The following is a 56,553-nucleotide window of genomic DNA, read 5'->3' as shown; positions in this document are numbered from 1 at the left end:
GGGTTGGCCGGTGTGAAATTCACCGCGCAGCCCCTGACCCGCAAATCCTGAGTCAGACGCGGATCAAAATATGGGAGGGGACTTGCCCCTCCCACATTTAAATTGCACTCATAAAAAAACCGGCCTCGCAGCCGTTTTTTTTATTCCAACGATTTAGAACGAAGCGTCCTTCAAACCGTCGAGGTAACGCTCGGCATCCAGTGCTGCCATGCAACCGGCACCAGCCGAGGTAATGGCCTGGCGGTACACGTGGTCAGCCACATCACCGGCAGCAAAGATGCCTTCGATATTGGTGGCAGTCGCATTGCCTTCACGGCCGCCCTGCACCACCAGATAACCGTCTTTGGCTTCCAGCACGCCTTCGAACAACGAGGTGTTCGGAGTGTGGCCGATGGCGATGAACACGCCGTCGACTTTCAGCTCGTCGAAGCTGCCGTCGTTGTTTTTCAGGCGAGCACCGGTCACGCCCATGTTGTCGCCCAGGACTTCGTCCAGGGTGGCGTTGAGCTTGAGGATGATCTTGCCTTCAGCGACACGGGCGTGCAGCTTGTCGATCAGGATCTTCTCGGCGCGGAAAGTCTCGCGGCGGTGAACCAGGGTCACGGTGCTGGCGATATTGGCCAGGTACAGCGCCTCTTCAACGGCAGTGTTACCGCCGCCGACTACGGCGACCGGCTTGTTGCGGTAGAAGAAACCGTCGCAGGTCGCGCAGGCTGAAACGCCCTTGCCCATGAACGCTTCTTCCGATGGCAGGCCCAGGTAACGGGCGCTGGCGCCAGTGGCGATGATCAGCGCGTCACAGGTGTAAACGCCGCTGTCGCCGGTCAGGCTGTAAGGCTTTTTCGAGAAGTCGACTTGGTTGATGTGATCAAAAACGATCTCGGTTTCAAAGCGCTCGGCGTGTTCTTTCATACGCTCCATCAGCACCGGGCCAGTCAGGCCGTGGACGTCGCCAGGCCAGTTGTCGACTTCCGTGGTGGTGGTCAACTGACCGCCCGCCTGCATGCCGGTGATCAGCAGCGGCTTGAGGTTGGCCCGGGCAGCATAGACAGCAGCGCTGTAACCGGCAGGGCCGGAACCGAGAATAATCACTCGCGAATGACGGGTATCAGACATGACTCACTCCTATCGACCGCCCGGACTACAAGGCGGCTGGAATAAAAAAGGACTGCGAAGCACTTGGGGAAGGCTTTAACTCGCAGATCCTGAAAATAATGGGTGCAGCGTATAGAGGGGGGCAAGATTAAGGAAATACGGTTTAACAATCCAGCTCATAGGCGGTCTCTATGCTGTCAGCCCAGCTAATCGAGGCGTTTGTTACTGTTGATGTCGCCGCTTTCGCCTCGGATACAAAGTCGGTAAGGTCGGCGCGTTCGTCATCCTGCTCGGAGTTCTCCATGCCTGCCCCTGTTCTTTCCGGCCCGCAATACCTGCGTGAAGGCCTCAAACTGGTGTTGAGCCCCGGCCTACGCCTGTTTGTGCTGTTGCCGCTGATGATCAACCTGGTGCTGTTCGTCGGATTGATTTACTTCGCCGGCCACCAGTTCAGCTTGTGGGTCGAGCACTTAATGCCGACGCTGCCGAGTTGGCTGAGCTTTTTGAATTACCTGCTATGGCCCCTCTTTGTAGTGTTGGTGGTGCTGATGGTGTTTTTCACCTTCACCATGCTCGCCAATATCATCGCGGCGCCGTTCAATGGCTTTCTCTCAGAGAAGGTAGAAGTGGTGGTGCGCGGTACCGATGACTTCCCGGCCTTCAGTTGGGGCGAGTTGATCGCCATGGTCCCCCGCACCCTAGCCCGAGAAATGCGCAAGCTCGGCTACTTCCTGCCACGGGCGATCGGCCTGTTTATCCTTTCGTTTATTCCCGTGGTCAACCTGATCGCCGCGCCGCTGTGGCTGCTGTTTGGCGTGTGGATGATGGCAATCCAATACATCGACTACCCGGCAGACAACCACAAACTGGGCTGGAACGAAATGCTCGCCTGGTTACGCCAGAAACGCTGGCAGAGCATGAGCTTTGGCGGGATCGTCTATCTGGTGCTGCTGGTGCCGGTGGTCAACCTGCTGATGATGCCTGCGGCGGTGGCTGGCGCTACCTTGTTCTGGGTGCGCGAGCAAGGCGCCGAGGCGATGGCGAACCCCAAGGTCACCAAGTCATAAATCCATCATCTGGATGACACAATGGCGACATGGCCCACACGGACACTGTGGGTCATGACGACAGCCTCGCTTCATATCACCCTCATCACCGAAACCTTCCCGCCAGAGATCAACGGGGTGGCCAATACCCTTGGTCGCCTGTGCGAGGGTTTGCGCGCGCGCGGCCATCAAGTCGAACTGGTACGCCCACGCCAAGGCGTCGATCAGAGCCGGCTCAGCGACGACGAACTCCTGCTGTGCCGCGGCTGGCCACTGCCGGGTTATCCGGGCCTGCAGTGGGGTCAGTCGTCGATGCACAAGTTGCTGCGCCGCTGGACACGCCAACGCCCGGACGTGCTCTACATCGCCACTGAAGGCCCGCTGGGCTTGTCGGCACTGCGTGCAGCACGGCGCCTGGGCATCAGTGTGGTCAGCGGCTTTCACACCAATTTCCAACAGTATTCGAACCAGTACGGCTTGAGCCTGCTCAGCCGAATGGTCACGCATTACCTGCGCTGGTTTCACAACCGTTCGACGTTGACCCTGGTGCCCAGCGCCAGCCAACGCCTGGAGTTGGAGCGTCGGCATTTCGAGCGCCTGGGAATGTTGTCGCGGGGTGTCGACAGCCAGTTATTCCACCCGACCAAGCGTGACAATGCACTGCGTGAAAGCTGGGGTTTAGAGAACGACGATATCGCTGTGCTGCACGTTGGCCGCCTGGCCCAGGAGAAAAACCTCGGGCTGCTCAAGCGCTGCTTTGATGCGCTACAGAAAACCTACCCATCCCGCCCAATGAAGCTGATTGTCGTCGGGGACGGCCCGCAACGTGCACTGCTGGAGCACGACCTGCCCGAAGCAGTATTCTGCGGCACCCAACGCGGTGAAGAGTTGGCACGGCATTACGCGTCGGGAGACCTGTTTCTGTTTCCCAGCCTGACGGAGACCTTCGGTAATGTAGTGCTGGAAGCCATGGCCTCAGGCCTTGGTGTGGTGGCGTACGACCAGGCAGCCGCAAGCCAGCACCTGCGGCACGGCTATAGCGGCGCACTGGCGATGCCGGGGGATGAAGAGGCGTTTTGCGATGCAGCCATCTGGCTGCTGGAAGAACGCGAAACGTTGCGCAGGGCCCGCCTGAATGCTCGCCAACATGCCAGTCGCCAGGGTTGGCCAGCGATTATCGAGCAGTTCGAACGCCAGTTGCGCGGTGTGTGCGAGGACGGGCACCTGGAGCCCGCCCTGACGCCACTTACACCAGAGTCGTCAACGCCTCACGACTGAATGGCAGGATGTCACCCTCACGTCCTTCACGCACCTTCACGGCCCAATCCGGGTCAACCAACAACGCACGACCTACGGCAACCAGATCAAACTCGTCGTTGTTCAGGCGCTCCAGCAGTTTCTCAAGGCTGGCCGGCTGCGCGACTTTGTCGGTGTTGACCATAAACTGCAGGAACTCGCCATCCAGGCCGACACTGCCCACGGTAATAGTTGGTTTGCCGGTGAGTTGGCGCGCCCAACCGGCCAGATTGAGGTCGGAACCTTCGAATTCCGGCTCCCAGAAACGTCGGGTTGAGCAGTGGAAAATATCCACGCCGGCGTCGGACAGCGGCTTGAGGAATTCACCCAACGCCTCAGGGGTTTGTACCAGACGCGCGGTGTAGTCCTGCTGCTTCCACTGGGAGAAACGGAAGATGATCGGGAAGTTCGGGCCGACAGCGGCGCGCGTAGCCTGGATCAGCTCGATGGCAAAACGCGAGCGGTTGGCCAGGCTACCGCCGTACTCGTCGGTACGCTGGTTGCTGCCTTCCCAGAAGAACTGATCGACCAGATAACCGTGGGCGCCATGGATTTCCACGCCGTCCATGCCGATGCTTTGGGCGTCTTTGGCAGCTTGGGCGAAAGCGTTGATCACGTCCTTGATATCCTGGGCGGTCATGCCGTGGACCACCACGTTGCCGTCCTTGAGTTTCTCCATCGGACCATAGGCCGGCACGCTGGCATCAGGCTCAGTGCCGATACGGCGCACGCTGCCGACATGCCACAACTGAGGGACAATCTTGCCGCCTTCGGCGTGCACGGCATCGACCACTTTCTTCCACCCGGCCAGGGCCGCTTCACCGTAGAAATGCGGGACATTCGGGTAGCCGTTAGAGGCCTGGTGACCGACCACGGTGCCTTCAGTGATGATCAAGCCCACGCCAGCGGCCGCACGGCGACGGTAGTATTCGATGACGTTGGAATTAGGTACACCACCCGGAGAAAACGAGCGGGTCATCGGCGCCATGACCACGCGGGTCGACAGTTGCAGTGCACCGAGCTGGAAGGGTTTGAACAAGGCTTGGACGGGCATGGAGCACTCCACGGGTGACTGGGTTTATGATGCGGATAATATGAGGAGTGGAACGCGCCCGGTAGCACTATTGATTTTGGTGATTAAGGGGTAAAAGCGGTGGGGTATTTGGGCTGCTACGCAGCCCATAGCGGGAAAGGTCCGCTCACCACAAGAGAAGTGATTTAGCTCAAGGCTTTTTCGATGGCCTGGACGATCGAAGGGTCTTCCGGCGGGGTACGCGGTGAGAATCGAGCAAGGACCCTACCATCTTTACCCAGCAGGAACTTCTCAAAATTCCAGGTGATATCGCCGGGAAATTCGGCCCCCTCACCCGCCAGCAACCGGTAGAGCTGGTGACGCTCAGGGCCATTGACATCGAGCTTGCTGCCCAAGGGAAAGGTCACGCCGTAGTTCAGGCTGCAGAACTCGCGGATTTCTTCCTCAGTGCCCGGTTCCTGGCCGGCAAACTGGTTGCACGGCAGGCCCAGCACAGTAAACCCTTGGTCCTTGTACTGCTGATAGAGGTTCTCCAACGCCGCATATTGCGGGGTCAGGCCACATTTGGAGGCTACATTGACCACCAGCACTACTTGCCCCTTGAAGGGCGCCAGTGGCAACTCTTGTCCGTCCAAAGCTTTGAGTTTCAGGTCGTGGAAAGCACTCATGACGAACTCCAGATATCCCATGTTCTTAGCAAAGCGGCGCCTTGAGGTTACAACCCGCAAGCCTGCAATCATAGACGCCGATTACAAAACCCGCCTGCGGATTACTGAGCGGTCGGCCACGGCAAAATCGGAATTGCGGTCACGGCGTTCTGCGGGCTGCCTTCGATCAGGCGGTCGCTGTAGACCAGGTACACCAGGGTGTTGCGCTTCTTGTCGAGGAAACGCACCACTTGCATGGTTTTGAACACCAGCGAGGTGCGCTCCTTGAACACTTCGTCGCCGTCCTTCAGTTCGCCCTTGAAGCGGATCGGGCCGACCTGACGGCAGGCAATCGATGCTTCAGCGCGATCTTCGGCCAGGCCCAGGCCGCCTTTGACGCCACCGGTCTTGGCGCGGGACAAGTAGCAGGTCACGCCGTCGACCTTGGGGTCGTCAAACGCTTCGACGACAATTCGGTCGTTGGGGCCGACGAATTTAAACACCGTCGACACCTGGCCAACCTCTTCGGCGCTGGCCAGCAACGGCGTCAGCAACAGCAGGCCCAACGCAAACTTCACTAAACGCATCGTATATTCCTTTGGTTAGACCAGGATCAGGTTGTCGCGGTGAACCAGTTCAGGTTCGGCCATGTAACCTAATAGTCCGACAATCGCGTCAGACGATTGTCCAATAATTTTCTGTGCTTCCAGGGCACTGTAATTGGCCAGGCCACGGGCGATCTCACGACCGTCGGGCGCTACGCACACCACCATTTCGCCGCGGCGGAAGCTGCCCTGTACCAGCTTGACGCCCACCGGCAGCAGGCTCTTGTTGCCCTGGGACAGTGCCGATACCGCGCCGTCGTCCAGCACCAGAGTGCCACGGGTTTGCAGATGCCCAGCCAGCCACTGCTTGCGCGCCGCCAGCATGCCGCGTTCCGGCGACAGCAACGTGCCGATGCGTTCGCCAGCCTTGAGGCGGTCCAACACGCGCTCCAGGCGCCCACCGACGATAATGGTGTGGGCACCGGAGCGTGCAGCCAGACGCGCAGCCCGCAGCTTGGTCTGCATGCCGCCACGGCCCAGGGCACCGCCGACACTGCCGGCCACGGCGTCCAGCGCCGGGTCATCGGCGCGGGCTTCATAAATAAGCTGCGCATCGGGGTTGTTGCGCGGATCGGCGTCGAACATGCCGTCGCGATCAGTGAGGATCACCAGCAAGTCGGCTTCCACCAGGTTGGCTACCAGTGCGGCCAGGGTGTCGTTGTCGCCGAAACGGATTTCGTCGGTGACCACGGTGTCGTTCTCGTTGATCACCGGGATCACCTTGAGCTCCACCAGGGCGCGCAACGTACTGCGGGCGTTGAGGTAGCGCTTGCGGTCGGACAGGTCGTCGTGAGTCAGCAGGATCTGCGCCGTGTGGCGGCCGTGCTCGGCGAAGCTGGACTCCCAGGCTTGCACCAGGCCCATCTGGCCGATGGCGGCAGCGGCTTGCAGTTCGTGCATCGCGCTGGGTCGCGCGGTCCAGCCGAGACGGCTCATCCCGGCGGCAACCGCCCCGGACGACACCAGCACCAACTCGACACCAGCCTCATGCAAGGCCACCATCTGCTCCACCCAGACGCTCATTGCTGCGCGATCCAGGCCTTTGCCATCCGCCGTCAGCAGCGCACTTCCGATCTTTACGACCCAACGCTGCGCACCTGTCACTTTGCTCCGCATCATCTTCAACCTTAGATAGAGGGCCGCGCGACCCAGCGCTGCCCATAACGTTATTCGTGGCTACGTAATACCCAGATACCAAAACGCCGCTCATGTGAGCGGCGCTTAAGTTTACTGCAACGAATCAGTCGCGCACGTAAATGATTTCTGGACCGTCTTCATCATCCACGTCTTCTTCGTCCCAATCGTCGTCGCCGATGTCGTGGACCGACTTCACGCCGCTGCGGCGCAGGGCACGCTGGTCGTCCAGAGCTTGCAGCTGGGCACGGGCTTCGTCTTCGATCTGCTGGTCGAGTTCGGCGAGTTCGGCCTTGAACACCGGGTCGGCCGCCAGGCGGTCAGCACGGTCTTCGAGGTAGCGCATGATGTCGCGGGTCAGGCGCTCGGTGCCTTCTTTGGCGATGGCCGAGATCACGTAGACCGGACCCGTCCATTCCAGGCGATCAACGATTTCCTTGACGCGCTCCTCGTGCTCTTCCTCGAGGATCTGGTCGCACTTGTTCAGCACCAACCAACGATCACGCTCGGCCAGGGCCGGGCTGAACTTGGTCAGCTCGCTGACGATCACTTCGGCGGCGTCTGGTGCACTGGTGTCATCCAATGGCGCCATGTCGACGAGGTGCAGCAGCAAACGGGTGCGGGACAAATGCTTGAGGAAGCGAATCCCCAGGCCTGCGCCGTCGGAAGCCCCTTCGATCAGGCCTGGAATGTCGGCGATCACGAAGCTTTTCCAGCGGTCAACGCTGACCACACCCAGGTTTGGCACCAGGGTAGTGAACGGGTAGTCAGCGACTTTCGGCTTGGCGGCCGATACCGAGCGGATGAAGGTACTTTTGCCTGCGTTCGGCAAGCCCAGCAGACCCACGTCTGCCAGTACTTTCATTTCCAGCTTGAGGTCACGCTGCTCGCCAGGCTTGCCCGGCGTGGTCTGGCGCGGTGCACGGTTGGTACTGGACTTGAATCGGGTGTTACCCAGACCGTGCCAGCCACCCTGCACAACCATCAGTTTCTGGCCGGCCTTGGTCAGGTCGCCGATCACTTCCTGGGTCGCGGAATCGATGATCGTGGTGCCAACCGGTACGCGCAGTACCAGGTCTTCGCCTTTTTTACCGGTGCAGTCGGTACTGCCGCCGTTGGAGCCACGCTCGGCATCAAAGTGCCGGGTGTAACGGTAGTCGACCAGGGTGTTGAGGTTTTCGTCGGCCATCATGTAGATGGAACCGCCGTCACCGCCGTCACCGCCGTTGGGGCCACCGTTTTCGATGAATTTTTCGCGACGGAAACTCATGCAACCGTTACCGCCGTCGCCTGCTTTTACTCGGATGGATACTTCATCAACGAACTTCATAACAAAACGCCTCTCGCCGCATGGACGAGCTTAAGAAACCAAGACATAAGACTCTTGCAAAAATGAGCGCAGCGACCTCAATCAGCGACCGCAAATCCAGCGCCGGAGCCCATCACAAACAGCTTTGCAAGAGACTCACCCCACAAACGAAAAAGCCCCGTCGCGAGACAGGGCTTTTCCAGCGATTTCGCAATTAAGCTGCGACAACGCTCACGTAACGGCGGTTGAACGCGCCTTTTACTTCAAACTTGATCACGCCTTCGATTTTCGCGAAGAGGGTGTGATCTTTGCCCATGCCTACACCGTAACCGGCGTGGAATTGGGTGCCGCGCTGACGCACGATGATGTTGCCCGGAATGATTTTCTGGCCGCCATACATCTTAACGCCAAGGCGTTTGGCTTCTGAGTCGCGACCGTTACGGGTACTACCACCAGCTTTTTTGTGTGCCATGAGTCAATTCTCCTAGTGAGGAATTAGGCTGAAATTAAGCCTGAATACCGGTGATTTTGATCTCGGTGTACCACTGGCGGTGGCCCATACGCTTCATGTGGTGCTTACGACGACGGAACTTGATGATGCGGACTTTATCGTGACGACCTTGGGAGATCACTTCAGCCACAACGGTAGCGCCAGCAACAACTGGAGCGCCGATGTTCACGTCATCGCCATTGGCGACCAACAGAACGCGATCAAAAGTAACGGATTCGCCGGTAGCGATTTCCAGTTTTTCGATCTTCAGGTATTCACCTGGGGCGACCTTGTATTGCTTGCCACCAGTAACAATTACTGCGTACGACATGGTATTTCTCCGATAATCCTGCTCACCCAGCGCTTTATAAGAAGAGGTATTGGCTGGCATGGCTGCATGGGATGGACGTCCCGAATGCAATTGCGTAAGGCAGGTGCTGCCCAGGAAGTTCAGGGTGCGCGATTGTACGCAAGGTAAATGGGTGTTGCAAGTGGCCGTCCATCGCGCCTTGACACTACGGGGTCAGGGTCCTAGCATGCCGCGCAACCCTTCTGGAGCGACTGTCGCTGATGCAACCCCAAGCTTTCTACCGCGCGGTCGCGGACGATTTTAGCGCCGTCGACGGCATCATCAAGCAGCAGCTGACGTCTAAAGTGCCGCTGGTCTCCAAAATTGGCGACTATATTACGTCGGCGGGCGGTAAGCGCCTGCGTCCTTTATTAGTGTTGCTGTGCGGCAAGGCCCTGGGCCGCGAAGGCGATGACCTGCGCCTGCTGGCCGCCACCATCGAGTTCCTGCACACCGCCACCCTATTGCATGACGACGTGGTCGACATGTCCGGCATGCGCCGTGGCCGCGAGACCGCCAATGCGATGTGGGGTAACGCACCAAGTGTGCTTGTCGGCGACTTCCTGTATTCGCGCTCGTTCGAAATGATGGTCGAACTGGGCTCGATGCCGGTGATGAAGATCCTGTCCCAGGCCACGCGCATCATCGCTGAAGGCGAAGTGTTGCAGCTGTCGAAGGTCCGCGACGCCAGCACCACCGAAGAAACCTACATGGAAGTGATTCGCGGCAAGACCGCGATGCTCTTTGAAGCCTCCACCCACAGCGCTGCGGCATTGTGTGGCGCGACCGCCGAACAGGCCGAAGCCCTGCGCACCTTTGGCGACCATCTGGGCGTGGCGTTCCAACTGGTAGACGACCTGCTCGACTACCGTGGCGATGCCGAGACACTGGGCAAGAACGTCGGCGACGATCTGGCCGAGGGCAAGCCGACCTTGCCGCTGATCTACACCATGCGCGAAGGCACGCCAGAACAGGCAGCTTTGGTGCGCAAGGCGATTCAGAAAGGCGGCATAGAAGACCTCGAAAGCATCCGCGCAGCCGTGGAAGCTTCGGGCTCCCTGGACTACACCGCACAACTGGCGCGTGACTACGTGGCCCGTGCGATCAAGTGCCTGGAAGCCCTGCCTGCCAGCGAATACCGGGACGCCCTGGTTGAGCTGAGTGAGTTTGCAGTCGCACGCACGCACTAAGCCATACCTGCAGACACAGACCAATGTGAGAGGGGGCTTGCCCCCGATGACGGTGTTCAGTCGATATATGACTGGCTGATCCACCGCTATCGGGAGCAAGCCCCCTCTCACATTTGGATTTCATAGAGCCTGCAACACCACAAAACCCTATATAATGTGCGACTTTTAGCCATCCTGACCTTTAAGGAGCTTTAGTGAGCACGTTGCCACCCTGCCCGAAATGCAATTCCGAATACACCTACGAAGACGGCGCCCAGCTGATCTGCCCGGAATGCGCCCATGAGTGGTCCGCCAATGGCGAGGCCGAAGTGGCCGGCGATGAAACCGTGAAGAAAGACTCTGTGGGCAACGTCCTGCAGGACGGCGACACCATCACAGTGATCAAAGACCTCAAGGTCAAAGGCACGTCTCTGGTCGTCAAGGTCGGCACCAAGGTCAAGAACATCCGCCTGTGCGATGGCGACCACGATATCGATTGCAAGATCGACGGCATCGGTCCGATGAAGCTTAAATCCGAGTTCGTTCGCAAAGTCTGAATCTGCTGTATCCATCCCGCGCCAGCCGCGGGATGGCGTTTTGCCCTCCCCCTGACCTGCCTCAATATCCACACAGAAAAACCAAGAAACCGCCAATAGACGCTTGCTATTCTACGAATAAGAATTATTCTCATTGAAACCAATCAAGGAGATGCACCATGACTTATTTGATAGATGCCTGGCTGGACCGCCCACACCCTTACCTGCGGATACTGCATCGGGAAACCGGCGAAGTCTGTGCGGTACTGGAAGAAGAAGCGCTGAATGAATTGCAGGACCAGGGCGACCTGGACGTCAATGGCCTGAGTTCAAGTGAACCCGGTGTGCTTAAAGAGGTGGTGCGTAATCTGTTTCTGTTTTGCTATGCCCGAGCGTTGCGCCCGGCGACGGAGCTCAATGGCAAGTTTCATCCATGAGCAACCCCCTAAAACACTGTGGGAGCGAGCAGGCTCGCTCCCACAGGTAATCAGCAGGTCTTACAGAACGTCGAGCAGCTCGACGTCGAATACCAGAACGCTGTGCGGCGGAATGCTGCCAACGCCTTGAGCGCCGTAAGCCAGTTCGCTCGGCACGTACAGGCGCCATTTGCTGCCAGCATTCATCAGTTGCAGGGCTTCGGTCCAACCGGCAATCACGCCACCAACCGGGAATTCTGCTGGCTGGCCACGCTCGTAGGAGCTGTCGAACACAGTGCCGTCGATCAAGGTGCCGTGGTAGTGGGTACGGACTTGGTCTTCACGGGTCGGCTTGGCGCCTTCACCGGCAGTCAGCACTTCAAATTGCAGGCCGGAAGCCAGGGTGGTGATGCCATCACGCTTGGCGTTTTCAGCCAGGAAGGCCAGACCAGCGCCAGCAGCGGCTTCAGCCTTGGCGGCGGCTTCGGCTTGCATGACTTCACGGATCACCTTGAAGCTGGCAGCCATTTGCTCTTGGTCAACGCGGCTTGGCGAACCTGCGAACGCGTCGGTCAGGCCAGCCAGGATTGCGTCCAGGCTCACACCCGGTGGCGGGTTGTCGCGCAGTTGGTCGCCCAACTGACGGCCGATACCGTAGCTGACGCGGGTTTCGTCGGTGGACAGATTAACTTCGGACATGAAGAGGCTCCGCTGCAGGACAACGCGATTTCCCGCGCTGCCCAAAACTAAAAGGGCCCGCAGACTAGCACACAAGACCGCCCCTTGATGAGCCCTCAGTGGTTCTGCACACCGCTGACGACCCTTCGTCGCCACTTGAAATAAAACGCCCTTCAGATTCACATCCCGCCGCCGATACAGCGCTACACCTTGGCTGGCTCAAATAACAACACCGTCCAGCAAACAGACATCACTCTTGCGGAGCATTCGATGAACAGCTGGTTCGGTAACATCAGCGTCAACCTCAAACTGGGCCTGGGCTTCGGCCTGGTGCTTGTCCTCACCTCGATCCTGGCACTCACTGGCTGGACCAGCCTGGGCGGCCTGATCGATCGCAGCAACTGGATGAGCGACATCACCCAGCTCAACGCGTCGCTGACCAAACTGCGCATCGTGCGCCTTCAATACATGCTGGCCAACGGTGACGAAGCCGTGGCGCAGAACGTGCAGACCAGCCTCGATGCCTTCGTTGCCCAGCAACAGAAACTGCTGGACAGCTTCAAGAGCCCGGAAAACCTCAAGCTGCTCAATGAGCAGAAATCGGTCATTACCGCCTACCAGCAATCCCTGAACAAAATGCGCGAGGCTTACCGTAACGGCAATGCCTCTCGCCAAGTGATGGGCGACAAGGCCGACAGCGCCAACGCCCAGATCGACGCGCTGGAAGCCAGCGTGAAGCAGATGCCTGACAGCGCGGAGCACTTTGCTCAGTTCCAGGCCGTGGCCGACGCCAAGATGCAATTCCAACTGGCCCGCTACGAAGTGCGCGGCTACACCGGCAACGTCAGCCCGGATACCGAAGCCCGCGCTGCCGCACAGATCGACAAAGCCATTGCCAGCTTGAAAGACCTCAGTGCCGCCTTTGGCGCCGGCCAGCAAAGCGCGCTGACCGCGCTGGAAACCGCTCTTGGCGCCTACCGCACGGCTGTCCAGAACTACAAGGTGGCCAACGCCAATATCGTTGCTGCTCGCGCAGAAATGACCACCCAAGGCACTGATATCGTCAACATCAGCGACAAGCTCTACGAGATCCAGTTGGATCGCCGCGACGCCGAAAGCGCCCAGGCCCGTAGCCTGCAATTGATCAGCACCTTGCTGGCCCTGCTGGTCGGCATCATTGCCGCGCTGGTCATCACCCGCCAGATCACTCGCCCGATCCAGGAAACCCTGGCCGTGGTTGAACGCATTGCCTCCGGCGATTTGAGCCACAACATCCAGGTCACCCGCCGCGATGAGCTGGGCGTGCTGCAACAAGGCATCCAGCGCATGGGCACCACCTTGCGTGAATTGATCAGCGGTATTCGTGACGGCGTGACCCAGATCGCCAGCGCCGCCGAAGAACTATCGGCCGTGACCGAGCAGACCAGTGCCGGCGTGAACAGCCAGAAGATCGAGACCGATCAAGTCGCCACCGCGATGCATGAAATGACCGCTACCGTGCAGGAAGTCGCGCGCAACGCCGAACAGGCTTCCCTGGCCGCTGCCGATGCCGACGGCCAAGCCCGTGCAGGCGACAAAGTGGTGGCCGAAGCCATTGCCCAGATCGAACGCCTGGCCGCCGAAGTGGCGCGTTCCACCGACGCCATGAGCCATCTGCAACAAGAGAGCAACAAGATCGGCAGCGTGATGGACGTGATCAAAGCCGTGGCCGAACAAACCAACCTGCTGGCCCTCAACGCCGCCATCGAAGCAGCACGCGCCGGTGAAGCCGGTCGCGGGTTTGCCGTGGTCGCCGACGAAGTACGCGGCCTGGCCCAACGCACGCAAAAATCCACCGAAGAAATCGAAGGTCTGGTCGCCGGTTTGCAGAACGGCACCCAGCAAGTGGCCAATGTGATGAACAACAGCCGCAGCCTCACCGACAGCAGCGTGGAGCTGACGCGCAAGGCCGGTGTATCCCTGGAAAACATCACCCGTACGGTGTCGAACATCCAGTCGATGAACCAGCAGATCGCCGCCGCCGCCGAGCAACAAAGCGCCGTGGCCGAAGAGATCAGCCGCAGCATCGTCAATGTACGTGACGTGTCGGAACAGACCGCCACCGCCAGTGACGAGACGGCCAAATCGAGTGTGGAACTGGCACGTTTGGGCAGCCAGTTGCAGCAGATGGTCAGCCATTTCCGGGTTTAAGAATCGCTGCGATACCTGACCCGCCACAGATGCAGCCCCAGCCAAAAGCTGGGGCTGCAATAAAAAACCGCCCTACTAAGGCGGTTTTTTTATTGTCTGCGATTGGCCTCTCAGCCCTCGCCTTCCTCAACAAACACCACACGATTCCCAAATGGATCCTTGATGCTCATCTCCCGCGATCCCCAAGGCGTTTCTTCAACGCTGGGCTTGGCATAACGGTAATCCTTAGCCTGCAATTGCTGCTGGTAGGCATCTACCCCTTGCGCCTGAATCCGCACCGCCGCGCCCGGCGAAGCGTCGCCATGATGCTCGGACAGATGCAGCACGCACTCGCCCAAGGATACTTGCAGGTACAGCGGGTAATTCGCCTCGAAACGATGCTGCCAATCAACCTTGAACCCAAGGAACTCCACATAGAATTCCAACGCCTTGGTCTCGTCGAAAATCCGCAGGATAGGGGTGACTTTTCCTAAGTGCATGGCAACCGCTCCGTTTTTGAGATCGCCCACTATAGAGCGCTGAACCCCCGACGCAAATCTCCCTGGCGAGCCAGGAATCGTCCTGGGCGCTGACCATTGGCCTGTCCATCGCTGTAGCTCAACACGCCATTGACCCACACACCATCAATGCCCTCTGCCGCCTGCTCTGGATTTTTGAAATCCGCCACATCCCGCACCCGCAACGGGTCGAACAACACCAGGTCCGCCCAGTGCCCTTCGCGAATTTCACCCCGCTCGACCAGGCCGAAACGCGCCGCCGACAAGCCGGTCATTTTGTGCACGGCGGTATGCAACGGGAACAACCCGATATCCCGGCTGAAATGCCCCAACACACGTGGGAACGCGCCCCACAAGCGTGGATGCGGAAACGGGTCTTCAGGCAAGCCATCCGACCCCACCATCGACAATGGATGCGCGAGGATGCGTCGTACATCCGCTTCATCCATCCCGTAGTACACCGCACCCGCAGGCTGCAGACGGCGGGCGGCGTCCATCAAGGGGACGTCCCATTCGCCAGCAATGTCCTGCAAATCTCGCCCGCCCATGTCCGGATAGGGCGTGGACCACGTAATGGTGATGCGAAACGCATCGGTCACTTGCTTCAAATCCAGGGTCGAAGAACTGGCTGCGTAGGGATAACAGTCACATCCCACCGGATGGGTTTTCGCCGCTTGCTCCAGAGCGGTCAGCAGCTGCGGACTGCGCCCCCAGTTACCCGCCCCGGCGCATTTGAGGTGGGAAATAATCACCGGCACCTTGGCGTGCCGGCCGATCAGAAAAGCTTCGTCCATCGCTTCCAGCACCGGCTCGAATTCGCTGCGCAGATGGGTGGTGTACACCGCACCGTACGCTGTGAGTTCTTCACTCAGTTGCAGCACTTCATCGGTCTCGGCATTGAACGCGCTGGCGTAGGCCAGGCCTGTGGATAAACCGAGGGCGCCGGCTTCAAGACTCTCTTGTAACTGCACGCGCATGGCGGTGATTTCATCCGGTGTGGCGGTGCGATGCAGATCGTCCATGTGGTTGCTGCGCAGCGCCGTGTGGCCGATCAATGCCGCGACGTTGAGCGCTGGATGGGCGCTTTCAACGGCGCTGCGATAGTCGCTGAAACGGGGATATACAAACGCCGCAGCGCTGCCCAGCAGGTTCATCGGGTCCGGCGGGTCGTTGCGCAAACTCACCGGCGAAGCGCTGATGCCACAGTTGCCGACAATCACCGTGGTCACGCCCTGACTGAGCTTGGGCAGCATCTGCGGATGACGGATCACAACGGTGTCGTCGTGGGTATGGACATCGATAAACCCCGGCGCCAACACGCGGTCGGTGGCGTCGATTTCATGCTCGGCCGTCGCAGCAGACAGATCACCGATTGTCTCGATACGCCCATCGCGCAGCCCCACATCCGCGACATAACCGGGTGTGTTGCTGCCATCGATGATCAGCGCGTGGCGAATCAGCGTGTCGTACTTCATATCAGTCTCCAAGCGGCAAGCTATCGGGGCCGCCGCGATAATCGTCCAGGGCCAGTTTGATCCGGCGCAGGCGTTCCTGGTTGTCGTCCGGCAAGGCCAGCGCCAACTCGGTAGCGAGTAGGTCGATGGCCAGCAGCAGGCCGTAGCGCGCTGCGGTGGGTTTGTAGATAAAGCTGGTTTCGGCTGGTTGCAGCGGCAACAGGACATCCGCCAATCGCGCCAGGGGGGAATCGGCCAAGGTGATGGCGATGATGCGGGCGTCGTAGTTGCGCGCCAGGTCCACCACGTCCAGCAGTTCCGGCGTAATACCGGTCAGCGAACAGACGATCAGCGCATGTTCCGGCCCCAAGGTGGCGGCCGTGACGCGCATCATCACCGGGTCATGGCAAGCGGCAATCGGGTAGCCCAGGCGGACAAGGCGCACCTGTAACTCGTCGCTGCACAGACTCGACGGGCCGCCCATGCCGAACGCGTGGATCATCCGGGCCTTGCTCAGCAGGCTGACCGCATCGGCGAAACTCGCCTGGTTGAACCCCGACAAGTGCTGACGCAACGTCGCCTCGATATCACCGAGAATCTGCCGGTGAAACGCCGACTGTTCGGGCAACCCCGCCGGGTCCAGGAAACGGCTGCCGACGCCGCTGGCTTGGGCCAGTTGCAGGCGCAAATCGCGTAGATCGCGGCAACCGACGCTGCGTGCAAACCGCGACAAGGTCGCCGTACTGACTTCAGCCCGTTGGGACAACTCATCCAGGCTGGCCGACGCCGCAAAACCCACATCATCGAGCATCAGCTTTGCGATACGTCCTTCGCCGGCGCTGAAAGAAGCCTGGCGGGCGCGGATCTGGTAGAGGATGTCCATGGGGGGCTCCGGGTTACAAAATACAGGACAGACCGTAAGTCAGACCGAAGGCAACCACAGAGATCAGAGTCTCCAATACGGTCCAGGTCTTGAAGGTCTGGATTACCGTCATATTGAAGTATTCCTTGATCAGCCAGAAGCCGCCGTCATTCACGTGAGAAAAGATCACCGAGCCCGCACCGGTGGCCAGCACCAGTAATTCAGGGTGTGGATAACCCAAGCCCATGGCGACGGGCGCGACCACGCCGGACGCCGTCGTCATGGCCACCGTGGCCGAGCCGGTCGCAATGCGCATCAACGCCGCGAACAGCCAGCCCATCACCAGGGGCGACAGTTGGAACGCATTGGCAAGGCCGAGAATTTCATTGGTCACCCCAGCGTCCACCAGGATGCGATTCAAACCGCCGCCCGCCCCCACCAGCAAGGTGATGCTGGCCGTCGGCGCCAGGCATTCGTTGGTGAACTTGAGGATCGATTCGCGGTTGAAGCCTTGGGCCAGCCCCAAGGTCCAGAAGCTCACCAAGGTCGCCACCAGCAACGCGATGACCGAGTTGCCGATAAACAAGAGGAACTGGTTGAAACCGGTCCCCGGCGTAGAGATTACGTTGGCCCATCCGCCGATCATCATCAGCACCACCGGCAACAGGATGGTGCCCATGGTCAGGGCAAAACTCGGCAAACGGGTGCGCGGTTCACGCTCGATAAATTGGCGTTCCAGCGGGTTTTCTGCCGGCAGGTGGATGTGCGGCACGATGAACTTGGCGTAGACGGGCCCTGCAATGATCGCCGTGGGGATACCGATCAGAATCGCATACAGCACCGTCTGCCCCACCGACGCGTTATACGCCAGCACGGCCATCATCGCCGCCGGATGCGGCGGCACCAGCGCGTGTACCACCGACAAACCGGCGACCATCGGCAAGCCGACCATCAAAATCGACACGCCTACGCGTCGGGCGACGGTAAAGGCGATGGGCACCAGCAACACAAAACCCACCTCGAAAAACAGCGGCAACCCCACCAGAAAGGCAATGCACACCATCGCCCAATGGGCGTTGCGCTCGCCAAAACGATTGATCAGCGTGCGCGCCACCTGCTCGGCGCCACCGGACTCGGCCATCATCTTGCCGAGCATGGTGCCCAGCGCCACAACGAGCGCGATATGCCCAAGGGTCTTGCCAACACCCGCTTCGTAGGAGCCCATGATGGTGTCCGCTGGCATCCCGGCCATCAGCGCCAGGCCGATGGATACCAGGGTGATGACGATAAACGGGTTGAGTCGGTAACGTGCAATCAGCACGATCAAAGCAATGATGGCGATGGCAGCGTATGCCAACAGCCCGAAGCCCGGTGATGCGGCCATGCGGTACTCCTCGGAAAGGGTCACGTCGAATTGGTTGTGAAACTCATAAATCATTACCGAGGAGCATTTTCAAATTTTATGAAAGTAAGTTTCGCCCACAGACAAGCGCTGTCGCGTTGGGACATGCCCTACACCTGCGTATGAAAATTGGGGGGCTGTTCTTACATGAAGATCAGAAAAGACCGGAAACTCAGCCCAGCGGGCTGAGTCATAGAATGCACACCCACTGTTGCCAGGAAAATCGAGCATGATTCGCACCACATTCGCCGCTGGCGTCCTGCTTCTCGCCGTATGCGGCACTGCCGCCGCTGCCGACAACCCGGCGCTGAAAAAATGCATGGACGGCGCCAACACCACTGCCGATATGGTCAGCTGCAACGTCAAGGAAACCAAGGTGCAAGACACGCGCCTGAACAAAGCCTACAAGACCGCCATCGCCGCCCTGGAAGGCACGCGCCAGCAGCAACTGCAGGACCTGCAGCGCCTGTGGATCAAATACCGTGACGCCAATTGCGCCTTCGCCGGGTCCGCCACCGGCGGCACCATCGACCAAGTCAACGGTTCCGGCTGCGTGCTGGACATGACCCAGACCCGCGCCCAGGAATTGGAAGACCTGGTCGGGCCGTAATGTTGTGGCGAGAGAGCTTGCTCCCGTTGGGCTGCGCAGCGGTCGCAAATCTTGGTAATAAGCTCCCTCGCCAAAGAGGCTCAATTAGTCGTGATGCACCCGCGCACGCTTGAGCAACTTCTTGCAGCGCTCAGACAAATGCAACACCCGCAGATGCTTGCCGGCCTTGGTGTAGCGCTCGCGCAAGGTCATCAGCGCGGCAATCGCTGAGTAGTCGACAAAGCTCAGGTGACGACAATCCAGCGTCACCTGATCCGGGTCATTGGCCGGGTCAAACTGGTTCAAAAACGGCGTGGTCGAGGCAAAGAACAACGTGCCGTGCAGGCGATAGAGCTTGCTACCGTCGGCTTCCAGGTGCTCATCCGCGTACAACTCACGGGCCTGTTGCCAGGCGAAGTTGAGCGCGGCGATCACGATACCGCACAGTACGGCGGTGGCCAGGTCGGTAAAGACCGTGATCACCGTCACCGCAATAATCACCAGCACATCATTGAGCGGCACTTTGTTGATCACCCGCAGCGACGCCCAGGCGAAGGTCTGCTGGGACACCACGAACATCACCCCCACCAGCGCCGCCAGCGGGATCCGCTCAATCAGCGGTGACAGAAACAGAATGAACAACAGAATCATCACCCCGGCAAACACCCCGGAGAAGCGCCCACGTCCGCCGGAGCTGAGGTTGATCACGGTTTGCCCGATCATCGCGCAACCGCCCATGCCGCCGAAGAGGCCCGAGACCATATTCGCCGCACCCAACGCCACGCTTTCGCGATCAGGATAGCCGCGGGTTTCGGTGATTTCGTCGGTAAGGTTCAGGGTCAGCAGGGTTTCCAGCAGGCCGACCATGGCCATCAGGAAAGCGTATGGCGCGATGATGCCGAGGGTTTCCAGGGTCCAGGGGATCTGCGGCAACGCGAAGGTCGGCAGGCCTCCGGCGATGTGGGCCATGTCGCCGAGGGTGCGGGTTGGCAGGCCGAGCAGGTACACCGCCAGGCCCACGCCGAGGATCGCCACCAAGGCCGGCGGTACCGCGCGGGTGAGGCGCGGCAGCAGGTAGACAATGGCCATGGTCGCCGCCACCAGCCCGGTCATCACATACAACGGCGTGCCGCTGAGCCAGGTTTCACCGCTCTTGAAATGCTCCAACTGCGCCAGGGCAATGATGATCGCCAGGCCGTTGACGAACCCGAGCATCACCGAATGCGGCACCATGCGCACCAGCTTGCCCAGGCGCAGCAGGCCGAAGGCGACCATGATCAACCCGCCCAGCAGCACCGTTGCCAGCAAATATTCCACGCCGTGCTGCACCACCAACGCGACGATCACCACCGCCATCGAGCCCGCCGCGCCGGAGACCATACCGGGCCGACCGCCGAACAAGGCCGTCAGGGTGCAGATGATAAAGGCGCCGTATAGGCCCATCAGCGGATTAAGGTGAGCCACCAGAGCAAAGGCGATGCATTCGGGCAGCAGCGCGAAAGACGTGGTGAGGCCGGCCAGGGCATCGGCGCGCAGTCGGGTGAGGTTCATGAGGTACCAGGGAGTTGCGGGGGATAAGGCGGGGAATGGTACGGAAATGAGCGGGGTGGGGCTAGTCTGGAAGACCGAGTGGTCGCCATCGGGGGCAAGCCCCCTCCCACACTTGGCCGTGTTCCAGCTTTGGAACGCATTCTAATGCGGGAGGTGGCTTGCTCCCGATGGCCGACTCGGTCTCAAGCGAACATCACACCATTTCGTGACGAATCCACTCAACCACCGACGTGCGCTTCGGTGCCCAGCCCAGCAGTTCGCGGGCATGCTTGCCGCGCACCCGGCTGTTCGAACCCAGGCCGTAGTTGGCCATTTCATAACCCCACTCGGCTTCAGCCTCGGCCAATGGCCAGTCCTGCGGCTTGCCCAGCTTCAGCGCGTCAGCGATGGCCGTGGTCATGTCGACAAACGCCGCTTCGCTGCTTTCCACAAAGTAGAACGTGCCCGGTACGTTCTTCGTCAGCGCCAGCAGGTACAACGCAACCACATCTTCGATGTGCACGTTGGACCAGATGTTCTGCCCTGTGCCCACATGGCGCACCACCCCACTCTTGCGCGCCTGCTTGAGCAAGCGCGGCAATTGCACGCTGTCACGCTGTACGCCCAGGCTGTGGCCGTAGATCAGGGTGTTGCAGATCACCGCCGAATTCACGCCGTCCTGGGCGGCAGCCAGGATCAGGTTGTCGATGGCCACACGCGCGGCCTTGTCGACGGTCGGCTCCGGCAGGTTGTCTTCGAAATAGATCACGTCGCTGGCCTTACCGCCCGACGCATCGCCCACGATGCTCGAACCGCTGGTGTGCAGGAACGGCTTGTTTGATCCCTGCAAGGCGGTCAACAGCGTTTCTACCGCAGCACGATGGTCGCTGCTGGCGGCGTTGATCACCGCATCGGCCTTGTGCGCTTGCTCGGTAAGCACGGCAGCGTCATCGAGGCTGCCGATCACCGGAGCGATGCCCAGGGCCGTCAGCTCAGCCGCTTGCTCGGCGCTGCGTACCAGGCCGGTGACGTGATGGCCGGCCTTGACCAGGCCGGTGGCAATCGAACCGCCGATAAAACCTGCGGCGCCGGTAACGAATACGTTCATGGAGATTTCTCCTGACTGGGTAAGTGATAGGCCCAGTATCCCGGCTCCACCCTTACCGAATAAGCCCCTGACGCCCAATTCAATCTTGCGTGGCAGTCACGAATCAGCAGGCATACCGCGCCAGTTTGGCCTGGATAAAGTCCAGGAAGCACTGGATGCGCAACGCCAACTGCGAGTTACGGTAGAAGACCGCGTGGATCGGCTGGCGATAACCGCTGTTGAAGGCTTCCAGCACCGGCACCAGGCGGCCGGCGTCGATGTCGGCGCTGGTCATGAAGTTCGACAGGCAACAAATACCCTGCCCCTCCAGCGCCAACTGGCGCAGGGTTTCGCCGCTGGAGGCAGCGATGCTCGGCTGAATCAGCCAGCGGTCACCCTCCACATGGCGCAGCGGCCAGTGGTTGAGGGTTTCGGTCTGACTGAAGCCGAGCAACGTGTGGTCAGCCAACTCGGCCACCGTGGTGGGTGCGCCGTATTGCTTAAGGTATTCAGGGCTGGCCAGGATATGCAGCGGCGTACAACCGAGGGAACGCGCATGCAAGGTCGAGTCGGCCAGGGCGCCGATGCGAATGGCGATGTCGGTGCTCTGTTCCAGCAGGTCGATGATCAGGTCATCGCTGTTCAACTCCAACTGGATCTGCGGGTACAAGCTGCGAAACTCGGCAATGTACGGCACGATCCCATGCAGCATAAACGGCACGGCCGCGTTGATACGCAGCCGCCCGGCAGGGTTCTTCTGACGTGACGACAGGCGCTCTTCCAGCTCATCCATCTGCGCCAGGATCAGCTTGGCCTGTTCGAAGAAATACTTGCCCTCTTCGGTCAGGTCCATGCGTCGCGTGGTGCGGTTGATCAGCGTGGTGTCGAGCTTGGCTTCCAGGCGCGACAAGGTACGGCTGACCGCCGACGGCGTCTGCCCGACCTGCTCCGCCGCCGCGGAAATCGAGCCGCACTCGATGACGCTGACGAAGATCTGTAGCTCATCGGATCGGGCTTTCACGGACGGTCCTCGTTATCGGTTCAGTGCAGCTTATTACACCGAGAGCTTGAACACCTGCGCCAGATGCTGCTCATAGCGCGCCACGTCTGCCTCGATGGCTGGGCGCTTCATCACATCCACGCACAGGAACGTGGGCAGGCCGGTCATGCCGAGGAACTCGTGGGCCTTGTGGAACGGGAAGTACACCGCATCCACGCCCTTGGCTTCGAAGAAATCGCTCGGGTCGTCGAAGGCTTGCTGCGGTGCGTTCCAGGTCAGGGACAGCATGTACTGCTTGCCCTGGATCAGGCCGCCACTGCCGTATTTCTGCGAGGCATCGGAACGGGTGCGACCATCGCTGGCGTACAGGCTGCCATGGCCTTCGGTGAAGACTTCGTCGATGTACTTCTTGACGATCCACGGCGCCCCCATCCACCAACCGGGCATCTGGTAGATGATCACGTCGGCCCAGAGGAACTTGGCCACCTCTTCGGCCACGTCGTAGCCTTCGTCGATATGGGTGACTTTAACGTCGATACCGCCTCGATCCAGCACAGCCAGGGCAGTTTCATGCAGGGTGGTGTTGTAGCGGCCATCGGAGTGGGCGAATTTTTTGCCGCCGTTGAGCAGGAGTACTTTTTTCATGGGAGGGGATCCAGAAGGTTGAAAATGTCTGGACGCAGACTATCGGCCCCGCCCCTTCGGAATAAGCCGTCACCCGGCAAAATACCTTTGATCAAAAAGCACGAATACCCATGAGATTGTTAACCACTGATCAGCAGATGACCGCCCAACAGGGCCATGCCGATGAAAAATACCCGCTTGAATAACACCGCACTGATTCGCTGGCGCAGCGCTTGGCCCAGCCACATGCCCAGCAGCGCCGGCACCAGCGCGAGCAGCGAGGCACTCACTTCACCGCCGCCCAAGGTGCCACGCCAAGCCAATCCCGCCGCCAGCGCCAGCGTCGACACGGTGAACGACAGGCCGAGGGCCTGTACCAACTGATCGCGACTCAGGCCCAAGGCTTGCAAATACGGCACCGCAGGAATCACGAACACGCCAGTGGCCGAGGTGATCAAACCGGTGATCAGCCCACACAACGGGCCCAACCAGCGTTCGGTCTGCGGCTTGACCTTGAAGGTGGGCAAAAACAACCCGCTCAACGCATACACCAGCAACGCCGCGCCCAGCGCGCGCACCACCCAGTGCCCACCTTCCATGCCAAGCCACACCGTACCCAGCCCGGTGCCGAGGAAAATCAGCACGAGCATCGGCCAAAGGCGTTTGAGCAAGCCACTCAGGTGCCCGCCGAATGCCAGTTGCCAAAGGTTGGTGACCGTTGAAGGAATGATCAGCAACGCCGCAGCCTGCGCCGGCAACATAGCCAGACCAAGCATGCCCATGGCGACTGTCGGTAAGCCGAGGCCGATTACTCCTTTGACGGTGCCCGCCAGCAGGAATGTGCCAATCACCAGCAGCGTAAGGGCGGGACCGAGGCTTTGGTAGAACGCAAGGAAGGTAATCATGGGCAGAGTGTGCGACTTTTCGATGCGTTCTGAAATTCGCCATATACTGAGGCAGCCTCTTGTTTAGCAAGAGCCTTGGGGCCGCATCGGGGGCAAGTCCCCTCCCACTTAGACTGTGTTCACCCATCCAAATGTGGGAGGGAGCTTGCCCCCGATGCGGCCAGTAGAGCCATCCGAGAATCCTACCCATGCACGTTGACCTGATCGATCTGCGCCTCTACCTGCATACCCTGGACACCGGCAACATCACCGCCGGCGCCAGCCGCAGCCATTTATCCCTGGCAGCCGCGAGCGCACGCATCCGCGCTATGGAAGCATCGCTGGGCATCGAATTGCTTGAGCGGGGCCGCCGGGGTGTCACGCCGACACCTGCAGGTAAAGCCCTCGCGCGCCACGCTCGCCTGCTGCTGCAACAGGCCGACCATCTGCAACAGGACCTCGCCGAATACGCCAACGGCATCAAAGGCCAAGTGCGCCTGCTGTGCAACACCACTGCGCTCAGCGAATACCTGCCGGAACTGCTCGCGGACTTTCTACGCGAACACCCCAACCTCGATATCGACCTGCAGGAGTTGCCCAGCCTGCGCATCATCCAGGCCCTGCGTCAGGGCACGGCCGACCTGGGGATCATCTCCGATGCAGTAGACACCCACGGTTTGCAGACCCTGCCCTTTCGCGATGACCCGCTGGTGCTGATCATGCCCCTGGATCATCCCCTGGCAGCGAGCCCGGTGAGTTTTATCGACAGCCTGCAACACGATTACGTCGGCCTCGCGGCCCACAGCGCACTGTCGGTGTACCTGGAAGAACAAGCGCTGCACGCGGGGTTCCGCTTACAGACGCGCATCCGCGCCGAGGGCTTTGATGGGGTGATTCGGATGGTCGCACGAGGTGCTGGCCTGGGCATCGTGCCCCAGGCCGCGTTGGATCGCTGGCCCTTGGCGCGCCACTTCAAGGCCCAGCCTCTGGGAGAAGACTGGGCCCGCCGACAGCTGTTGCTTTGCGCACGTTCGTTCGAGCAACTGCCGGGTTACGCCAAAGCCTTGTTCAACGCCTTGGCCCTGCCCTTGCGGAAGAACCCGTAATACACCGCCGACAGAATCAACAGGAACGGCACGCCAAACACCAACGTCATCTTGAACGCCTCGGTGAAATACGTGGTGATCATCACCGCGCCCATGAGCACCAGACCCAGCAATGTGCTGTAGGGAAACAGGCGCAGTTGGAATGACAACTTCGCCCCGCCGTGACGCTTGCGATAGCGACGGAAAAACAGGTGCGTGAGGAAGATCATGAACCAGGTGAAGATCGCGCCAAACATCGAGATCGCCATCATCAGGGTGAACGAGCTTTCCGGGTACACCACATTCAACAAGGTCGCCAGGGCAATGCCCGAACTGGACAGCAGCAGTGCATTCAGCGGAATGCCGCTTTTGCTCAACGCGCCCATGGACTTGGGTGCGAAGCCTGCGCGGGACAGGCTGAACATCATGCGTGTAGTGATGTAGAGCTGGCTGTTCATCGCTGACAACGCGGCGATCAGGATCACGAAATTCATCACCCCGGTGGCACCGGGAATGCCGATGGTCTGCATCACTGTGACGAACGGGCTTTGGGTCTGCCCGGCCTGATTCCACGGCACGATGGCCAGCATCAGCGCCAGGGTCAGCAGGTAAAACACCACCAGGCGCACGATGGTCGCGCGAAAGGCCTTCTTCACCGCCTGCTCCGGGTCGGCGGCTTCACCGGCAGCCACAGCGATCATCTCGACGCTCAGGTAACTGAAGATCGACACAATCACGGCAATCCACATGCCGCTCAAGCCATGGGGGAAAAAACCGCCGTGTGCGGTGTAATTCTGCACGCCATACTCCGGGTTGCCGGAGCCGAACACCACATACACGGCCAGGATGATGAAGCCGACGATGGCGCTGATCTTGATGGTGGAGAACCAGTATTCAAAGTTGCCAAACGTCTTCACGCTGATCGCATTAAGCAGGATCAGCACACTGGAAAACGACACAATCCACACCCACTCCGGCACGTTGGCGAACCAGTACTTCATGTACATCGCCACCGCCGTGACCTCGGCGCCCACCGCCAGCACAATCGCCGCCCAATAGGCATAACGCACCAGAAACCCAGCCAGCGGGCTGATGTAGAACTCGGCATAGGCGCCGAAGGAACCCGAGGTGGAATGCGCAACGGTCATCTCCGCCAGGCAGCCCATCAACAGCAAGGTGATCAGTGCACCAATGGCGTAGCTCACCAGCACGCTCGGCCCGGCATAACCGATGGCATAGGCGCTGCCCATGAACAACCCGGTGCCGATGGCGCCACCGATGGCGATCATGCTCATCTGGCCGGAAGTGAGCTGGCGCCGAAGGCCCAGTTCGCGTTGGGTGATCTCGGCAAAGCCGGTGTCTGGCGTAGTCACGTGGGGTGCCCCTTTATTATTGTGGTTGCACTATTTGTCTGTTGCCGCAGATCCCTGTGGGAGGGGGCTTGCTCCCGATGGAGGTGTATCAGCTTGCCAATCCGGCGACTGACACACTGCCATCGGGAGCAAGCCCCCTCCCACATGAGGCTTGTGGTGTTTATCCATTGTGTATCTGATGCAAGCCCTCTCCCATAATGTTGTCTGCGTTTATTCAGGTGACGCTGTGGCGGACTTTGAATTGCGGCTGGTCCCAGGTGTTCTCGTCGAGAATCTCACCGAGGATTTCCACAGCGTCCCAGACCTCAATAAAGCTCGTATAGAGCGGCGTAAACCCAAACCGCATGATGCGCGGCTCGCGGTAATCGCCGATCACGCCACGGGCAATCAGAGCCTGAATCACTGCATAACCTTCGGGGTGCTCAAAACTCACATGGCTACCGCGCCGGGCATGCTCACGCGGGGTGATCAACACCAGGCCATGAGCCGCGCAACGGGCTTCAACCAACTCGATAAACAGATCCGTCAACGCCAGGGATTTAGTGCGCAGGCTCGCCATATCAGTCTGCTCAAAAATCGCCAGCCCACACTCCACCATCGCCAGCGAGGTGATCGGTTGGGTGCCGCACAAGTAGCGGGCAATACCGGCGCTCGGCGCATAGTTGGCTTCCATGGCGAACTGCCGGGTATGCCCGAACCAGCCCGAAAGCGGCTGGCGTACGAGGTCGACCAACGCCGGATTGACCCACACAAACGCCTGGGAGCCTGGGCCGCCGTTGAGGTATTTATAAGTGCAGCCAATCGCGTAATCGGCCCCGGCGTTATGCAGATCGATGGGCACCGCGCCCGCCGAGTGCGCCAAATCCCAGATACTCAGCGCGCCACATTCATGGCTCAAGGCCGTAAGCGCCTGCATGTCATACATGTAGCCGGTCTTGTAGTTGACGTGGGTGAGCAGCACCACCGCCACGTCGGCGTCGATGGCCTGGGGCAGTTCGTCCGGGCTGTTCACCAGACGCAGGGAGTAACCCTGTTGCAGCAATTCAGCCAAGCCTTCGGCGATGTACAGGTCGGTGGGAAAGTTGCTTGCTTCGCTGACGATTACCTTGCGCTCTGCTGCGCGTTGGCGCTGCACCGTCAGTGCAGCACTGAGCACTTTGAACAGGTTAATGGAGGTGGTATCGGTGATCACCACTTCGCCGTCCCGCGCACCGATCAGCGGCGCAAGGCGATTGCCCAGGCGCTGGGACAAGTCTGCCCAACCGGCGCTGTTCCAACTGCGGATCAAGCCATTGCCCCACTCCTCGGCAATCACCTGTTGCGCCCGCGCCAGCGATGCCACCGGACGTGCGCCAAGGGAGTTACCGTCGAGGTAGATCACACCCTCCGGCAAGGAAAATTGATTGCGCAACGGCGCCAGCGGGTCCTGGGCGTCGAGGGCTTGGCAATGGCTTCGGGTGGTCATGGAGAGTCCTGGTTTTTATAGGTGGGAATGAACCAAATAATGAACGAAGCTTTAGAGAATTTTCGTGCAAAGTGGTGGGTAACAGGCTAATTAAGCAGTAGGAAATTCGAATTTAACCCCTAAACACGCGGATTTATTCAAACCATGATTCTTGACGCCACCGACCTGCGCCTCCTGCATTTCCTGCAACAGGATGGCCGTATCAGCAACCAGGAACTGGCGGAAAAAGTCGCACTGTCGCCCTCCGCCTGCCTGCGCCGTTTGCGTCTGCTGGAGAGTGAAGGAATCATCAGCGGCTACCGCGCAGTGCTGAATGCCGAGCAATTGGGGATCGAGCTGGAAGCCATCGTCCACCTGTCGTTGCGCCAGGATGTGGAGGATTGGCATGAGACGTTTATCAAGAAGGTGCAAGGCTGGCCGGAAGTGGCCAGCGCCTATGTGATCACCGGCGCCAGCAACTATGTGCTGCGGGTGCAGGCGCGCAACCTCAAGCACTTTTCGGACTTTATCGTGAACCACCTGAACCGCACGGCGGGGGTGATGGATATACGCTCGGAAATCGTGCTGCAGAAGATCAAGGATAAGGATGAGGTACTTGATCTCGTCGTACGCAAATAGTCAGCCACGCCTCAGATCAAATGTGGGAGGGGGCTTGCCCCCGATGGCGGTGTGTCAGTCACTTAAATGTTGACTGATCCGCCGCTATCGGGAGCAAGCCCCCTCCCACATTTTTGACCGCATTTAGTCTTCGAGGGCGCGGACTCGCTGCATGCGTTTCTGTTCTACCGGCGCATCAGCCGTCTGCAACTCAAAATCAAAATCAATCTGTGCAAACCGCCCTTCTACCCCAAACTCCCGCGCCAGTTGCTGATCGTCGCTGAAGCGAATCTCGGCAATTAATTCATCCCGCGTCGCGTAGGCAAAGTCATCGTGCAGGTACGGGTCATCCGACAGGTTGATCTGTGTCGTCAGGTGCCGATGCCCCGGCGCCGAGATGAAGAAGTGGATATGTGCCGGCCGCTGCCCGTGGCGCCCCAATTGATCGAGCAGTTGCTGGGTCGGCCCAGTCGGCGGGCAGCCGTAGCCCGACGGCACGATGCTGCGAAAACGGTAGTTACCCTGGGCGTCGGTCTCTATGCGACGGCGCAGGTTAAATTCCGACTGGGTGTTATCGAACCAGGAATAAGTGCCGCCCGTGTTGGCCTGCCACACATCCACAATCGCCCCAGCCAACGGTTTACCGTTGGTGTCGCGCACTTGTCCGCGCATGAACAGCGGCACTGCGGCATCCGTCCCGTCATCCAACCGCGCTTCGTACTGGGACAGCGGCGCACCGGCCACGTACAGCGGGCCTTCGATGGTACGTGGCGTGCCGCCGGATTTGCCGGCTTCTTCATCGGCGGCGTCCATCAACATGTCCAGGTAGTGCTCCAGGCCCAACCCGGCGGCAAGCAGTCCGGCTTCCTGGTTTTTGCCCAGTTCGTTGAGGTAGTTGACCGCCTTCCAGAACTCTTCCGGCGTCACGTCCAGGTCTTCGATGATGTTCACGGTGTCGCGCAAAATCCGGTAGATCAGCGCTTTGGTGCGCGGGTTACCGCCGTCATTAAGGTTGCCGCTGGCTTCTTCGAGAAACTGTTGGGCGTGGGCAGTCTGGGACAGTCGGATGGACATGGTGCGATCCTCATCTTGTAATTGTTAGGTGTAGAACAGGCTTAACGGTCGTCCTCATGGATCGACGAAGGGTGCCGGCACAGGGCGTTCACTTCGATGGCCATGTAGGGATAAAGCGGCAGTTGCATCAGCAGGTCGTGCAGCTCTTGCACGCTGTCGACATCGAACACGCTGTAGTTGGCGTAAAGCCCGGCGATGCGCCACAGGTGGCGCCATTTGCCTTGCTCTTGTAAACGTCGAGCCAGGGCTTTTTCGTCGGCCTTGAGGCGGGCGGCGCGCTCAGGGTTCATGTCGACGGGCAGATTCACGGTCATTTTTACGTGGAACAACATGGCAAGCGCCTCTTAGTGTTTGTCACGACGGAAGAACGCCAGACGCTCTTCATCGATGGCCAGGCCCAGGCCCGGCGCAGTGGAGACATGCAACTGAAAATCGCGGTACACCGGCGGTTCGGTAAGAATGTCTTCGGTGAGCAGCAGCGGACCGAACAGTTCGGTGTCCCACGCCAGCTTGTTCAAGGTCAGGAACGCATGGGCCGAGGCCAGGGTGCCGATGCCGCCTTCGAGCATGGTGCCGCCGTACAGGCCGATACCCGCCGCTTCAGCAATCGCGGCCGTGCGCAACACCGCACGCGGGCCGCCGTTCTTGGCGATCTTCAGGGCGAACACTGACGCCGCACCTTCACGGGCGAGGTTGAAGGCATCCTCGACACATTCGATGGATTCATCCGCCATGATCGGCGCCGGGCTCGACAGGTTCAGCCGGGCCATCCCGCCACGGTTATTGCGCGAGATCGGTTGTTCGATCAGGTCGATGCCGTTGTCGCCAAGCACCTTGCACGCGCGCAGGGCGACGGCTTCATCCCAGGCCTGATTGACGTCGACGCGCACACTGGCGCGCTCGCCCAAGGCCTTTTTGATCGCGATCACATGAGCGAGGTCGCGACCGACTTCACCGGCGCCGATCTTGAGTTTGAAGATGCGGTGGCGGCGCAAGTCGAGCATCTTTTCGGCTTCGGCGATGTCTTGTTCGGTGTTGCCGCTGGCCAAGGTCCAGGCCACCGGCAACGCGTCACGTACACGGCCGCCGAGCAGCTCGCTCACCGGCAGGTTCAGGCGTTTGCCCAATGCATCGAGCAACGCGCTTTCAATGCCGGACTTGGCAAAGGTATTGCCGCGAATACTGCGCTCCAGGCGCAACATGGCGGCGTTGATATTGCTGGCGTCCTGGCCGATCAGCAGCGGCGCGAAGTGGCGGTCGATATTGATTTTGATGCTGTCGGGACTCTCGTTGCCGTAGCTCAGACCGCCGATGGTGGTGGACTCACCGATGCCTTCGATGCCGTCGGCGCAACGCACGCGGATGATCACCAGGGTCTGGTTCTGCATCGTGTGCATTGCCAGCTTGTGCGGGCGAATGGTGGGGAGGTCGACGATAATGGTCTCGATCGACTCAATGGCGCAAATCGGCATGGCAATACCCGCTGGGTTCTTTATAGGTCTGCGCTGATTCTGTTCCCGCTCTTTGCGTGGAGCCAATATAGAATTAGTCTCGAACAATACTCTCAAGGTATGAAAGGAGCCGTCATGGAACTGCGTCATCTGCGCTACTTCCAGGTGCTGGGCGAAACCCTCAACTTCACCCGGGCCGCCGAACGCCTGCACATCGCCCAACCACCGTTGAGCCGGCAGATCCAGCAACTGGAGGATGAGCTGGGGGTGATTCTGCTGGAACGCGGCCGCCCACTGCGACTGACCGAAGCCGGGCGGTTTTTCTATGAACACGCCAATGTGCTGCTCGAACAGTTGAACAAGGTCTGCGACAGCACCCGGCGCATCGGCCAGGGCGAAAAGACCTGGCTGGGCATCGGCTTTGCGCCGTCGACTTTGTATGGCGTACTGCCCGAGCTGATCCGGCGGCTGCGCAGCCATGACGCGCTGGAGCTGGAATTGGGTTTGTCCGAGATGACCACTTTGCAGCAGGTCGAAGCGCTCAAGGCCGGGCGCATTGATGTCGGCTTCGGGCGTATCCGCATCGACGACCCAGCCATTGACCAGCGTGTACTGGTGGAGGATCGACTGGTGGCGGTACTGCCTGCCGGCCACCCGCTGCTGGCGGCGCCGGCCACCCTCGCCCAATTGGCCGCCGAGCCGTTTGTGCTCTACCCCGGCAACCCACGCCCCAGTTATGCCGACCATGTGATCGCGCTGTTCGATACCCACGGTTTAAGCCTCAAGGTGGCGCAGTGGACTAACGAGCTGCAGACCGCGATTGGCCTGGTCGGCGCTGGCATGGGCGTGACGCTGGTGCCTGCGTCGGTGCAGGTGCTGCATCGGGCGGATATCGGTTACACGCCGATTGTGGAAACCACCGCGACCTCGCCGATTATTCTCAGCCGAAGGGTGAATGATCAGTCGCCGGGGGTTAGTCATTGCCTGCAGTTGGTGGAAGAACTGATCTGAAACGCTCTAAACACTGCGATCTCCCTGTGGGAGGGGGCTTGCCCCCGATTGCGCTGGGCCAGTTAACGAATGGGCTGACTGATCCACCGTTATCGGGGGCAAGCCCCCTCCCACATTTTGCTCTTCATCAGACTCAAGTACTGCGCAGGCGATTGCGCTGCAGCGTCTGGCTGGGCGACTCGTCAAACAGCTTGCGATACTCCGCCGAAAACCGTCCCAAGTGAGTAAAGCCCCAGCCCAAAGCAATCTCGGAGATGGTACGAATTGAACCGTGCTCAAGGATTTCCTGGCGCACCGCGCCCAGTCGGTACTTCTTCAGGTAGGCCATCGGCGACAGGGCAAAGTACTTTCGGAAAGCGTCGAACAGCTTGAAGCGCGACACGCCTGCTGCGGCTTCCAGGTCTTCCAGGTGCAGCGCTTCGCGGGCGTTGTCGTGAATGTATTGGCGCGCGCGGATCAAGTAATGCGGCAGTTTCACGCCCAGTACGTCGCGCAGTTCTTCGGAGTAATTATTGGGCTGGGCCAGGATCAACCCCTTGATCAGCGAGCTTTCCAGATCCCGGGTAAACGCGGCCTGTTCATACAACTCGCTGCTGCGCTCCAGTTCGGCAATGAAGTAACGCGCCATGCGCCACCACGAGGCCGGGGCGCCATCCACCGCATCCATCACCGACTCAAAGCGCAGCGGCGCGTCGATGGGCCGTTGCAACAAACCTTCCAGTGACTCACTCATCGCTGCCCGCGTAATCACCACTTGCAGCTTGCGACAGTCCCCGGAAATCGCCAGCACCTGGTGCTCGTTGGGCGAGATGATCACGCCTTGGTCGCGGTTGGAACTCAGGCGCTCACCGTTCTTGCTCAACTCCTGCTCACCCACCAACGGAAGGCTGAGGCTGTAGCTGCTGAAGTGCTCGGCATCCTCGATATCGATGGTCACGTCGGTGCCGTATTCGATCACGCCCAAGGTGGTCGCGCGGGACTTGAACACATTGGCGCTGTGGTGAAAACGCAGGCGCTCCGGGGTCGTCGTCGCCAGGCGGTGCGGCCCGCAGATGCCGGACATCCAGCTGCGGGCGCCTTCGAGGTCGAAGCGTTGGATATGGATATCGCGTGTCTGGCTGCTCATCAGGGTGCACCCACGGCGGTTAGGCGTTTGCGCGCTCTGACGGCGCGTCGTTATCGTTGTTGGACAGCAAGTTCTGCGCCACGCCGGTGGTAGCGCCACTGGGTGGATAGCAAGGGCCGACTATGTGGATAAGTCACCGGTTTTCATGCCCCTCGCGCCCTATGACAGTAGCGCATGACGTTACCTCGCCGCACCGTATTGGGTACTCCGCGCCCAACTTTGCGGCCCATCTTCCCCCATTAAGCGGATAGCCCACGCCCTGCCCCGCTGCCTCTAATAAACCACCGATTAGCCCCTATCAAAAAGGTGCCTCCCATGAGTGGTGCAAGAAGCGTCGAGCAGTGGAAAAGCTTTATCGAAAGCTGCCTGGATTTTCGTCCGGCAGACGAAGTGTTCCGCATCGCCCGGGACATGTTCACCGAGCCGCAACTGTTCGACCTGGAGATGGAACTGATCTTCGAAAAGAACTGGATCTACGCCTGCCACGAAAGCGAACTGGCCCATAACCATGACTTCGTGACCATGCGCGCCGGGCGCCAGCCGATGATTATCACCCGCGATGGCGAAGGCCAGCTCAATGCGCTGATCAACGCCTGCCAGCATCGCGGCACCACCCTCACCCGCGTCGGCAAGGGCAACCAGTCCACGTTTACCTGCCCGTTTCACGCCTGGTGTTACAAGAGCGATGGCCGGTTGGTGAAGGTCAAGGCGCCGGGGGAATACCCGGAAGGTTTCGACAAAGCCACCCGCGGCCTTAAAAAAGCGCGAATCGAAAGCTACAAAGGTTTTGTGTTTATCAGTCTGGACGTGAACGGCACGGACAGCCTGGAAGACTTCCTCGGCGATGCCAAAGTGTTCTTCGACATGATGGTCGCGCAATCCGCCACCGGTGAGCTGGAAGTGCTGCCGGGTAAATCCGCCTACACCTACGACGGCAACTGGAAGCTGCAAAACGAAAACGGTCTGGACGGTTATCACGTGAGCACCGTGCACTACAACTACGTGGCCACGGTGCAGCATCGCCAACAGGTGAATACCGAGAACGGCACCGGTTCCGGCACCACACTGGACTACAGCAAACTCGGTGCAGGCGACGCGAATACCGATGACGGTTGGTTCGCCTTCAACAACGGCCACAGCCTGTTGTTCAGCGACATGCCCAACCCGACCGTGCGTTCCGGCTACGCCACCATCATGCCGCGCCTGGTGGAAGAACACGGCCAGCAAAAAGCCGAATGGATGATGCACCGCCTGCGCAATCTGAACATCTATCCGAGCCTGTTCTTCCTCGATCAGATCAGCTCGCAACTGCGCATCATCCGCCCGGTGGCGTGGAACAAGACCGAGATCATCAGCCAATGCCTGGGGGTGAAAAACGAGTCCGACGCTGACCGCGAAAACCGCATTCGCCAATTCGAGGATTTCTTCAACGTATCGGGCATGGGCACGCCGGACGACCTGGTGGAATTTCGTGAAGCCCAGCGTGGTTTCCAAGGCCGACTGGAGCGCTGGAGCGATATCTCCCGTGGCAGCCATCGCTGGGAGACCGGCCCGACACCGAACAGTGAAGCCATCGGCATCCAACCGGCCATGACCGGCACTGAATTCACCCACGAAGGGCTGTACGTCAACCAGCACCGCAACTGGCAGCAGTTCCTGCTCAACGGCCTTGATCGACAAGCGCTGACACTGCGGGAGGTGCAATGATGAATGCCCAACTGCAATACAGGATCGAGCAGTTTTTCTACCGAAAATCCGAACTCTGCGACGCTCAGGACTGGGACGCCTATGTGCAGCTGTTCGACCCGCAGAGCGAGTTCCATCTGCCGCAATGGGACTCGGAGCATGTGTACACCCGCGATCCCAAACGCGAGATGTCGTTGATCTACTACGCCAACCGCTCAGGCCTGGAAGACCGAGTCTTTCGCCTACGCACCGGCAAGGCAGCCTCGGCCACGCCAATGCCGCGCACCTTGCACCTGATCAATAACGTGCGCATCGCAGAACAGGCGGATGGCTCGCTGGAAGTGAAGCTGAACTGGCACACGCTGTTCTATCGGCTGGCGACTTCGGAGCAGTTTTACGGACAGGCCACTTACCGCCTCAAACCTGAGGGAGACAGTTGGCTGATCACTCGCAAGCATGCGCTGCTGCTCAACGACACCATCAACTCGGTGCTGGATTTCTATCACCTCTAAAGCACCCTTGTTGTGGTGGTGAGCGGGCTTTTTGTGGTGAGCGGGCTTGCCCCGCGCAGCGGCCCCTGGTGCAAGCACTGCGGTTTGGCGGGAAAAATGCGGCGACTCTCATGGGGCTGCTTCGCAGCCCAGTGCGGGGCAAGCCCGCTCACCCCAACAGGCCGTACGTACGTCATAAATATGCAGAGAACAACACATGAATCACAAAGTGGCCTTCAGTTTTGCCGACGGCAAGACCCTGTTTTTCCCAGTGGGCGCCCATGAAATCCTATTGGATGCGGCCCTGCGCAATGGCATCAAGATCCCCCTGGATTGCCGCGAAGGTGTATGCGGCACCTGCCAGGGTCGTTGCGAATCGGGCGACTACACCCAGGACTACGTGGACGACGAAGCCCTCTCAAGCCTCGACCTGCAACACCGCAAGATGCTTAGTTGCCAGACGCGGGTGAAGTCCGACGCCACCTTCTACTTCGACTTCGATTCGAGCTTGTGCAATGCACCGAACCCGGTGCAGGTGCGCGCAACGGTCAGCGAGGTGCAATTGGTGTCGGCCAGTACGGCGATCCTCAACGTGCAATTGGACGCGCCACTGGATTTTCTACCCGGCCAATATGCACGCCTCTCGGTGCCAGGCACGGACAGTTGGCGTTCCTACTCTTTCGCCAACCTGGCGGGCAATCAGGTGCAGTTTCTGATCCGCTTGCTGCCCGATGGGGTGATGAGCAACTACCTGCGTGAGCGCTGCCAAGTCGGCGATGAACTGCTGATGGAGGCACCGCTGGGTGCGTTCTACCTTCGGCACGTCAGCCAACCGCTGGTGCTGGTCGCCGGCGGCACCGGGTTGTCGGCGCTTCTGGGCATGCTCGATCAACTGGCCGCCACTGGCTGCGACCAGCCGGTGCACCTCTACTATGGCGTGCGCGGTGCCGAGGACTTATGCGAAGCGACACGCATCGCGGCCTACGCGGCGAAACTGCCAGGTTTTCGCTACACCGAAGTCCTCAGCGACCCCGCAGATGACTGGCCCGGAAAGCGCGGCTACCTCACCCAACATTTCGACTTGGCCGAATTGCGGGACGGATCGGCGGATATGTATGTCTGCGGGCCCCCTCCAATGGTCGAATCCATCCAACAATGGCTGGCGGATCAGGCACTTGATGGCGTTCAGCTGTATTACGAAAAGTTTACGCAGAGTAATATCTGACTCCTCAGCACTTCTGAGGGGCTGGTGCGGCGTGCAATCAACCCCAAGAAAAACAAGTAGAAGGGAACGTTAATGGCGGATGACATGGTTAACCCGGTGGGCCTCAAGCGTGGCCTGAAGAACCGGCATATTCAGCTGATCGCCTTGGGAGGGGCGATTGGCACGGGGTTGTTCCTCGGCTCGGCCGGGGTGCTCAAGTCGGCGGGCCCGTCGATGATCCTGGGCTACGCGATTGCGGGCTTCATTGCGTTCCTGATCATGCGCCAGCTCGGTGAAATGATCGTCGAAGAGCCGGTGGCCGGCTCGTTCAGCCACTTCGCCCACAAATACTGGGGCGGCTACGCGGGCTTCCTGGCCGGTTGGAACTACTGGGTACTGTACGTACTGGTGGGCATGGCCGAACTGACGGCCGTGGGCAAGTACATCCAGTTCTGGTGGCCGGAGATCCCGACCTGGGTCAGCGCGCTGGTGTTCTTTGTTGCGGTGAACCTGATCAACACCCTGAACGTGAAGTTCTTCGGTGAAACCGAGTTCTGGTTCGCAATCATCAAGGTGGTGGCGATTGTCGGCATGATCGTGCTCGGCTGCTACCTGCTGTTCAGCGGCACCGGCGGCCCGCAAGCGTCCATCAGTAACCTGTGGAGCCACGGCGGGTTCTTCCCGAATGGCGGCATGGGGCTGTTGATGTCGATGGCGTTCATCATGTTCTCGTTCGGTGGCCTGGAGCTGGTGGGTATTACCGCCGCCGAAGCCACTGAACCGCGCAAAGTGATTCCCAAAGCGATCAACCAGGTGGTCTACCGGATCCTGATCTTCTACGTCGGTGCCCTGACCGTGCTGCTGTCGCTGTACCCATGGGACCAACTGCTGCAAACCCTCGGCGCGTCAGGCGACCCCTACAGCGGCAGCCCGTTTGTGCAAATCTTCTCGCTGATCGGTAACGACACCGCCGCGCACATCCTCAACTTCGTGGTGCTGACCGCGGCGCTGTCGGTGTACAACAGCGGCGTGTACTGCAACAGCCGTATGCTGTTCGGCCTGGCCGAGCAAGGCGATGCGCCAAAAGCGCTGATGAAGCTCAACAAGCAAGGCGTGCCACTGCGGGCCCTGGCGATCTCGGCGTTGGTGACGATGCTGTGCGTGGTGGTCAACTACGTGGCGCCGCAGAGTGCGCTGGAGTTGCTGTTTGCGCTGGTGGTTGCGTCGCTGATGATCAACTGGGCGCTGATCAGCATCACCCACATCAAGTTCCGCAAGGCCATGGGCGAGCAAGGCGTGACGCCATCGTTCAAGACCTTCTGGTTCCCGTTCAGCAACTACCTGTGCCTGGCGTTCATGCTGATGATCATCAGCGTGATGCTGGCGATCCCGGGTATTCGCGAGTCGGTGTATGCGATGCCGATTTGGGTGGGGATTATCTATGTGGCTTACCGTTTGCGAGTGAGTAAGGCGAAAGCGGTCGCCGCTGCGCAGTAATACCCATGTGGGAGGGGGCTTGCCCCCGATAGCAGTGTGTCAGTCACTTATGTGCCCACTGCCCCACCGCCATCGGGGGGCAAGCCCCCTCCCACATTTGATTGCATTGCAAATGAAAAGCCCCGGAATCCGGGGCTTTTTGTTTACAGCGTGGAGCGCACTCGCCACAACTCGGGGAACAGCACGGTGTCGAGCATCTTGCGCAGATACCCCACGCCTTCGGTGCCGCCAGTACCGGGTTGGAAACCGATGATGCGCTCAACGGTGGTCACATGCCGAAAGCGCCACTGGCGGAACGAATCTTCCAGATCGATAAACTTCTCAGCCAACTGATACAAATCCCAATAACGGCTCGGATCGCGATACACCTCGCGCCACGCCGCCTCCACCGACTCATCGTGAACGGTCGCCGCCGTCGGGTCGCGCTCGGCGCGTTGTGGATCAATCGCAAGGCCCGCCTTGGTCATCAAGTTGATCGCTTCGTCATACAGCGACGGCGTGGCAATCGCCACTTTCAACTCGTTCAACAACTCCGGCCGATGGGCGTGAGGCCGCAACAGCGCCGCACTTTTATTGCCAAGGATAAATTCGATCTCGCGGTACTGGAACGACTGGAACCCGGACGATTGCCCCAGGAACGGACGAATCGCTTTGTATTCAGAAGGCGTCATGGTCGCCAGCACGGCCCAGGCGTGCACCAGTTGGTCAAAGATCCGCGACACCCGCGCCAGCATCTTGAACGCTGGCGGCAACTCGCCCAGTCGCACATGCTCACGGGCGGCCTTGAGTTCGTGGAGCATCAGTTTCATCCACAGCTCAGAGGTCTGGTGCTGGATGATGAAGAGCATTTCGTTGTGGTCCGGCGACAGCGGGTGCTGGGCGCTGAGGACTTTGCCCAGGTCCAGGTAGTCGCCGTAGCTCATGGACTCGGAAAAATTCAGCTCGGCGTTATGCCATTCTTCCGGCGGTTGGTAATCAGCAGAGAAGGGACATTGGCTCATCGCGTGGGCTCCTTGAGCGGACGGAGAATAGCGCGGACCGGGCTGGCGTCCAGGTTGGCAAAGCGCAGCGGCAGCGCGATCAGTTCGTAGTCGCCTTCCGCTACCTCGTCGAGCACGATGCCTTCGAGAATCGCCATCCCATGCCGGGCCACGGCGTTGTGGGAATCCATGGTCTTGGACTGTTGCGGATCCAGCGAGGGCGTGTCGATACCGATCAGGCGCACGCCCAGGCTGGCGAGCAGCTCAATGGTTTGCGGCGCGATGGCGGTGAAATTCGAGTCCCATTCAGTCAGCGGCGCTTGTGGATAAGTACGCAGCAACACACGCTCCGGCAAGTTATCCACACGGCCTTCTAATTGATGCGGTTGCACCAGCGCGCCGCTGCCGAGGCAATGCAGCACCCGACACGGGCCCATGTACACATCCAACGACACTTCACCGATGGGTGCACCGTCCGCGCTGTAGTGCAGCGGCGCATCCACGTGGGCGCCGGTGTGCGGCGACAAGGTAATGCGCCCTACATTCACCGGGCACTCCGGGCCGAACTGCCACACGCGCTCTTCCTGGAACGGCGTATCACCCGGCCAGGTCGGGGTCGCCGTACTCAAGGGCGGGCTGATATCCCACCACGTTTTTATTGGGTTCATTTAAAGGCTCTCGGCGGTTACTGGGGTGAATGATACGAGGGCCAGGGCTGAATTTTCTTGCGAATTCCTGCGCCAAGCGGGAAATCTTTCGCACTTACTGCGAGGAAATTACTTATTTACGCTCAGAAGTGTCGCCTGGCCACGGTGGAGCTGCCACCAAGGATTAATGTGGGAGGGGGCTTGCCCTCGATGGCGGTGGGTCAGTTGACACAGGTGCAGGCTGACCCGGCGCCATCGGGGGCAAGCCCCCTCCCACATTGACTGCGCATGACCTGAGGAGTCGCATTCACCTGCGCTTCTGGGCATCCCGATGTCGAGTTCAGACCACTGGCGCAACGCACAAGGCCTTAGGGTGCATCTTCCCATTACCTGCCTCGGAGCCATCATGTCCACGCCCATTACCGTACTGCGCGACACCCATCCCCTGCCGGTCCTGGATGCCTGCAAATGGGAAAAACTCGAAGGCGATCCGCACACCGTCAACCTCAACGCCTACACCAGCGAAGACGGCAGCAAGATCATGGGCACCTGGATCTGCACCCCGGGCAAGTGGTACGTGGATTATGTGAAGTGGGAGTACTGCCACTTCCAGGAAGGCTACTGCATCATCACCCCTGAAGGGATGGAGCCGATTCACCTGCGGGCTGGGGATATCTTTGTGGTAGAGCCGGGGATGAAGGGGACATGGGAAGTGGTCGAGACGGTGCGCAAGTATTTTGTATTCGCCTGAGGTTTTTGTGGTGCTCCGGTTTACCGAGCTGAGCCACTTATTGTGGTGAGCGGGCTTGCCCCGCGCTGGGCTGCGAAGCGGCCCTGACAACAGACGCCGCATTCTTTCTGAAAGAATGCGGCGTTTTCATTGGGGCCGCTTCGCAGCCCGGCGCGGGGCAAGCCCGCTCACTACAATTGCCGCCCCACCGGTGGGTTATTTGGGCTTGCGATAGCTGTTGATAATCGCCGAGAAGTCCTGCCCCCCTTCCCCACGCTGACTCATCGATTGATACAACTGCTGAGCCACTGCACCCAAAATCACGGGTTGTTTCGCCTGGCGAGCCGCTTCAGTAGCCAGGCCCCAATACCGAGCTGAGCCACTTATTGTGGTGAGCGGGCTTGCCCCGCGCTGGGCTGCGAAGCGGCCCTGACGACAAACGCCGCATTCTTTCTGAAAGAATGCGGCGTTTTCATTGGGCCCGCTTCGCAGCCCGGCGCGGGACAAGCACGCTCACTACAATTGCCGTCCCACCGGGGGGTTATTTGGGCTTGCGATAGCTGTTGATAATCGCCGAGAAGTCCTGCCCCCCTTCCCCACGCTGACTCATCGATTGGTACAACTGCTGAGCCACTGCCCCCAAAATCACGGGTTGTTTCGCCTGGCGAGCCGCTTCGGTAGCCAGGCCCAAATCCTTGAGCATCAGGTCCGCACCAAACCCGCCTGTGTAACCTCGGGATGACGGCGCCGTCTCGATCACCCCCGGCCATGGGTTGTAGGTGTCCGAACTCCAGCAGCGCCCGGTGGAGCTGTTGATGATCCCGGCCAGCACTTGGGTGTCGATGCCCAGTGCATCACCCAATGCCATAGCCTCGCTGACGCCAACCATGCTGATGCCCAGCAGCAGGTTGTTGCAGATCTTGGCGATTTGCCCCGTGCCCACGTCACCGCAATGCACGATGTTGCGGCCCATCTGCGCCAGCACCGGTTGCAGGGTGGCGAACAGTTCCGGGGTGGCGCCGACCATGAAGGTCAACGTCCCTGCGCCAGCGCCGCCGGTGCCGCCAGAGACTGGAGCATCAGCTATCACCACGCCTTGCTTGGCCGCAGCAGCGGCAACATCGCGGATGGTTTGCGGGTCGATGGTGCTGCAATCCACGGCGGGCACGCCTTTGCCGATGCCGGCCAGCACGCCGTCTTCATTCAGCCAGACGCTACGTACATGGGCAGCGGCGGGCAGCATGGTAATCACCAGCTCGGCGCCTTGTGCAGCTTCACGCGGTGAGCCTGTGACGGTGGCGCCCAGTTCTGCGAACTCCTTGAACACGCCTGGATTAACGTCGAATACATTCAGCTTATTCCCAGCCAAAAGCAGGTTACGGGCCATTGGCGCGCCCATATTGCCCAAGCCGATAAATGCAATCTTCATGGTCGTCTCCCGAATCAGCGCAAGTTGATGGTGGTGTTGACGCCATCGTTGACCGTGTCGTCATCGAACCAGCGGCTGGTGACGGTTTTGGTCTGGGTGTAGAACTGCACCACTTGCTTACCGTACGGGCCGAGGTCGCCGAGCTTGGAGCCACGGGAACCGGTGAAGCTGAAGAACGGCACCGGCACCGGAATCGGGATGTTGATGCCGACCTGGCCTACATCGATTTCACTCTGGAACTTACGCGCCGCCGCACCGCTTTGGGTGAACAGCCCGGTGCCGTTGCCAAACGGGTTGGCGTTGACCAGCGCGATGGCTTCATCGAGGGTGTCGACTTCCAACACCACCAGCACCGGGCCGAAAATTTCCTGGGTGTAGATCTGCATGTCGGTAGTCACGCCCGAGAACAGGGTCGGACCGACGAAGTTGCCTTGCTCGAAGCCCGGCACCTGAATGTCGCGGCCATCCAGCTCCAGCTTGGCGCCTTCTTTCACGCCGCTTTCGATCAACTCCAGGATACGGGCCTTGGCGCGCTTGGAAATCACCGGGCCGACATCCGTGCCCGCTTCACTACCGGCGTTGACCTTGAGTTTTTGCGCCAGCGCCTTGAGATCCGGCAACCACTGCTTGGACGCCCCCACCAGCACCACCACCGAGGTGGCCATGCAACGCTGGCCCGCCGCGCCGAAACCGGCACCGACCAGAGCATTGAGGGTGTGTTCGCGGTTGGCATCCGGCAGCACCACAGCGTGGTTCTTGGCGCCCATCATCGATTGCACGCGCTTGCCGTGCTTGCCCGCCAGGTCGTAGACGTGGGTACCGACGGCCGTCGAACCGACGAAGGACACGGCCTTGATGTCTTTATGGGTGCACAGCGCATCCACCACAGCCTTTCCGCCGTGCACCACGTTCAGCACGCCAGGCGGCACACCGGCTTCCAGCGCCAGCTCCACCAGCAGTAGGGTCGACAGCGGGTCTTGTTCGGACGGTTTGAGGACGAAGGTATTACCGCAGGCGATGGCCATCGGGAACATCCACAGCGGAATCATTGCCGGGAAGTTGAACGGGGTAATGCCGGCACACACGCCGATGGGCTGACGCAGGGTGTAAGTGTCGACACCACCCGCGACGTTCTCAGCGAACTCGCCCATTTGCAGGGTGCCGATGGAGCAGGCGTGCTCCACCACTTCCAGGCCACGGAAAATGTCGCCCTCGGCATCGGCAATGGTCTTACCCTGCTCGGCGCTGAGGACTACGGCGATGCGTTTGGAATGCTCGCGGATCAAGGCTTGTAGCTTGAGCATGATGCGCATGCGCGCGCCGATCGGCGTCAGCTTCCAGGTCTGGAAGGCGCGATGGGCTGCGTCGATGGCGGCGTTGACTTCATCGGCCGTGGCGAACGGGACTTTGGCCAGCACTTGCTGGGTAGCCGGGTTGACGATGTCTTGCCACTCGGTGGTCTTGGACTCGACCCACTCGCCGTTGATCAGCAACTTGACCTGTTGCACGGAAATATCGGCAGATGCGTTCATGTGGTCTCCAAATCTTATATTTATGCTAGAGAACCAAGGCGTTGAATCGCCTTGAAGAATGAGGCGTTCGGACTGTTTTTGGAGTATAGATGTGCAAATCTCTAATAAGAACGCACATAAAAGCCGGTCCAATATGCAAAAAAACATCACATCACTGGGCTCCCTGAACTGGGACGACCTGAAGTTTTTCCTCGAAGTGGCCCGCACGCGCAAGGCCAGCGTCGCCGCCAAACGCCTGGCGGTGGACTACACCACCGTGTCGCGGCGCATCAGTTCACTGGAAGTGTCCCTCGGCACGTTGCTGTTCGAAAAATCCCGGACCAATGGCTTCGTCCTGACACCCGAAGGTCAGCGTCTGCTGGGTTACGCCGAGTCCATCGAAAGCACCCTGCACATGGCCTGCGAGCAAGTCTCGGGCTCCGGCGTTGCGCTGTCCGGCCATGTGCGCATGGGCTGCACCGAAGGCTTTGGCAGCTTTTTCGTGACCCCGCAGTTGAGCCACTTTGTCGACACGTATCCCGCGATCTCGGTAGACATCCTGCCCCTGCCCCACTTCATCAGCCTGTCCAAACGCGAAGCCGACATCGTCATCGCCCTGGAACGCCCGGAACACGGGCCCTACGTGTGCTGCAAACTGTGCGACTACAAGCTGCAGCTGTATGCGACCCAGGAATACCTCGACCAACACCCGCCCATCCGAAAACCCGCGGATTTGGCCGAGCATCCGTTTATCAGCTACGTGGACGACCTGGCGTTCAGCTCCGAGCTGCTTTACCTGGCCAACGTAGTGCCCGGCGCCAGCGCCAGCCTGCGCAGCACCAGCGTGATTGCGCAGTACGTGGCCGCGCAGCAGGGCCGGTCGATGGCGATCTTGCCGTGCTTTCTGGCAGCGCAAGATCCACGGTTGTTGCCCGTGCTGGGGGAGCAGATTGCGATTACGCGGCAGTTTTGGATGTATTGCCGGGAGGATTTGAGGAAGCTGAAGCGGATTACGTTGTTGTGGGATTACATCAGGGAAGTGACGGAGCAGAACCAGGGGTTGTTGATGGGGGAGACGCGGGAGATCACGTTCGCGGATTAAAGGGCCTGCGCCGAAGATTTTCTTTAAGAAGCGGTTTGCTTACTTTTGCGCTTTTCAAAAGTGAGCCGCCGTAAGGGCGCAACCCTGAGTCGCCGTTACCGCAGCAACGGGTATGTACTCGGCCAGCATCCTGGGTCGGCTATCAGGCCGCCATCAAGACATGGGTATCTACTCATTTATCACGCGGGGAGTTTCCTGTTAGAACTCAGCGGCTGGTTTTGGGGCCGCTTCGCAGCCCAGCGCGGGGCAAGCCCGCTCACCACAGAGTTAGGTGTCAGCCTTTGGGAGTTAGGTAGAGGCCTATGCCCCGATAGCAGTGGATCAGTCAAAAATGCATCAACTGATACTCCCTCATCGGGGGTAAGCCCTCTCACACATTTGATTGCATCGCAAAGTGCTGTCGCGCTGAGTCCAGTCAGTCGGCGATGACTACAATCGACACCCGTCGATTCTCGGTGCGCCCCGCCGCTGTCGCGTTAGACGCGACGGGCTCAGCGCTGCCCAGCCCGCGCAGTTGGATGTTTTCTTCTTTCATGCCCACGCCTTGCAGCACCGTCGCCACGCTTTTCGCGCGGCGCAGGGACAGTTGCTGGTTGTAGGTTTCCTTGCCCGAGGTGTCGGTGTGGCCGTCAACGCGCACGCGTTCGATGCCCACGCCCAGCAATGCCTTACCGATGCGCTGCACGATATCGGTGCTGGGTTGGTTGAGGGTTTCTACGTCGCTGCCAAACAGGACTTTGCCCGACAGGCCGAATGCCCAGCCTTCGTCGGTGAGTTCGAAACCCTGTTGTTTGAGGACTGCGACCTGCGCCGGGCTCAGGCCTTTGGGTGGGGCTGTCTGGCACCCGCCGAGGGCGAGGAAGGCCACCAACAACGAGATAAGTAAAACGCGCGCGCTAGAAAACAAGGGATCAACTCCTGTGTTGAACATTGGCGGTAGAGTGCTCCGACTCTGCCGTTTGCTGGCCGCCCTGGGAAAACCGTTTGGCCTGGTACATCGCCGCATCGGCGGCATTGAGCAAGGTGCCGGGGGTGACACCGTGTTCGGGGTAGATGGCGATACCAATACTGAGGGAGGTAAACACCTGAGTGTCGCCAGGCACGGCAATCGGCGTGTCCATGCTGGCGATGATCTTGTCGGCGATGCGCTGGGCGTCTTCAACCTTGTGCAGCGGCGCCAGCAGGATGGCGAACTCATCGCCGCCCAGGCGTGCTACCAGGTCGTCTTCTCGCAGTTGCGCACGTACGCGCTCGGCGACGGCCACGAGCACGGCATCCCCTGCCGCATGTCCAAAGCTGTCATTGATCTCTTTGAAGCGGTCGCTGTCGAGGTAAAGCACCGCCAATTGTTCCTTGGCCTTGGCAGCGCTGCGCAGGGCACGGATCAACCGGCCTTCGAAGAACGCACGGTTGGGCAAGCCGGTAAGGCTGTCATGGTTGGCCTTGTGTGCGAGGGTTTCGTTTTCGCTTTGCAGGTGGCTTTGCCAGGCCTCCATCTCGCCAAGCAAAGCATTGAAGTCGCTGCCCAGGCTATCGAGTTCGGCGATGCGCGCCGGCGGCACGCGACGGTCGAAGTCGCGTTCGCTGCGCGCGGCGTGGGCCACGGCGGCGAGGCTTTGCAGCGGCCCGGTGATGCCCTTCAGCAAACGGCGCGCGAGGTGCAGGGCGACCCAAGCGCTGAGAGCGGTACAGATCAGGATCCCCGCCAGACCACTGAGTAGAAAGCGCAGCAGGCTGCCACCGTGGCCGGTCAGGTGGATGCTGCCGATGGTCCGCCCCTGGTGCAGGATCGGCTGATTGATGGGCTGTTCAAGCAGGGTATGCGCCAGTGCCAGTTCAACCCGCGAGAGCATGCCGGTTTCCGGGCGTTCCCAATGCGCCAACAGCCTGCCGCTGGCGTCGAACACATCGGCCTGGGCCACTTCTTCAGTTGAAGCAATCAGGCTAAGGGCTTCGGTGGCCGCAGCGCGGTCGTTGAACACCACCGCCGCTTCGACGGTGTAATTGATGGAACGCGCGATCAGGTGCAGGTTGTGTTCGGCGTAGACCCGCAGCGCCAAGACGCCGAGCAGGGTCAGGGACACGCTGGCCAGGGTCACCGCTACCAGCGCCAGGATCATATGCCCGCGGCCGATAACGGAGCGCAGAGTGGGTCGCACAGTCACGGCTGTCATGAGGCCGGCGCCCGACGACGGGACAGTTGCAGCACGCTGGGGTGAATACGCACGCCGCTGCGCGCCACCGAGTCGAGGTTGACCTCAAACGACACCTGCTCATCGCCCACGCGCAGGCAGAACAGGCTGCCCACGGTGCACTGGTCACCGCCTTCGCTGATGCTGAGCACCGGATGGCCGATCAACGAGTCAAACAGGCGGCTGCGTTCGTCAGTGCTGAGTTTGCCGATGTACACGGCATCACAGGCGTGGACGACATCGGGGTGGTCGACCAGCAGGCGTCGCACCACGACCGGACGACCGGTGGCCTGGGTGGTGCCCTTGATCAGATCGTCGGTGTATTGAGTCGGGCCGAGGATGCACAGGCGCAGTTGCTCAGGCTCCACGGGCCAGCGGGCATAACTGAGAATACCAAGTACCACTTGGGTGACCGCCTGGGCGCGCTGATCAGCCGGGCCCGGGGCTTCGGCAAATACGCGAGGTGCCAGCAGGCATAGAACCGCCATCAGCAGTAGGCGTCTCCAGCTCAAACTACGCTCAGTGGGCGAGACGGCCACGTTCATGCAGCGATACTCTCAGGTGTTATCGGGGTGATGCCGCAACGATAGCACAGCGTCAGATATTTCTGACTCCGGACCCAACTCCAGCATCAGCCCACTCAAGCGTTTGACCTTGCGCCGCACGGCCTCCTCAAACACACCGCCACGGGGCTCGATCAGGCTGAACCAGCGTTTGGCGCGGGTGATGCCGGTGTAGATCAGTTCCTTGGTCAGCACCGGGTTCAAGGCGTCCGGCAGGATCAGCGCGGTGTGGGTGAATTCCGAGCCTTGGGATTTGTGCACGGTCATGGCGTATACGGTTTCCACATCATTCAGACGGCTGGGCAATACAAATCGCACGCCGCCTTGGCCGTCGTTACGTGGGAAAGCGACGCGCAGCACCTGAGGGCCGCCGTCACTTTCGGGCAGCTTAAGGGCGATACCGATGTCGCCGTTCATCAAGCCCAGGCCGTAATCGTTGCGTGTCATCAGTACCGGGCGACCTTCATACCATTGCTCGTCACCCTCGATCAGCCGCACTTTGCGCAAGGCTGCAGTGATGCGCACGTTCAACCCTTCCACACCCCAAGGGCCCTTGCGCACGGCGCAGAGCAGTTGGAACGCATCAAAGGCTTGCAGCAGTTGTTGCGCCCACTGGGTCCAGGCGAGATCGTCGCGCGGGGTTTCGAGGGCCGGACGCGCGCTGTGCAGTAAGTTGAGGTAATAGCGATAACCCTGGGCGCCATCGCCCTGCCCATCCAGCACCAGCCGTTCCAGGGCGTGGTCATGCTCACCTTTAAGGCCGACGCAGAACAGGTCGTTATGGCTACGCGCGGCCAGTAACTTGCGGGCCTCTTCGGCGTTTTGCTGGTTGACCCAGCGCGCCAATTGGCCGATGCCGCTGCCTTCGCCGAAACGTCGCGAGTAACGCAGCATCACCACTTGCTGGGCCAGAGGATGGCTGCCGTCGAGGTCCTCCAGCAGGCCGCTGGCGTCGAGGTCTTCACCGCTGACGGCTTGCAGCCATTGACGAGTCTGAGGGCTGTACCAGCCGGCTTCGGCGTCGCGGCACAAATCACCCAGTACGGCGCCGGCCTCTACCGAGGCGAGTTGGTCTTTGTCGCCTAGCAACACCAAGCGGGCATGGGGCGGTAACGCGTCCAGCAGATTGGCCATCATTTCCAGGTCGATCATCGAGGCTTCGTCCACCACCAGCACATCCAGGGGCAACGGGTTGCCAAGGTGATGGCGAAAGTGCCGAGTGCCCGGACGGCTACCCAGCAAACGGTGAACCGTGGTGACCTGGGTCGGAATCTTTTCCTTCACGCTTTGCGGAACTGTCAGCGACAGCACTTGCTGGCTGATGGATTCGGTCAAGCGCGCGGCGGCTTTACCGGTGGGCGCGGCCAAGCGGATACGCAACGGGCTGCCGGTTTCTACCGCTGGCGATTGCAAGAGTGCGAGCAGGCGCACCACGGTGGTGGTCTTGCCGGTGCCGGGGCCGCCGGTGACGATGCTGAAGGCACCGCGGGTAGCCAGGGCGCAGGCGAGTTTTTGCCAGTCGATCACGCCATCGGGTGCCGGCTGGTCAAACAAGCCATTCAAGCGCTGGGGCAAATCCGCGGCGACGGTTTCCTGGGTGGCGAGACGCAAGCGCAATGCGGTGTCGATGCGCCTTTCGTAGGTCCAGTAGCGGCGCAGGTACAGGCGTGTGCCCGACAGTACCAAGGGACGACTGTGTGCCGATTCGCTGCCGTCCACCGCCAGGGCGACCAACGGGCTGGCGGCCAATGCGTGACACCAGTGGGCGTCGTCGAGGCCGTCGAGCAACTGCGACGGCAGCAGCATGGCGCCGGTTTGCAGGTCGCCTTCGGGCGGCAAGGACAATGCAAAGTCTGGCGCTTTGAGGGTTTCGAACAGATCCAGGCACACATGGCCATGGCCCAGTTGATGGCTGGTCAGCGCCGCGGCCAGTAACACCAAAGGGTCGGCGTGTGGGTCGAGTTCGTGCAGGAAACCGACGAAGGCTTTGTCCAATGCGCGCAGCCAACCGCGGTCAACCCAACGCTCCAGCAACTGCACTAGGTCGGCGGCGCGGCTCAGGGGTTCCAGCGCCTCAAGCGGTGATGGCAACAGGCTCATAACAACACTCCTTGTTCCCAGGCAGGCTCAACCTTGGGCGGGATGGGCTTGCCCTGGAACAGCAGGTCCAGGCCTTCGATCAGCTCACGCGGCGGCCGGGTGAAAAACGCTCCTCGGCTGACGGCTTGGGTGCCCCGCAAGAACACATACAGCGCGCCACCGACGTGGCGGTCGTAGTCGTAGTCCGGCAGACGCGCCTTGAGCTGGCGATGCAGCGCCAGCAGGTAAAGGACGTATTGCAGGTCATATCGATGCTCAAGGATCGACTGCTCCATGGCCGCTTGGGTGTAGGCCAAATCGTCAGGGCCGAGCCAGTTGGATTTGTAGTCAGCCACGTAGTAGCGGCCATCGTGTTCGAAGGTCAGGTCGATAAAACCTTTGAACATGCCGTTGAGCAGCACCGGCTCGGCAGCGACACGGGAGACACCGTTATGGGTGTACTGGCAGACCAGCTTGTCGAGGGCAAGCACGTCGACTTTGTGGCTGGCGAACCAGAACTCCATTTCGATCTGATACTGCTGCAGGCTGCTCAAGGTGACGTGGTCGTTATCCACAGGCAACGGCGTGTGCAGTAAGTGGCCCAGCCAATCGCTGAGGGTGATGATCCAGCCTTCCCAGTTGCGGCGATTGCAGCGCGCACCTACAGCGTTCTCGATGGCTTGCGACGTCGCGTTGAAACCTTCTTCACCGGCCCACTCCAGCAGGCCGTGAAGGAAGGTGCCTGGGTTAGGACCGCGTGGGAAACGGTGAATATCGCCGCCGGAAGCCGCTACTTCACGCGGTGCGTCGGGATCGAGGCGTTCGTCATCAAACAGCTTTTGCGCTTGTGGGCTTTCTGGCGCTTCGAGGTTGGCGACGCTCATGCTTTCACCCATTCGCAAGGCGCTGTAGGACGCGATCCACCAGTTTTCGGCAGCTTTGCGCTTAGGCAGCAACGGTGCGAGCAAAGTCGCTTGGTTGCGCGGCGGGTGAAACATGATCTCTTGGGCATCGGGCACGTGGGCATAGTGGATGGCCGGGCAGCCTTCCTGCAGATCCAGCAGCCAGCGCGCCAGTCCCGCAGACTCGCCCAACGAAGCTCCAGCGCCGAGCAAGTAGCCCAGCGCCGACAGGTGCAATACCGAGCTGCTGCTGTTGCCGCGCTTGAGGTCGGCAACGCCAAGCCAGCAGGCATGTTTGGCGCGGGTCAGGGCCACGTAGAGCAAACGCAGGTCTTCGGCCAGGCGCTCGTCATCGGCCTGGGCGATTAACTCAGGCGTAGGACGCAGGCTGACTTGGGACTTGCCGTGTTCGTCGTGGTAATGCAGCGGCAGGCGACTGCCGTCGACCGGCTTGGCCGAACAGATGAAGGGCAGGAAGACCAGGTCGTATTCCAGGCCCTTGGATTTGTGAATGGTCACGACCTTGACCAGTTGCTCATCACTTTCCAGGCGCAGGATTTGCTCTTCCCCGGCTTGACCGGACAACGCGAGGTGTTCGGCCAGGTGGCGGATCAACGCCTGTTCACCGTCAAGTTCCGACGCGGCTTGTTGCAACAACTCGCTGAGGTGCAACAGGTTGGTCAGCACACGTTCGCCGTCGCTGCGGGCAATCAGGGTTTGCGGCAGTTTGAAGTCGTGCAGCAGACGACGCAGCATCGGCAGCACGCCTTGGGTGCGCCAGATCACGCGGTAGCCACGGAACTGCATCACGCGGCGTTCCCACGCCAGTTCGTCCTGGTTCAGACGCTCCAGTTCGGGCAGTGATAGGTTCAAGGTGACGCAAGCCAGGGCAGCCCGTAGCGGCCGCTCGACGTCCGGCTCGGCACAGGCCTTGAGCCAGGCCAGCAAGTCGTGAGCTTCCTGGGCGGCGAACACCGAATCCTTGTCGGACAGGTATACGCTGCGCACACCACGGGCGGCCAACTCGGCGCGCACCGCTTGGGCTTCCTTGCCGTCGCGCACGAGGATGGCGATGTCTGACGGCAGTAAGCCTTTGAAGCTGTCATCCGGCCTTAAAAAACCGGCCGTGCCTTGCTGGCCGCCGTTGAGCAACTCGACAATCTGGGTAGCACAGGCGGCGGCCAGTTGTTGGCGGTACACCGCGTTGGACACCGGCTGGTCGGTGGGCAGGTGCCAAAGGTGCATGGCCGGTAGCGTTTGGCCGTCGACCTGCAGTTTTTCCTTGCGGCCTTGGGATAACACCGGCTGGAACGGCACCGGGTTATCGCCATTCGGCTCGCGGAACAGGAACGCGCCCCGGCCCGTTTCTGCGCGCTGGAACACATGGTTCACCGCCTCGACCATCGCATGGCTGGAACGGAAGTTGGTACCCAAGGTGTGGTGGCGGCCGGTGGTGGATTGGCGGGCGCGCAGGTAGGTGTAGATGTCGGCGCCACGGAACGCGTAGATCGCTTGCTTGGGGTCGCCGATCAGGAACAGGCCACTGTCGAGGTGGTTCTCTTCGATGCGGTAAATGCTGTCGAAGATGCTGTACTGCACCGGGTCGGTGTCTTGGAACTCGTCGATCAGAGCCACCGGGAATTGCTCGCGGATCACGCTGGCCAAGCGTTCGCCACCCTCTGCCTGCAGAGCGGCATTCAGGCGGATCAGCATGTCGTCGAAGCCCATTTCTGCGCGACGGCGTTTTTCTTCTTCGAAGCGTTTACCCACCCAACCGGCAGCGTGTTGCAACACGGCGGCGTCAGGGGTTGGTAAGGCGTCGAGAGCGGCTTTGAGGCCGGCCATGGCGTCGATGCCGGGGTGCTGCGGCGGGTCGCCCTTCCATGCTTCGGCCATGCCGTCGGGGGTGAGGCGGGTGAAGCCGGTGCCGATGTCCAGTTGTTCCAAGGTTTCATCAGCAGCCCAGGCGCTGATTTTTTCGAACCAGGGCTCGAAGTAACGCGCTTGCATCTTGCGCCCGTCAACGGCTTTCGCGGCCACGGCTTGCAGGCAGATGTCACGCAGCTCTGCGGCCCATTGCTGCCAGGGCGCCTTGAGTTCTATCAGGGCTTCTCGGCGCTCCCGCAAGCAGGCATTGATCAGCTCCGCAGGTTCGCGGGTTTCATCGGTGGGCCTTTCGCTGCCGAACAGTGCGCGCACCCGAGGCATCAATGCGGCAGGACCGCCCCAGTTGTTGCGCACCCAGTTGAGCGCGTCGTCACGCATTGGGTAGCAAAACAGCCGCCAGTAGTCGCGCAGCACTTCGCCGAGCAGGTCGCTGTGGTCGGTTTCAAGGGTTTGGGTGAACAAGCTACCGCTGTCAAACGCGTGCTCGCGCAGCATGCGCTGGCACCAGCTGTGAATCGTGGAAACCGCTGCTTCATCCATCCATTGCGCGGCGATGTCCAGGCGGTTGGCGCAGGCGGGCCATTGCTCCGGGAGGTATTGCGCGCGCAGATCAGCGATCAGCGCGTCGGGTTGTTCGATCTCATCGCGGAAGAAACGAGCGGCTTCGGCCAGACGAATGCGGATACGCTCGCGCAGTTCTTTGGTGGCGGCATCGGTAAAGGTGACGACGAGGATTTGCGGTGGCAGCAACTCGCGACCGAACCCGGCTTCATCACCACCATGACCCAGCACCAGACGCAGATACAAGGCAGAAATAGTGAAGGTCTTGCCGGTACCGGCGCTGGCTTCGATCAGTTGGCTGCCGCTCAGCGGGAAGGCCAGGGCCAAGGGTTTGCTGCTCATGCGCCGGCCTCTTCGCCTGTGAGTGATCGCCATGGGGCGTTGATCAGCGGTCGATACAAGGTTTCGCACCAGCCTTCGAATTCTTCGCTGGCAATCAAGGCTGCGTAATCGGGGAACTGCCGGGTAAGCGCCGGAGTTTCGCGGCGTTCGCCGTCGGTGGTCAGGCCGTCACCTTCATAGGCTTTGCTCGCTGCCACCTGCGCTTTGGCCGGGTCGGTTTGGCTAAGCCAGGCGAAGGCCGTTTTTACGGCTACCGGCAGCGGTTTTCTCATTCCACTGTGCCAGGCCAGCAGTAGGTTGCAGAGGAGTTCCTGGGCGGCGGACTTATCCAGCGGGGCCAGTAGCAACGTATCGTCACTGGCCACCAGACCCGTGCTCAACGGTAGGCCACAGGCGCACGCCACCACATGGTTGACCCAAGGGCGGATCAGTCGATGCCACTTGCGTGCCTTGATCGATCCAATGCTATTGGGGATGGTGGTGACGCTAAGCAATCCGCCATCACTGCGTCGGTGCAGGCCGCTGATCCAGCCTTCCAATGCAATGCCTTGATGCTCAAAACTGATCGGTTCGGCACCGATGTGTGGAGTGGGCCAGAGCGCCAGTAATTGTTGGTAGCGTTGCAGCAAACCCGGCAGGGGCTCGATCAATTCGTTGCGCAGGCACTCGCCAAAACCGACCATGGGCAGTAAGCCACTTCCTTGCAAACGCAGGGCCTGGGCGTTGAGGGCTTGGTCCAGGTGATCGGGTTGGGACAGCGCCGCATTCAACAGGCTATCGCTCAGGCTGTAACGTTGCAGCGCATCGAGAACGAAGGGTTCCTCATCGGCCAGCGGCACTTCGGCGGCCTCGAAGAACACTTTCAGACGCTGACTGAAGAAGTGTTTGACCGGGTTGCGTAGGAAATCTTGCAACTGGCCGAGGCTCAGGGGTTCTTCCTGATGGTGTTGTGCCAGATCATCTTGCTCAGGTGCGGCTACCTGCGCTTCGTGCAGCAACTGCCATTCGCGGGCGTAGCTGAACAGCGGATCGCCTTCGTGGAAGTAGCGGGCGCTGAAGGGTTGGAGTGGGTGTTCCTGAGTCATCGCGTCCAGCAGTGGCTTTTCTGCTTCTGCGTTATGCCAGCCGCTGGCGATATGGTCGCGCAGTTGGCCGATCAAAACAGAGGCAGGACGCTCGCTGTTATCGCGGATGCTTCGGCCGACCCAACTGATGTAAAGCTGGTCTCGGGCCGATAGCAGTGCTTCAAGTAGTAGGTAACGGTCGTCTTCGCGGCGCGAACGGTCGCCTGGGCGATAGTCGCTGCCCATCAGGTCGAAATCCAAGGGTGGTTGGGCTCGCGGGTAGTCGCCGTCGTTCATACCAAGCAGGCAAACCAGCTTGAACGGAATCGCGCGCATAGGCATCAAGGTGCAAAAATTGACAGCCCCGGCGAGGAATCGCTGGGATAGACGACCTTGGTCCAGGCCGGCGAGCCATGCTTCACGGACTACGGTGAGCGGTAACTCATCCTGTAGGCCTACTGACTCGCAGGTTACCAGCCAGGTTTCCCTTAGTTGCTCAAGCTGACCCAGCAGGTAATCGTCGTGCTCACTGCTGGGCAGGAAAAACAATTGCATCAGGCGTTGCAAACGTTCGCCCCACTCGTGGGGAGCTGCGGGTTGGGACAGCGCCTGATGGGCATCGCCGAGTGCGTCGAGTAAAGCCACCAGCGGGCCGATTAATGCCGCATCGAGTCCGCCAATTTCGTCGTAAGGTTCAATGCCGTTACAGGCAGCACCGGTGCCGACGGCGTAACCCAGCAGCATACGGCGAAGGCCGAAACTCCAGCTGTTTTGTTCCAGCTCACTTGGCAGACCGAGGCCGGCCCGTTGTTCCGCGTTGAGCCCCCAACGGATACCGGCACCTTCAATCCAGCGGTGCAATGTGGGCAGGTCGCACTCCTTGATGGCAAAGCGTTCACGCAAGGCCGGGACGTCCAGCAGATCAAGAATCTCGCTGACGGGAAAGCGACTGTCGGGGAGTTTGAGCAGGTGTTCGACGGCGATCAGCAGAGGGTCGCGGCCACGTTGACCTTGGTCGGTCAGGGTAAAGGGGATGAAGCGTGAATCACTTCTTTCCAACTGGCCGAAGACCGCACGAATATGCGGTGCGTAGCTGTCGACGTCGGGGACCATGACAATGATGTCCCTTGGACGAAGCGTGGGGTCGGCGCTGAAGCGTTGGAGCAGTTGATCGTGAAGGATTTCCACTTCGCGCTGGGCGCTGTGGGCAATGTGGAAGCGAACTGAGGTGTCACGCTCCAGATCGACTGCGGGCCATAGGTCGCGGGTTTCGTTGAGTGGGCGCAGTTCGAGGATATCGTCCTGGAGCTGGTTGAGCAGTGTCGTGGGTTCGCTGTCACTGAACAGGTCGATGCGGCCATCACGAAAGGCAGCGCGGTAGCTGTTCGGGTCGTCGTAACTGTCCAGCAGACTGATGTAGTCGCGGCCTTGTTTACCCCAGGCGGCCAGCAGCGGATGGGCGTGCTGGTGCAAGGTTTGTGGGTCGATGGTGACCGGCATACCGGCTTTGCGTGATTGACGCTTGTATTCGTTACGCAGTAGATCTTTGTCGGCGACGATGTCGGACCAGTGGTGGCGACAAGGATTGTGCACGCACAGCAAGACTTGGCTGAAACGGGCAAGGCCAGCCAACGCTTCGAGCGCTTGGGCAGGCAAGGAAGAAATCCCGAAAACAATCACCCGAGAAGGCAAGCCCTTCGGCGCTTCCTCAAGAGCATTGATACGTTCGATAAAGCGTTGGTGGACGCCGGCGCGACTTTCGGCCATCCCCTCTTCCCCGACGTCCAACAGCAGTGCGCGCCATAACTCGGCTTGCCAGCAATTGGCGGGGTTAAGAGGCTTGGATTCCCCTCGACCGTTGCGCAATTGGTGGCGGCCGGCGGCCCAGTCTTCCAGCCAGTCGGCACGATAGACCTGGTATTGGTCGAACAAGTCAGCCAGACGTTCCGCGAGCTGGTACCGTTTACGCAAGTCCGCGTCGTTCGTCAGAAAGCGCTGCAATGGCTCGAAGTGCGGCTGATCAATGAGCTCAGGAAGCAAGCGCATCAGGCGCCAAGTGAGTGGGGCTTTATCGAGCAGGGACGTGGGGGGGATTTCGTCACGACCCAAGACCATGCGATAGAGCTGCCACATGAAGCTGCCGGGGAGCTGAACATCGATCGCGGCAGCGATTCCGCAGCCGCCCATGTCGCCGTCTTCTGGGTCTTCCGCCAGGGCCAGTTTGAGCCACTGGGCAATGCCGTTGCTCTGTACCAGGGCAATTTCGTTTTCCAGGGGAGCCAGTGGGTAGCGGCGCATCCAGCTCACCACCAGGCTGCGTAGTTCGTCCAGGCGATTTCCATGAACCACCATAAATCCAGCGCTGGGGGACGTCGCATCCGGCATAACGGCTTCCTTGGGAAAAGCAAAATCGAGGCGTGGACTTTAGCACTGAAGATTGCTCGGATGAGCGTCTTCGCACTTTCCGATCGCCCAAAACAAAACCCCATCTGCTTTCGCAAATGGGGTTTCGGAATTTAATCTTGACGATGACCTACTCTCACATGGGGAAACCCCACACTACCATCGGCGATGCATCGTTT

52 protein-coding genes and 2 pseudogenes (1 of these 54 only partly in view) are annotated in these 56,553 nt (G+C 60.2%); 18 read left to right on the top strand and 36 right to left on the bottom strand.

Annotation, left to right across the window (positions count from 1 at the left end; all coding sequences use genetic code 11):
- On the top strand, positions 1–51 hold the end of the coding sequence (locus tag G9Q84_RS23900) for a HopJ type III effector protein (RefSeq protein ID WP_181644198.1). It extends 291 nt beyond the left edge of the window; the window shows 51 of its 342 coding nt (coding positions 292–342); the start codon falls outside the window, past its left edge; its stop codon occupies positions 49–51.
- A gap of 102 nt (positions 52–153) precedes the next feature.
- Here G9Q84_RS23900 and trxB read toward each other — a convergent pair whose 3' ends face one another.
- The gene (trxB, locus tag G9Q84_RS23895) at positions 154–1,116 is read right to left on the bottom strand and encodes a thioredoxin-disulfide reductase (protein ID WP_010206474.1); all 963 of its coding nucleotides are present in this window, start codon (positions 1,114–1,116) and stop codon (positions 154–156) included.
- A 142-nt stretch (positions 1,117–1,258) separates the two neighbouring features.
- On the bottom strand, positions 1,259–1,399 hold the full coding sequence (locus G9Q84_RS23890; RefSeq protein WP_163033189.1) for a hypothetical protein: 141 nt from the start codon (positions 1,397–1,399) through the stop codon (positions 1,259–1,261).
- Here G9Q84_RS23890 and cysZ point away from each other — a divergent pair.
- On the top strand, positions 1,398–2,162 hold the full coding sequence (cysZ, locus tag G9Q84_RS23885) for a sulfate transporter CysZ (RefSeq protein WP_032885600.1): 765 nt from the start codon (positions 1,398–1,400) through the stop codon (positions 2,160–2,162). The two genes, G9Q84_RS23890 and cysZ, sit on opposite strands and share 2 nt — an antisense overlap.
- A 54-nt stretch (positions 2,163–2,216) precedes the next feature.
- Positions 2,217–3,419, top strand: coding sequence for a glycosyltransferase family 4 protein (locus tag G9Q84_RS23880; RefSeq protein WP_032885599.1), 1,203 nt, complete (start codon positions 2,217–2,219; stop codon positions 3,417–3,419).
- Here G9Q84_RS23880 and G9Q84_RS23875 read toward each other — a convergent pair.
- From G9Q84_RS23875 to rplU, 7 genes are all read right to left on the bottom strand, one after another.
- Positions 3,388–4,491: an NADH:flavin oxidoreductase gene (locus tag G9Q84_RS23875; protein ID WP_032885598.1), complete on the bottom strand. Its 1,104-nt coding sequence runs from the start codon at positions 4,489–4,491 to the stop codon at positions 3,388–3,390. The two genes, G9Q84_RS23880 and G9Q84_RS23875, sit on opposite strands and share 32 nt — an antisense overlap.
- Positions 4,492–4,655: 164 nt before the next feature.
- On the bottom strand, positions 4,656–5,138 hold the full coding sequence (locus G9Q84_RS23870) for a glutathione peroxidase (RefSeq protein ID WP_099602207.1): 483 nt from the start codon (positions 5,136–5,138) through the stop codon (positions 4,656–4,658).
- Between the two features lie 101 nt (positions 5,139–5,239).
- Positions 5,240–5,704: a CreA family protein gene (locus G9Q84_RS23865; protein ID WP_032885596.1), complete on the bottom strand. Its 465-nt coding sequence runs from the start codon at positions 5,702–5,704 to the stop codon at positions 5,240–5,242.
- 15 nt (positions 5,705–5,719) lie between these two features.
- A complete protein-coding gene (gene proB / locus G9Q84_RS23860; protein ID WP_026013771.1) occupies positions 5,720–6,838 on the bottom strand; it encodes a glutamate 5-kinase in 1,119 nt (372 codons plus the stop codon).
- 124 nt (positions 6,839–6,962) lie between these two features.
- The gene (cgtA, locus tag G9Q84_RS23855; protein WP_015885843.1) at positions 6,963–8,186 is read right to left on the bottom strand and encodes an Obg family GTPase CgtA; all 1,224 of its coding nucleotides are present in this window, start codon (positions 8,184–8,186) and stop codon (positions 6,963–6,965) included.
- Between the two features lie 193 nt (positions 8,187–8,379).
- The gene (gene rpmA / locus G9Q84_RS23850) at positions 8,380–8,637 is read right to left on the bottom strand and encodes a 50S ribosomal protein L27 (RefSeq protein ID WP_003176049.1); all 258 of its coding nucleotides are present in this window, start codon (positions 8,635–8,637) and stop codon (positions 8,380–8,382) included.
- A gap of 34 nt (positions 8,638–8,671) precedes the next feature.
- Complete coding sequence (gene rplU / locus G9Q84_RS23845) at positions 8,672–8,986, bottom strand: 50S ribosomal protein L21 (protein ID WP_003176051.1); 315 nt, start codon at positions 8,984–8,986, stop codon at positions 8,672–8,674.
- Between the two features lie 239 nt (positions 8,987–9,225).
- Here rplU and G9Q84_RS23840 point away from each other — a divergent pair, with 239 nt between their 5' ends.
- From G9Q84_RS23840 to G9Q84_RS23830, 3 genes are all read left to right on the top strand, one after another.
- Complete coding sequence (locus tag G9Q84_RS23840; RefSeq protein ID WP_032885595.1) at positions 9,226–10,194, top strand: polyprenyl synthetase family protein; 969 nt, start codon at positions 9,226–9,228, stop codon at positions 10,192–10,194.
- 194 nt (positions 10,195–10,388) lie between these two features.
- Positions 10,389–10,730 carry a zinc ribbon domain-containing protein YjdM gene (locus G9Q84_RS23835; RefSeq protein WP_003230858.1) on the top strand — a complete coding sequence of 114 codons (342 nt, stop codon included), beginning with the start codon at positions 10,389–10,391 and terminating at the stop codon, positions 10,728–10,730.
- 158 nt (positions 10,731–10,888) lie between these two features.
- Complete coding sequence (locus G9Q84_RS23830) at positions 10,889–11,146, top strand: PA4570 family protein (RefSeq protein WP_003194088.1); 258 nt, start codon at positions 10,889–10,891, stop codon at positions 11,144–11,146.
- Between the two features lie 60 nt (positions 11,147–11,206).
- On the opposite strand, the gene G9Q84_RS23825 is transcribed toward G9Q84_RS23830, so the two are convergent.
- Complete coding sequence (locus G9Q84_RS23825) at positions 11,207–11,824, bottom strand: BamJ family beta-barrel-assembly machinery protein (protein ID WP_032885594.1); 618 nt, start codon at positions 11,822–11,824, stop codon at positions 11,207–11,209.
- A 249-nt stretch (positions 11,825–12,073) separates the two neighbouring features.
- Here G9Q84_RS23825 and G9Q84_RS29900 point away from each other — a divergent pair.
- Positions 12,074–13,138, top strand: a pseudogene (locus G9Q84_RS29900) (methyl-accepting chemotaxis protein); the annotation flags it as partial.
- Positions 13,130–13,993, top strand: coding sequence for a methyl-accepting chemotaxis protein (locus tag G9Q84_RS29895; protein ID WP_371260691.1), 864 nt, complete (start codon positions 13,130–13,132; stop codon positions 13,991–13,993). The pseudogene G9Q84_RS29900 and the gene G9Q84_RS29895, both read left to right, overlap by 9 nt.
- A gap of 110 nt (positions 13,994–14,103) precedes the next feature.
- On the opposite strand, the gene G9Q84_RS23815 is transcribed toward G9Q84_RS29895, so the two are convergent.
- From G9Q84_RS23815 to G9Q84_RS23800, 4 genes are read right to left on the bottom strand one after another with little or no spacing between them, the layout of a single operon-like run.
- Entirely contained in the window at positions 14,104–14,472 is a 369-nt protein-coding gene (locus G9Q84_RS23815) for a glyoxalase superfamily protein (protein WP_032885592.1), read from the bottom strand.
- Between the two features lie 29 nt (positions 14,473–14,501).
- Complete coding sequence (locus tag G9Q84_RS23810) at positions 14,502–15,965, bottom strand: N-acyl-D-amino-acid deacylase family protein (protein WP_122755873.1); 1,464 nt, start codon at positions 15,963–15,965, stop codon at positions 14,502–14,504.
- Position 15,966: 1 nt separating this feature from the next.
- A complete protein-coding gene (locus tag G9Q84_RS23805) occupies positions 15,967–16,827 on the bottom strand; it encodes a MurR/RpiR family transcriptional regulator (protein ID WP_032885590.1) in 861 nt (286 codons plus the stop codon).
- A gap of 13 nt (positions 16,828–16,840) precedes the next feature.
- Positions 16,841–18,244, bottom strand: a complete 1,404-nt coding sequence (locus tag G9Q84_RS23800; RefSeq protein WP_032885589.1) for a GntT/GntP/DsdX family permease — start codon at positions 18,242–18,244, stop codon at positions 16,841–16,843.
- A gap of 193 nt (positions 18,245–18,437) precedes the next feature.
- Here G9Q84_RS23800 and G9Q84_RS23795 point away from each other — a divergent pair, with 193 nt between their 5' ends.
- Positions 18,438–18,818 (top strand): lysozyme inhibitor LprI family protein, encoded by a 381-nt coding sequence (locus tag G9Q84_RS23795; protein ID WP_032885588.1) that lies wholly within the window; start codon positions 18,438–18,440, stop codon positions 18,816–18,818.
- 84 nt (positions 18,819–18,902) lie between these two features.
- On the opposite strand, the gene G9Q84_RS23790 is transcribed toward G9Q84_RS23795, so the two are convergent.
- The 5 genes from G9Q84_RS23790 to G9Q84_RS23770 all read right to left on the bottom strand — a co-directional run bounded on the left by G9Q84_RS23790 (position 18,903) and on the right by G9Q84_RS23770 (position 23,943).
- Positions 18,903–20,348 carry a SulP family inorganic anion transporter gene (locus tag G9Q84_RS23790; protein WP_122680711.1) on the bottom strand — a complete coding sequence of 482 codons (1,446 nt, stop codon included), beginning with the start codon at positions 20,346–20,348 and terminating at the stop codon, positions 18,903–18,905.
- A 193-nt stretch (positions 20,349–20,541) separates the two neighbouring features.
- Positions 20,542–21,435 carry an NAD-dependent epimerase/dehydratase family protein gene (locus tag G9Q84_RS23785; protein WP_032885586.1) on the bottom strand — a complete coding sequence of 298 codons (894 nt, stop codon included), beginning with the start codon at positions 21,433–21,435 and terminating at the stop codon, positions 20,542–20,544.
- 103 nt (positions 21,436–21,538) lie between these two features.
- Positions 21,539–22,435 (bottom strand): LysR family transcriptional regulator, encoded by an 897-nt coding sequence (locus G9Q84_RS23780; RefSeq protein ID WP_095186365.1) that lies wholly within the window; start codon positions 22,433–22,435, stop codon positions 21,539–21,541.
- Between the two features lie 33 nt (positions 22,436–22,468).
- Positions 22,469–23,059, bottom strand: a complete 591-nt coding sequence (mdaB, locus tag G9Q84_RS23775) for an NADPH:quinone oxidoreductase MdaB (RefSeq protein ID WP_032885584.1) — start codon at positions 23,057–23,059, stop codon at positions 22,469–22,471.
- Between the two features lie 119 nt (positions 23,060–23,178).
- A complete protein-coding gene (locus tag G9Q84_RS23770) occupies positions 23,179–23,943 on the bottom strand; it encodes a sulfite exporter TauE/SafE family protein (RefSeq protein WP_122755871.1) in 765 nt (254 codons plus the stop codon).
- 188 nt (positions 23,944–24,131) lie between these two features.
- On the opposite strand from G9Q84_RS23770, the gene G9Q84_RS23765 reads away from it, so the two are divergent.
- On the top strand, positions 24,132–25,028 hold the full coding sequence (locus G9Q84_RS23765; protein ID WP_032885582.1) for a LysR family transcriptional regulator: 897 nt from the start codon (positions 24,132–24,134) through the stop codon (positions 25,026–25,028).
- On the opposite strand, the gene G9Q84_RS23760 is transcribed toward G9Q84_RS23765, so the two are convergent.
- Positions 24,974–26,380, bottom strand: coding sequence for an amino acid permease (locus G9Q84_RS23760; protein WP_032885581.1), 1,407 nt, complete (start codon positions 26,378–26,380; stop codon positions 24,974–24,976). The genes G9Q84_RS23765 and G9Q84_RS23760 overlap by 55 nt on opposite strands.
- 214 nt (positions 26,381–26,594) lie before the next feature.
- Positions 26,595–27,845 carry a kynureninase gene (gene kynU, locus G9Q84_RS23755; protein ID WP_122755870.1) on the bottom strand — a complete coding sequence of 417 codons (1,251 nt, stop codon included), beginning with the start codon at positions 27,843–27,845 and terminating at the stop codon, positions 26,595–26,597.
- Positions 27,846–27,989: 144 nt separating this feature from the next.
- Between kynU and G9Q84_RS23750 the strand changes: the two genes are divergently transcribed.
- Entirely contained in the window at positions 27,990–28,463 is a 474-nt protein-coding gene (locus G9Q84_RS23750; RefSeq protein ID WP_032885579.1) for an Lrp/AsnC family transcriptional regulator, read from the top strand.
- Positions 28,464–28,586: 123 nt separating this feature from the next.
- Here G9Q84_RS23750 and catA read toward each other — a convergent pair whose 3' ends face one another.
- Genes catA through G9Q84_RS23735 form a run of 3 tightly spaced genes read right to left on the bottom strand, consistent with a single transcriptional unit; the run spans position 28,587 to position 30,988 of the window.
- Entirely contained in the window at positions 28,587–29,516 is a 930-nt protein-coding gene (catA, locus tag G9Q84_RS23745; RefSeq protein ID WP_122680716.1) for a catechol 1,2-dioxygenase, read from the bottom strand.
- A 41-nt stretch (positions 29,517–29,557) separates the two neighbouring features.
- A complete protein-coding gene (catC, locus tag G9Q84_RS23740; protein ID WP_032885577.1) occupies positions 29,558–29,848 on the bottom strand; it encodes a muconolactone Delta-isomerase in 291 nt (96 codons plus the stop codon).
- Between the two features lie 12 nt (positions 29,849–29,860).
- Positions 29,861–30,988 carry a muconate cycloisomerase family protein gene (locus tag G9Q84_RS23735; RefSeq protein WP_032885576.1) on the bottom strand — a complete coding sequence of 376 codons (1,128 nt, stop codon included), beginning with the start codon at positions 30,986–30,988 and terminating at the stop codon, positions 29,861–29,863.
- 114 nt (positions 30,989–31,102) lie between these two features.
- Between G9Q84_RS23735 and G9Q84_RS23730 the strand changes: the two genes are divergently transcribed.
- On the top strand, positions 31,103–31,978 hold the full coding sequence (locus G9Q84_RS23730; RefSeq protein ID WP_122755869.1) for a LysR family transcriptional regulator: 876 nt from the start codon (positions 31,103–31,105) through the stop codon (positions 31,976–31,978).
- A 133-nt stretch (positions 31,979–32,111) separates the two neighbouring features.
- Here the strand turns inward: G9Q84_RS23730 and G9Q84_RS23725 are convergent, their stop codons facing one another.
- Entirely contained in the window at positions 32,112–33,104 is a 993-nt protein-coding gene (locus G9Q84_RS23725; RefSeq protein ID WP_032885652.1) for an AraC family transcriptional regulator, read from the bottom strand.
- Between the two features lie 315 nt (positions 33,105–33,419).
- Between G9Q84_RS23725 and antA the strand changes: the two genes are divergently transcribed.
- The 4 genes from antA to G9Q84_RS23705 all read left to right on the top strand — a co-directional run bounded on the left by antA (position 33,420) and on the right by G9Q84_RS23705 (position 37,982).
- Entirely contained in the window at positions 33,420–34,811 is a 1,392-nt protein-coding gene (antA, locus tag G9Q84_RS23720; RefSeq protein WP_032885574.1) for an anthranilate 1,2-dioxygenase large subunit, read from the top strand.
- Entirely contained in the window at positions 34,811–35,302 is a 492-nt protein-coding gene (gene antB / locus G9Q84_RS23715) for an anthranilate 1,2-dioxygenase small subunit (RefSeq protein ID WP_032885573.1), read from the top strand. Before antA ends, antB begins: the two co-directional genes overlap by 1 nt.
- 196 nt (positions 35,303–35,498) lie before the next feature.
- On the top strand, positions 35,499–36,506 hold the full coding sequence (gene antC, locus G9Q84_RS23710) for an anthranilate 1,2-dioxygenase electron transfer component AntC (protein WP_122755868.1): 1,008 nt from the start codon (positions 35,499–35,501) through the stop codon (positions 36,504–36,506).
- A 72-nt stretch (positions 36,507–36,578) separates the two neighbouring features.
- Positions 36,579–37,982, top strand: a complete 1,404-nt coding sequence (locus tag G9Q84_RS23705; protein WP_122680718.1) for an amino acid permease — start codon at positions 36,579–36,581, stop codon at positions 37,980–37,982.
- A 143-nt stretch (positions 37,983–38,125) separates the two neighbouring features.
- Here G9Q84_RS23705 and kynA read toward each other — a convergent pair whose 3' ends face one another.
- Both kynA and kynB read right to left on the bottom strand, forming a co-directional pair.
- Positions 38,126–38,983, bottom strand: a complete 858-nt coding sequence (gene kynA / locus G9Q84_RS23700) for a tryptophan 2,3-dioxygenase (RefSeq protein ID WP_032885570.1) — start codon at positions 38,981–38,983, stop codon at positions 38,126–38,128.
- On the bottom strand, positions 38,980–39,630 hold the full coding sequence (kynB, locus tag G9Q84_RS23695; RefSeq protein ID WP_095186356.1) for an arylformamidase: 651 nt from the start codon (positions 39,628–39,630) through the stop codon (positions 38,980–38,982). The genes kynA and kynB overlap by 4 nt, the downstream gene beginning before the upstream one ends.
- A 385-nt stretch (positions 39,631–40,015) precedes the next feature.
- On the opposite strand from kynB, the gene G9Q84_RS23690 reads away from it, so the two are divergent.
- Positions 40,016–40,360, top strand: a complete 345-nt coding sequence (locus G9Q84_RS23690) for a cupin domain-containing protein (RefSeq protein WP_032885568.1) — start codon at positions 40,016–40,018, stop codon at positions 40,358–40,360.
- A 195-nt stretch (positions 40,361–40,555) separates the two neighbouring features.
- Here G9Q84_RS23690 and G9Q84_RS23685 read toward each other — a convergent pair.
- From G9Q84_RS23685 to G9Q84_RS23675, 3 genes and pseudogenes are all read right to left on the bottom strand, one after another.
- Positions 40,556–40,702: pseudogene (locus G9Q84_RS23685) on the bottom strand (NAD-binding protein); the annotation flags it as partial.
- Positions 40,703–40,880: 178 nt separating this feature from the next.
- Positions 40,881–41,768, bottom strand: coding sequence for a 3-hydroxyisobutyrate dehydrogenase (mmsB, locus tag G9Q84_RS23680; protein ID WP_122681293.1), 888 nt, complete (start codon positions 41,766–41,768; stop codon positions 40,881–40,883).
- Positions 41,769–41,782: 14 nt separating this feature from the next.
- Complete coding sequence (locus G9Q84_RS23675; protein WP_032885566.1) at positions 41,783–43,300, bottom strand: CoA-acylating methylmalonate-semialdehyde dehydrogenase; 1,518 nt, start codon at positions 43,298–43,300, stop codon at positions 41,783–41,785.
- A gap of 133 nt (positions 43,301–43,433) precedes the next feature.
- Here G9Q84_RS23675 and G9Q84_RS23670 point away from each other — a divergent pair, with 133 nt between their 5' ends.
- Complete coding sequence (locus G9Q84_RS23670) at positions 43,434–44,381, top strand: LysR family transcriptional regulator (RefSeq protein WP_095186354.1); 948 nt, start codon at positions 43,434–43,436, stop codon at positions 44,379–44,381.
- Between the two features lie 415 nt (positions 44,382–44,796).
- Here G9Q84_RS23670 and yfiB read toward each other — a convergent pair whose 3' ends face one another.
- Genes yfiB through recC form a run of 6 tightly spaced genes read right to left on the bottom strand, consistent with a single transcriptional unit; the run spans position 44,797 to position 56,356 of the window.
- Positions 44,797–45,288 carry an outer membrane lipoprotein YfiB gene (gene yfiB / locus G9Q84_RS23665; protein ID WP_032885564.1) on the bottom strand — a complete coding sequence of 164 codons (492 nt, stop codon included), beginning with the start codon at positions 45,286–45,288 and terminating at the stop codon, positions 44,797–44,799.
- A gap of 4 nt (positions 45,289–45,292) precedes the next feature.
- Positions 45,293–46,555 (bottom strand): diguanylate cyclase DgcN/YfiN, encoded by a 1,263-nt coding sequence (gene dgcN / locus G9Q84_RS23660; protein WP_032885563.1) that lies wholly within the window; start codon positions 46,553–46,555, stop codon positions 45,293–45,295.
- Positions 46,552–47,118 (bottom strand): regulatory sequestration protein YfiR, encoded by a 567-nt coding sequence (yfiR, locus tag G9Q84_RS23655; protein ID WP_122755867.1) that lies wholly within the window; start codon positions 47,116–47,118, stop codon positions 46,552–46,554. Before yfiR ends, dgcN begins: the two co-directional genes overlap by 4 nt.
- 12 nt (positions 47,119–47,130) lie before the next feature.
- Entirely contained in the window at positions 47,131–49,236 is a 2,106-nt protein-coding gene (recD, locus tag G9Q84_RS23650) for an exodeoxyribonuclease V subunit alpha (protein ID WP_122755866.1), read from the bottom strand.
- On the bottom strand, positions 49,233–52,907 hold the full coding sequence (gene recB, locus G9Q84_RS23645) for an exodeoxyribonuclease V subunit beta (protein ID WP_181644197.1): 3,675 nt from the start codon (positions 52,905–52,907) through the stop codon (positions 49,233–49,235). Before recB ends, recD begins: the two co-directional genes overlap by 4 nt.
- Complete coding sequence (recC, locus tag G9Q84_RS23640) at positions 52,904–56,356, bottom strand: exodeoxyribonuclease V subunit gamma (RefSeq protein ID WP_122755864.1); 3,453 nt, start codon at positions 56,354–56,356, stop codon at positions 52,904–52,906. Before recC ends, recB begins: the two co-directional genes overlap by 4 nt.
- Positions 56,357–56,553 lie beyond the last annotated feature (197 nt).

It is taken from the genome of Pseudomonas sivasensis, from assembly GCF_013778505.1.
In the GTDB taxonomy this organism is placed as follows: Bacteria; Pseudomonadota; Gammaproteobacteria; order Pseudomonadales; family Pseudomonadaceae; genus Aquipseudomonas; species Aquipseudomonas sivasensis.
Note: the sequence above shows the minus strand (reverse complement) of the source record. Positions and strands in the feature narration are given on the sequence as shown.

Bases quoted from the DNA above. Each gene is read 5' to 3' on its own strand.
- G9Q84_RS23815 (WP_032885592.1), bottom strand. From the start codon at position 14,472: ATGCACTTAGGAAAAGTCACCCCTATCCTGCGGATTTTCGACGAGACC.
- G9Q84_RS23870 (WP_099602207.1), bottom strand. From the start codon at position 5,138: ATGAGTGCTTTCCACGACCTGAAACTCAAAGCTTTGGACGGACAAGAG.
- G9Q84_RS23690 (WP_032885568.1), top strand. From the start codon at position 40,016: ATGTCCACGCCCATTACCGTACTGCGCGACACCCATCCCCTGCCGGTC.
- antC (WP_122755868.1), top strand. From the start codon at position 35,499: ATGAATCACAAAGTGGCCTTCAGTTTTGCCGACGGCAAGACCCTGTTT.
- G9Q84_RS23810 (WP_122755873.1), bottom strand. From the start codon at position 15,965: ATGAAGTACGACACGCTGATTCGCCACGCGCTGATCATCGATGGCAGC.
- G9Q84_RS23825 (WP_032885594.1), bottom strand. From the start codon at position 11,824: ATGTCCGAAGTTAATCTGTCCACCGACGAAACCCGCGTCAGCTACGGT.
- yfiR (WP_122755867.1), bottom strand. From the start codon at position 47,118: ATGAACGTGGCCGTCTCGCCCACTGAGCGTAGTTTGAGCTGGAGACGC.
- G9Q84_RS23735 (WP_032885576.1), bottom strand. From the start codon at position 30,988: ATGCCGATTTGCGCCATTGAGTCGATCGAGACCATTATCGTCGACCTC.
- catC (WP_032885577.1), bottom strand. From the start codon at position 29,848: ATGTTGTTCCACGTAAAAATGACCGTGAATCTGCCCGTCGACATGAAC.
- recB (WP_181644197.1), bottom strand. From the start codon at position 52,907: ATGAGCAGCAAACCCTTGGCCCTGGCCTTCCCGCTGAGCGGCAGCCAA.
- G9Q84_RS23880 (WP_032885599.1), top strand. From the start codon at position 2,217: ATGACGACAGCCTCGCTTCATATCACCCTCATCACCGAAACCTTCCCG.
- rplU (WP_003176051.1), bottom strand. From the start codon at position 8,986: ATGTCGTACGCAGTAATTGTTACTGGTGGCAAGCAATACAAGGTCGCC.
- G9Q84_RS23670 (WP_095186354.1), top strand. From the start codon at position 43,434: ATGCAAAAAAACATCACATCACTGGGCTCCCTGAACTGGGACGACCTG.
- mmsB (WP_122681293.1), bottom strand. From the start codon at position 41,768: ATGAAGATTGCATTTATCGGCTTGGGCAATATGGGCGCGCCAATGGCC.
- G9Q84_RS23730 (WP_122755869.1), top strand. From the start codon at position 31,103: ATGGAACTGCGTCATCTGCGCTACTTCCAGGTGCTGGGCGAAACCCTC.
- catA (WP_122680716.1), bottom strand. From the start codon at position 29,516: ATGTCCATCCGACTGTCCCAGACTGCCCACGCCCAACAGTTTCTCGAA.
- cgtA (WP_015885843.1), bottom strand. From the start codon at position 8,186: ATGAAGTTCGTTGATGAAGTATCCATCCGAGTAAAAGCAGGCGACGGC.
- kynU (WP_122755870.1), bottom strand. From the start codon at position 27,845: ATGACCACCCGAAGCCATTGCCAAGCCCTCGACGCCCAGGACCCGCTG.
- G9Q84_RS23675 (WP_032885566.1), bottom strand. From the start codon at position 43,300: ATGAACGCATCTGCCGATATTTCCGTGCAACAGGTCAAGTTGCTGATC.
- G9Q84_RS23890 (WP_163033189.1), bottom strand. From the start codon at position 1,399: ATGGAGAACTCCGAGCAGGATGACGAACGCGCCGACCTTACCGACTTT.
- trxB (WP_010206474.1), bottom strand. From the start codon at position 1,116: ATGTCTGATACCCGTCATTCGCGAGTGATTATTCTCGGTTCCGGCCCT.
- G9Q84_RS23805 (WP_032885590.1), bottom strand. From the start codon at position 16,827: ATGGACATCCTCTACCAGATCCGCGCCCGCCAGGCTTCTTTCAGCGCC.
- dgcN (WP_032885563.1), bottom strand. From the start codon at position 46,555: ATGACAGCCGTGACTGTGCGACCCACTCTGCGCTCCGTTATCGGCCGC.
- G9Q84_RS23770 (WP_122755871.1), bottom strand. From the start codon at position 23,943: ATGATTACCTTCCTTGCGTTCTACCAAAGCCTCGGTCCCGCCCTTACG.
- G9Q84_RS23785 (WP_032885586.1), bottom strand. From the start codon at position 21,435: ATGAACGTATTCGTTACCGGCGCCGCAGGTTTTATCGGCGGTTCGATT.
- G9Q84_RS29895 (WP_371260691.1), top strand. From the start codon at position 13,130: ATGGGCACCACCTTGCGTGAATTGATCAGCGGTATTCGTGACGGCGTG.
- recC (WP_122755864.1), bottom strand. From the start codon at position 56,356: ATGCCGGATGCGACGTCCCCCAGCGCTGGATTTATGGTGGTTCATGGA.
- recD (WP_122755866.1), bottom strand. From the start codon at position 49,236: ATGAGCCTGTTGCCATCACCGCTTGAGGCGCTGGAACCCCTGAGCCGC.
- antA (WP_032885574.1), top strand. From the start codon at position 33,420: ATGAGTGGTGCAAGAAGCGTCGAGCAGTGGAAAAGCTTTATCGAAAGC.
- G9Q84_RS23795 (WP_032885588.1), top strand. From the start codon at position 18,438: ATGATTCGCACCACATTCGCCGCTGGCGTCCTGCTTCTCGCCGTATGC.
- kynA (WP_032885570.1), bottom strand. From the start codon at position 38,983: ATGAGCCAATGTCCCTTCTCTGCTGATTACCAACCGCCGGAAGAATGG.
- G9Q84_RS23790 (WP_122680711.1), bottom strand. From the start codon at position 20,348: ATGAACCTCACCCGACTGCGCGCCGATGCCCTGGCCGGCCTCACCACG.
- proB (WP_026013771.1), bottom strand. From the start codon at position 6,838: ATGCGGAGCAAAGTGACAGGTGCGCAGCGTTGGGTCGTAAAGATCGGA.
- G9Q84_RS23765 (WP_032885582.1), top strand. From the start codon at position 24,132: ATGCACGTTGACCTGATCGATCTGCGCCTCTACCTGCATACCCTGGAC.
- antB (WP_032885573.1), top strand. From the start codon at position 34,811: ATGAATGCCCAACTGCAATACAGGATCGAGCAGTTTTTCTACCGAAAA.
- rpmA (WP_003176049.1), bottom strand. From the start codon at position 8,637: ATGGCACACAAAAAAGCTGGTGGTAGTACCCGTAACGGTCGCGACTCA.
- G9Q84_RS23750 (WP_032885579.1), top strand. From the start codon at position 27,990: ATGATTCTTGACGCCACCGACCTGCGCCTCCTGCATTTCCTGCAACAG.
- kynB (WP_095186356.1), bottom strand. From the start codon at position 39,630: ATGAACCCAATAAAAACGTGGTGGGATATCAGCCCGCCCTTGAGTACG.
- G9Q84_RS23865 (WP_032885596.1), bottom strand. From the start codon at position 5,704: ATGCGTTTAGTGAAGTTTGCGTTGGGCCTGCTGTTGCTGACGCCGTTG.
- G9Q84_RS23705 (WP_122680718.1), top strand. From the start codon at position 36,579: ATGGCGGATGACATGGTTAACCCGGTGGGCCTCAAGCGTGGCCTGAAG.
- mdaB (WP_032885584.1), bottom strand. From the start codon at position 23,059: ATGAAAAAAGTACTCCTGCTCAACGGCGGCAAAAAATTCGCCCACTCC.
- G9Q84_RS23725 (WP_032885652.1), bottom strand. From the start codon at position 33,104: ATGAGCAGCCAGACACGCGATATCCATATCCAACGCTTCGACCTCGAA.
- G9Q84_RS23830 (WP_003194088.1), top strand. From the start codon at position 10,889: ATGACTTATTTGATAGATGCCTGGCTGGACCGCCCACACCCTTACCTG.
- cysZ (WP_032885600.1), top strand. From the start codon at position 1,398: ATGCCTGCCCCTGTTCTTTCCGGCCCGCAATACCTGCGTGAAGGCCTC.
- G9Q84_RS23840 (WP_032885595.1), top strand. From the start codon at position 9,226: ATGCAACCCCAAGCTTTCTACCGCGCGGTCGCGGACGATTTTAGCGCC.
- G9Q84_RS23875 (WP_032885598.1), bottom strand. From the start codon at position 4,491: ATGCCCGTCCAAGCCTTGTTCAAACCCTTCCAGCTCGGTGCACTGCAA.
- G9Q84_RS23800 (WP_032885589.1), bottom strand. From the start codon at position 18,244: ATGATTTATGAGTTTCACAACCAATTCGACGTGACCCTTTCCGAGGAG.